The sequence below is a fragment of the Actinomadura nitritigenes genome (assembly GCF_017573545.1).
In the GTDB taxonomy this organism is placed as follows: domain Bacteria; phylum Actinomycetota; class Actinomycetes; order Streptosporangiales; family Streptosporangiaceae; genus Spirillospora; species Spirillospora nitritigenes.
Window position 1 is genome coordinate 166963 of sequence record NZ_JAGEOK010000011.1, and the last position, 57032, is coordinate 223994.

51 protein-coding genes and 1 tRNA gene (2 of these 52 only partly in view) are annotated in these 57032 nt (G+C 74.2%); 25 read left to right on the forward strand and 27 right to left on the reverse strand.

From position 1 onward, the window contains the following. Nucleotides 1-948 carry the 5' end (the start) of a Xaa-Pro dipeptidyl-peptidase gene (locus J4557_RS18830; protein ID WP_208268020.1) on the reverse strand. The gene continues 972 nt to the left of window position 1, outside the view, so 948 of the gene's 1920 nt are visible here — the first part of the coding sequence; it begins with the start codon at nt 946-948; its stop codon lies beyond the left edge, outside the window. Between the two features lie 246 nt (nt 949-1194). On the opposite strand from J4557_RS18830, the gene J4557_RS18835 reads away from it, so the two are divergent. After that, nucleotides 1195-3162 (forward strand): ABC transporter ATP-binding protein, encoded by a 1968-nt coding sequence (locus J4557_RS18835; RefSeq protein WP_372442502.1) that lies wholly within the window; start codon nt 1195-1197, stop codon nt 3160-3162. A 21-nt stretch (nt 3163-3183) separates the two neighbouring features. Here J4557_RS18835 and J4557_RS18840 read toward each other — a convergent pair whose 3' ends face one another. Then, a complete protein-coding gene (locus J4557_RS18840; RefSeq protein ID WP_208268021.1) occupies nt 3184-4167 on the reverse strand; it encodes a sulfotransferase family protein in 984 nt (327 codons plus the stop codon). Nucleotides 4168-4273: 106 nt separating this feature from the next. Between J4557_RS18840 and J4557_RS18845 the strand changes: the two genes are divergently transcribed. The 4 genes from J4557_RS18845 (at nt 4274) to J4557_RS18860 (ending at nt 8238) form a co-directional block, all read left to right on the forward strand. Further along, nucleotides 4274-5059 carry an SIR2 family NAD-dependent protein deacylase gene (locus tag J4557_RS18845; RefSeq protein WP_208268022.1) on the forward strand — a complete coding sequence of 262 codons (786 nt, stop codon included), beginning with the start codon at nt 4274-4276 and terminating at the stop codon, nt 5057-5059. A gap of 73 nt (nt 5060-5132) precedes the next feature. Continuing rightward, nucleotides 5133-6221 (forward strand): S66 peptidase family protein, encoded by a 1089-nt coding sequence (locus J4557_RS18850; protein WP_208268023.1) that lies wholly within the window; start codon nt 5133-5135, stop codon nt 6219-6221. Beyond that, a complete protein-coding gene (locus J4557_RS18855; RefSeq protein WP_208268024.1) occupies nt 6218-7108 on the forward strand; it encodes a hypothetical protein in 891 nt (296 codons plus the stop codon). The genes J4557_RS18850 and J4557_RS18855 overlap by 4 nt, the downstream gene beginning before the upstream one ends. A 2-nt stretch (nt 7109-7110) precedes the next feature. After that, a complete protein-coding gene (locus J4557_RS18860) occupies nt 7111-8238 on the forward strand; it encodes a glycerate kinase (protein WP_307799978.1) in 1128 nt (375 codons plus the stop codon). Nucleotides 8239-8260: 22 nt separating this feature from the next. Here the strand turns inward: J4557_RS18860 and yczE are convergent, their stop codons facing one another. Then, a complete protein-coding gene (gene yczE, locus J4557_RS18865) occupies nt 8261-8887 on the reverse strand; it encodes a membrane protein YczE (protein ID WP_208268025.1) in 627 nt (208 codons plus the stop codon). Between the two features lie 100 nt (nt 8888-8987). Here yczE and yczR point away from each other — a divergent pair, with 100 nt between their 5' ends. Beyond that, complete coding sequence (yczR, locus tag J4557_RS18870) at nt 8988-10439, forward strand: MocR-like transcription factor YczR (protein WP_208268132.1); 1452 nt, start codon at nt 8988-8990, stop codon at nt 10437-10439. Between the two features lie 22 nt (nt 10440-10461). Here the strand turns inward: yczR and J4557_RS18875 are convergent, their stop codons facing one another. After that, entirely contained in the window at nt 10462-10896 is a 435-nt protein-coding gene (locus J4557_RS18875; RefSeq protein ID WP_208268026.1) for a CBS domain-containing protein, read from the reverse strand. Nucleotides 10897-11168: 272 nt separating this feature from the next. On the opposite strand from J4557_RS18875, the gene J4557_RS18880 reads away from it, so the two are divergent. Genes J4557_RS18880 through J4557_RS18900 form a run of 5 tightly spaced genes read left to right on the forward strand, consistent with a single transcriptional unit; the run spans nt 11169 to nt 16715 of the window. Then, nucleotides 11169-12473 (forward strand): NAD(P)/FAD-dependent oxidoreductase, encoded by a 1305-nt coding sequence (locus J4557_RS18880; protein ID WP_208268027.1) that lies wholly within the window; start codon nt 11169-11171, stop codon nt 12471-12473. A gap of 14 nt (nt 12474-12487) precedes the next feature. Beyond that, entirely contained in the window at nt 12488-13765 is a 1278-nt protein-coding gene (locus J4557_RS18885; protein ID WP_208268028.1) for an ABC transporter substrate-binding protein, read from the forward strand. After that, a complete protein-coding gene (locus J4557_RS18890; RefSeq protein WP_208268029.1) occupies nt 13762-14697 on the forward strand; it encodes a carbohydrate ABC transporter permease in 936 nt (311 codons plus the stop codon). The genes J4557_RS18885 and J4557_RS18890 overlap by 4 nt, the downstream gene beginning before the upstream one ends. Further along, on the forward strand, nt 14697-15527 hold the full coding sequence (locus J4557_RS18895) for a carbohydrate ABC transporter permease (RefSeq protein ID WP_208268030.1): 831 nt from the start codon (nt 14697-14699) through the stop codon (nt 15525-15527). The genes J4557_RS18890 and J4557_RS18895 overlap by 1 nt, the downstream gene beginning before the upstream one ends. Before the next feature lie 9 nt (nt 15528-15536). After that, nucleotides 15537-16715, forward strand: coding sequence for an ABC transporter ATP-binding protein (locus J4557_RS18900; RefSeq protein ID WP_208268031.1), 1179 nt, complete (start codon nt 15537-15539; stop codon nt 16713-16715). Nucleotides 16716-16749: 34 nt separating this feature from the next. Here J4557_RS18900 and J4557_RS18905 read toward each other — a convergent pair whose 3' ends face one another. The 5 genes from J4557_RS18905 to fdhD all read right to left on the reverse strand — a co-directional run bounded on the left by J4557_RS18905 (nt 16750) and on the right by fdhD (nt 23187). Continuing rightward, a complete protein-coding gene (locus J4557_RS18905; protein ID WP_208268032.1) occupies nt 16750-18363 on the reverse strand; it encodes a phytoene desaturase family protein in 1614 nt (537 codons plus the stop codon). Nucleotides 18364-18427: 64 nt separating this feature from the next. Beyond that, nucleotides 18428-20218 carry an SDR family oxidoreductase gene (locus J4557_RS18910; RefSeq protein WP_208268033.1) on the reverse strand — a complete coding sequence of 597 codons (1791 nt, stop codon included), beginning with the start codon at nt 20216-20218 and terminating at the stop codon, nt 18428-18430. Further along, entirely contained in the window at nt 20215-21063 is an 849-nt protein-coding gene (locus tag J4557_RS18915; protein ID WP_208268133.1) for a M24 family metallopeptidase, read from the reverse strand. Before J4557_RS18915 ends, J4557_RS18910 begins: the two co-directional genes overlap by 4 nt. Before the next feature lie 176 nt (nt 21064-21239). Continuing rightward, nucleotides 21240-22175, reverse strand: a complete 936-nt coding sequence (locus J4557_RS18920) for a metal-dependent hydrolase (protein ID WP_208268034.1) — start codon at nt 22173-22175, stop codon at nt 21240-21242. A 199-nt stretch (nt 22176-22374) separates the two neighbouring features. Next, complete coding sequence (fdhD, locus tag J4557_RS18925) at nt 22375-23187, reverse strand: formate dehydrogenase accessory sulfurtransferase FdhD (RefSeq protein WP_208268035.1); 813 nt, start codon at nt 23185-23187, stop codon at nt 22375-22377. Between the two features lie 180 nt (nt 23188-23367). Here fdhD and J4557_RS18930 point away from each other — a divergent pair, with 180 nt between their 5' ends. Together J4557_RS18930 and J4557_RS50965 are read left to right on the forward strand one after the other, a co-directional pair. Next, nucleotides 23368-23676: a DUF4333 domain-containing protein gene (locus J4557_RS18930; protein WP_208268036.1), complete on the forward strand. Its 309-nt coding sequence runs from the start codon at nt 23368-23370 to the stop codon at nt 23674-23676. A gap of 354 nt (nt 23677-24030) precedes the next feature. Next, the gene (locus J4557_RS50965) at nt 24031-24336 is read left to right on the forward strand and encodes a DUF4333 domain-containing protein (protein WP_208268037.1); all 306 of its coding nucleotides are present in this window, start codon (nt 24031-24033) and stop codon (nt 24334-24336) included. A gap of 73 nt (nt 24337-24409) precedes the next feature. Here J4557_RS50965 and J4557_RS18940 read toward each other — a convergent pair whose 3' ends face one another. From J4557_RS18940 to J4557_RS18955, 4 genes are all read right to left on the reverse strand, one after another. Then, the gene (locus tag J4557_RS18940; RefSeq protein WP_208268038.1) at nt 24410-25036 is read right to left on the reverse strand and encodes a trimeric intracellular cation channel family protein; all 627 of its coding nucleotides are present in this window, start codon (nt 25034-25036) and stop codon (nt 24410-24412) included. Between the two features lie 49 nt (nt 25037-25085). Further along, entirely contained in the window at nt 25086-25277 is a 192-nt protein-coding gene (locus tag J4557_RS18945; protein ID WP_151539811.1) for a DUF3099 domain-containing protein, read from the reverse strand. A gap of 321 nt (nt 25278-25598) precedes the next feature. After that, nucleotides 25599-25692: transfer RNA gene (locus J4557_RS18950), tRNA-Sec, on the reverse strand. 17 nt (nt 25693-25709) lie between these two features. Continuing rightward, on the reverse strand, nt 25710-27554 hold the full coding sequence (locus tag J4557_RS18955; RefSeq protein ID WP_208268039.1) for an AMP-dependent synthetase/ligase: 1845 nt from the start codon (nt 27552-27554) through the stop codon (nt 25710-25712). Between the two features lie 176 nt (nt 27555-27730). On the opposite strand from J4557_RS18955, the gene selD reads away from it, so the two are divergent. Beyond that, a complete protein-coding gene (gene selD / locus J4557_RS18960; protein WP_208268040.1) occupies nt 27731-28723 on the forward strand; it encodes a selenide, water dikinase SelD in 993 nt (330 codons plus the stop codon). 64 nt (nt 28724-28787) lie between these two features. Then, a complete protein-coding gene (locus J4557_RS18965; RefSeq protein ID WP_208268041.1) occupies nt 28788-29054 on the forward strand; it encodes a GlsB/YeaQ/YmgE family stress response membrane protein in 267 nt (88 codons plus the stop codon). Between the two features lie 91 nt (nt 29055-29145). Here J4557_RS18965 and J4557_RS18970 read toward each other — a convergent pair whose 3' ends face one another. Both J4557_RS18970 and J4557_RS18975 read right to left on the reverse strand, forming a co-directional pair. Continuing rightward, complete coding sequence (locus J4557_RS18970) at nt 29146-31032, reverse strand: propionyl-CoA synthetase (protein WP_208268042.1); 1887 nt, start codon at nt 31030-31032, stop codon at nt 29146-29148. Nucleotides 31033-31214: 182 nt separating this feature from the next. After that, nucleotides 31215-32657, reverse strand: a complete 1443-nt coding sequence (locus J4557_RS18975; protein WP_208268043.1) for an MFS transporter — start codon at nt 32655-32657, stop codon at nt 31215-31217. Between the two features lie 97 nt (nt 32658-32754). On the opposite strand from J4557_RS18975, the gene J4557_RS18980 reads away from it, so the two are divergent. From J4557_RS18980 to J4557_RS19000, 4 genes are all read left to right on the forward strand, one after another. After that, the gene (locus J4557_RS18980; protein WP_208268044.1) at nt 32755-33285 is read left to right on the forward strand and encodes a MarR family winged helix-turn-helix transcriptional regulator; all 531 of its coding nucleotides are present in this window, start codon (nt 32755-32757) and stop codon (nt 33283-33285) included. Between the two features lie 233 nt (nt 33286-33518). Continuing rightward, nucleotides 33519-35693, forward strand: coding sequence for a SelB domain-containing protein (locus J4557_RS49685; RefSeq protein WP_243775983.1), 2175 nt, complete (start codon nt 33519-33521; stop codon nt 35691-35693). Between the two features lie 104 nt (nt 35694-35797). After that, nucleotides 35798-36991 carry an RtcB family protein gene (locus tag J4557_RS18995; protein ID WP_208268045.1) on the forward strand — a complete coding sequence of 398 codons (1194 nt, stop codon included), beginning with the start codon at nt 35798-35800 and terminating at the stop codon, nt 36989-36991. A gap of 4 nt (nt 36992-36995) precedes the next feature. Further along, nucleotides 36996-37844 carry a hypothetical protein gene (locus J4557_RS19000; protein WP_208268046.1) on the forward strand — a complete coding sequence of 283 codons (849 nt, stop codon included), beginning with the start codon at nt 36996-36998 and terminating at the stop codon, nt 37842-37844. Here J4557_RS19000 and J4557_RS19005 read toward each other — a convergent pair whose 3' ends face one another. Then, on the reverse strand, nt 37845-38651 hold the full coding sequence (locus J4557_RS19005) for an alpha/beta hydrolase (protein WP_307799983.1): 807 nt from the start codon (nt 38649-38651) through the stop codon (nt 37845-37847). 139 nt (nt 38652-38790) lie between these two features. Here J4557_RS19005 and moaA point away from each other — a divergent pair, with 139 nt between their 5' ends. The 3 genes from moaA to J4557_RS19020 all read left to right on the forward strand — a co-directional run bounded on the left by moaA (nt 38791) and on the right by J4557_RS19020 (nt 40798). Continuing rightward, the gene (moaA, locus tag J4557_RS19010; RefSeq protein WP_208268048.1) at nt 38791-39780 is read left to right on the forward strand and encodes a GTP 3',8-cyclase MoaA; all 990 of its coding nucleotides are present in this window, start codon (nt 38791-38793) and stop codon (nt 39778-39780) included. A gap of 65 nt (nt 39781-39845) precedes the next feature. Next, complete coding sequence (mobA, locus tag J4557_RS19015; protein ID WP_208268135.1) at nt 39846-40418, forward strand: molybdenum cofactor guanylyltransferase; 573 nt, start codon at nt 39846-39848, stop codon at nt 40416-40418. 50 nt (nt 40419-40468) lie between these two features. Further along, the gene (locus J4557_RS19020; protein WP_208268049.1) at nt 40469-40798 is read left to right on the forward strand and encodes a DUF6457 domain-containing protein; all 330 of its coding nucleotides are present in this window, start codon (nt 40469-40471) and stop codon (nt 40796-40798) included. Nucleotides 40799-40866: 68 nt separating this feature from the next. Here J4557_RS19020 and J4557_RS19025 read toward each other — a convergent pair whose 3' ends face one another. Further along, nucleotides 40867-41094, reverse strand: coding sequence for a hypothetical protein (locus tag J4557_RS19025; RefSeq protein WP_208268050.1), 228 nt, complete (start codon nt 41092-41094; stop codon nt 40867-40869). Between the two features lie 77 nt (nt 41095-41171). Here J4557_RS19025 and J4557_RS19030 point away from each other — a divergent pair, with 77 nt between their 5' ends. After that, nucleotides 41172-42650 carry a DHA2 family efflux MFS transporter permease subunit gene (locus J4557_RS19030; RefSeq protein ID WP_307799985.1) on the forward strand — a complete coding sequence of 493 codons (1479 nt, stop codon included), beginning with the start codon at nt 41172-41174 and terminating at the stop codon, nt 42648-42650. On the opposite strand, the gene J4557_RS19035 is transcribed toward J4557_RS19030, so the two are convergent. From J4557_RS19035 to J4557_RS19050, 5 genes are all read right to left on the reverse strand, one after another. After that, the gene (locus tag J4557_RS19035) at nt 42591-43907 is read right to left on the reverse strand and encodes an FAD-dependent oxidoreductase (RefSeq protein WP_208268051.1); all 1317 of its coding nucleotides are present in this window, start codon (nt 43905-43907) and stop codon (nt 42591-42593) included. The two genes, J4557_RS19030 and J4557_RS19035, sit on opposite strands and share 60 nt — an antisense overlap. Then, a complete protein-coding gene (locus J4557_RS19040) occupies nt 43897-44712 on the reverse strand; it encodes a tryptophan 2,3-dioxygenase (protein WP_208268052.1) in 816 nt (271 codons plus the stop codon). Before J4557_RS19040 ends, J4557_RS19035 begins: the two co-directional genes overlap by 11 nt. 136 nt (nt 44713-44848) lie before the next feature. Then, the gene (locus J4557_RS52505; protein ID WP_307799986.1) at nt 44849-45403 is read right to left on the reverse strand and encodes a dehydroquinate synthase/iron-containing alcohol dehydrogenase family protein; all 555 of its coding nucleotides are present in this window, start codon (nt 45401-45403) and stop codon (nt 44849-44851) included. Continuing rightward, entirely contained in the window at nt 45379-46119 is a 741-nt protein-coding gene (locus J4557_RS52510; protein ID WP_243775984.1) for an iron-containing alcohol dehydrogenase, read from the reverse strand. Before J4557_RS52510 ends, J4557_RS52505 begins: the two co-directional genes overlap by 25 nt. 99 nt (nt 46120-46218) lie before the next feature. Beyond that, complete coding sequence (locus J4557_RS19050; RefSeq protein WP_307799987.1) at nt 46219-46755, reverse strand: MarR family winged helix-turn-helix transcriptional regulator; 537 nt, start codon at nt 46753-46755, stop codon at nt 46219-46221. Between the two features lie 53 nt (nt 46756-46808). Between J4557_RS19050 and icmF the strand changes: the two genes are divergently transcribed. Further along, the gene (gene icmF, locus J4557_RS19055) at nt 46809-50027 is read left to right on the forward strand and encodes a fused isobutyryl-CoA mutase/GTPase IcmF (protein WP_208268053.1); all 3219 of its coding nucleotides are present in this window, start codon (nt 46809-46811) and stop codon (nt 50025-50027) included. Nucleotides 50028-50039: 12 nt separating this feature from the next. Then, nucleotides 50040-50810, forward strand: a complete 771-nt coding sequence (locus J4557_RS19060) for a helical backbone metal receptor (RefSeq protein ID WP_208268054.1) — start codon at nt 50040-50042, stop codon at nt 50808-50810. An 18-nt stretch (nt 50811-50828) separates the two neighbouring features. Here J4557_RS19060 and J4557_RS19065 read toward each other — a convergent pair whose 3' ends face one another. The 5 genes from J4557_RS19065 to J4557_RS19085 all read right to left on the reverse strand — a co-directional run. After that, nucleotides 50829-51446 (reverse strand): TetR/AcrR family transcriptional regulator, encoded by a 618-nt coding sequence (locus J4557_RS19065; protein ID WP_208268055.1) that lies wholly within the window; start codon nt 51444-51446, stop codon nt 50829-50831. 25 nt (nt 51447-51471) lie between these two features. After that, complete coding sequence (gene fabG, locus J4557_RS19070) at nt 51472-52227, reverse strand: 3-oxoacyl-ACP reductase FabG (RefSeq protein ID WP_208268056.1); 756 nt, start codon at nt 52225-52227, stop codon at nt 51472-51474. A gap of 35 nt (nt 52228-52262) precedes the next feature. Continuing rightward, the gene (locus J4557_RS19075) at nt 52263-53414 is read right to left on the reverse strand and encodes an acyl-CoA dehydrogenase family protein (protein ID WP_208268057.1); all 1152 of its coding nucleotides are present in this window, start codon (nt 53412-53414) and stop codon (nt 52263-52265) included. A gap of 159 nt (nt 53415-53573) precedes the next feature. Beyond that, complete coding sequence (locus J4557_RS19080) at nt 53574-55628, reverse strand: substrate-binding domain-containing protein (protein ID WP_208268058.1); 2055 nt, start codon at nt 55626-55628, stop codon at nt 53574-53576. A gap of 205 nt (nt 55629-55833) precedes the next feature. Continuing rightward, nucleotides 55834-57032 carry the 3' portion of a protein kinase family protein gene (locus J4557_RS19085; protein ID WP_208268059.1) on the reverse strand. The gene runs 70 nt beyond the window's last position, so the window shows 1199 of its 1269 coding nt (coding positions 71-1269); its start codon lies beyond the right edge, outside the window; it ends in the stop codon at nt 55834-55836.

The window sequence follows — 57032 nt, forward strand, 5'->3', positions numbered from 1 at the left end:
GTGCACGTTCCGCGCCTGGCCGACGTAGTCGCGCTCGGCCCAGACCTTGCCGTAGTCGCCGGTCTCGCGGTCCTGGGTCGCCTCGATCTGATCGATGACCTTCTGGCAGACCTCGGGGTCCTTGCGGGTCAGCACGGCCTTCGCCAGCACGTCCAGGTCCTCGCCCTGGTAGCCGCCGGGCGCGACGACGCCGCCGCCCGCGCGGTAGTAGTCGTACCAGCTGCTGATCCCGGCGATCGGGACGATGGCCTTCAGGCCCTCGACGCCGGACGCCGCGGCCATGTTCGGCAGCGTCCCGTCGTAGGACTGGCCGATCATGCCGACGTTCCCCGTGGACCAGGTGGCGGCGACCGGCGTGCCGTCCGGCGCCCAGCCGCGGGCGCGGCCGTTCAGCCAGTCGACGGCGGCCTTGGCGCCGGCCTGCTCGCTGCGGTCCCCGGATGTCGGGCAGCCGGTGGAGCCGCCCGTCCCGATGCTGTCGAGGTCCGCGACGGCGTACCCGCGCGGCAGGAAGTAGTTGTCGTAGTAGCCGGGGAACATCTCGGCGAGGTTCCGCTGGGTGGTCGTCAGCGCGCGGGCCCGCGCGTCGCCGATGTCCACCGGGTGGTTCGGGACGTCGTTGATGCCGGCCCAGTACGGGCTCGGCTCCATGATCGTCGGGACCTTGAGGCCGGCGGTGTCGGTCTCCTTCGGCCGCATGATCCGCAGCTGGACGCGGTCGCGCACGCCGTCGTGGTCGCTGTCGGCGGTGGTCTCGATGTTCACGGTCTGGGTGACGGCGTCGGCGCGGGAGAACACCGGCTGCGTCTCGCCGCCGGCGACGGTCAGGCGGTGCGGCGAGGCGACGGGCGCGGATCTCGCGGACGCGGACGCGGCGGGCAGTGCGGTGACGAGCAGCGCGGCGGCGGCCAGTGCGGCGGCACCCGCGCCCGCTCGTGGCGGGCGCATGCGCGGGCGCCGTGGTGAGCGCTGGGACACAGGGGCTCCTGGGGGGTGAGAGCCTGAAGTTGTTGATCACATTAACCACCGGTTCGGGCGGGAAGTCCAGAGCCGTTACGCCGTGAGCGGAGCCGGGAAGCGCGGCGGCCGGGCGCGCGTTGTCCCGGCGGCATACTGAGATGCTTACTTGATTACGTTCCAGCGCGCCCTCGCTCCCGCCGGGCGCGCGGCGACCCCTCGGAGGCAGTAGTGGGCATGCCGGGAATGCCGGGCAACGGCTGGCAGGTGATGGCCTCGTTCCGGCGTGACGAGTCGGTCACGCAGCAGCGGCTCAAGCCCGGCACGATCAAGCGGATCGCGGGCTACGCCCGCCCCTACTCCCGCGACCTGGTCCTGTTCCTCGGCCTGAACGCGCTCGCCGCGCTGGTCGTCGTCGCCAACCCGCTGCTGCTGAAGTCGATCATCGACCGGGGCATCCTGCACCACCGGCAGGACCTGGTGATCTGGCTGGCGGCCGCGGTGGCCGGGCTCGCCCTGATGGACGCGGTGCTCGGGCTCGCGCAGCGCTGGTACTCCGCGCGCATCGGCGAGGGCCTGATCTACGACCTGCGCAGCGAGGTGTTCGGGCACGTCCAGCGCCAGCCCGTCGCGTTCTTCATGCGGGCGCAGACCGGGTCCCTCGTCAGCCGGCTCAACAACGACGTCATCGGGGCGCAGCGGGCGCTCACCACGACGCTGTCGTCGGTCGTCTCCAACGTGATCAGCCTGGTCCTGGTGCTGGTCACGATGATGATCCTGTCGTGGCAGGTGACGGTGATCGCCCTGCTGCTGCTCCCGGTGTTCATCCTGCCGGCCAAGTGGGTCGGCAAGCGGCTGTCGCGGATCAGCCGCGAGCAGATGGTGCTGGACGCCGAGATGAGCTCGCTCATGACCGAGCGGTTCAACGTCGCCGGCGCCATGCTCGCCAAGCTCTACGGCCGCCCCGCCGAGGAGGAGGAGAACTTCTCCGGGCGCGCCGCCCGGGTCCGCGACATCGGGGTCGTCTCCGCCATGTACGGGCGGGTGTTCTTCACCGGCCTCACGCTCGTCGCCTCGCTCGCGACCGCGATGGTCTACGGCGTCGGCGGCTACCTGGTCGTGGACGGCAACTTCCAGCTCGGCACGCTCGTCGCCCTCGCCACCCTGCTCACCCGGATGTACGGGCCGCTCACCGCGCTGTCCAACGTCCACGTGGACGTCATGACGGCGCTCGTCAGCTTCGACCGGGTCTTCGAGGTGCTCGACCTCAAGCCGCTGATCCGCGACCGCGAGGGCGCCCGGACGCTGGCGGAGGCGCGCGAGGCCGGAACGGCCGAGCCGGCCGGGTCCAACGGCGACGGCGCCGCCCGGCGGGGCGCCCCGGCGATCCGCTTCGAGCACGTCAGGTTCGCCTACCCGTCCGCCGACGAGGTGTCGCTGGCGTCGCTGGAGTCGATCGCCCGCACCGACCACGCCCCCGGCAAGGAGGTGCTGCACGACGTCGACTTCACCGCCGAGCCCGGGCAGCTCGTCGCGCTGGTCGGCCCGTCCGGCGCCGGGAAGTCGACCATCACGCACCTGGTGTCGAGGCTGTACGACGTGTCGGACGGCGCGGTGCGGATCGGCGGCGCGGACGTCCGCGACCTCACCCTCGACTCGCTGCGCGCCGAGGTCGGCGTGGTCAGCCAGGACGCCCACCTGTTCCACGACACGATCCGCGAGAACATGCGCTACGCCCGCCCGGAGGCCACCGACGAGGAGATCCTCGCCGCGCTGGACGCCGCGCAGATCGGCCGGCTGGTCGCGGGCATGCCCGAGGGCCTCGACACCGTCGTCGGGGACCGCGGCTACCGGCTGTCGGGCGGCGAGAAGCAGCGGCTGGCCATCGCGCGGCTGCTGCTGAAGGCGCCGTCGGTGGTGGTGCTGGACGAGGCGACCGCGCACCTGGACTCCGAGTCGGAGGCCGCCGTCCAGGAGGCGCTGCGGACGGCGCTGGCCGGCCGGACCTCGCTGGTGATCGCGCACCGGCTGTCCACGATCCGGGAGGCCGACCAGATCCTGGTGATCGAGGAGGGCCGCGTGGCCGAGCGCGGCCGGCACGAGGAGCTGCTGCTGGAGGGCGGGCTGTACGCCGAGCTGTACCGGACCCAGTTCTCCCACCAGAAGGACGAGGAGTGGGCGACCGAGCCGCTGGGCGCCGAGTAGCGGAACAGTGGAACGCGGCGCTCAGGCGTCCGTGCTGAGCCGGTAGCCGAGGCGCTGCAACTCGGTGCCCGCGACCTTCTCGACCTGCGTGAGCTGGCGGGGCGTCAGGCGGTCCCGCCAGGCGCCGACGGCGGGCTCGGCGCCGGCCGGGTCCGGCCCGGTGCGCCCCCCGGCCCGGACGAGGCCGGACAGGGTCGTCCTCGACAGGTCCGCGTCCAGGTACCGCGACATCTCGGCGGCGACCCGGCGGGGCCGGGCGACCAGGTCCTCGTAGCGGACGGTGAACAGCTGCTCCTCGGGCACCTGCAGCCGCAGCCGCGCGCTGAGGCGGACCGAGCCGCGCCAGCGCAGCGCGCACTTCACCGCCGCCGCCGCGCGCGGCCAGCGGTTGCGGTCGGTGTGGTCCTCCACCCCGAGGAACGGGTTCGGGAACACGGTGTCGAGGTTGGCCAGGCCCGGTTTGAACCAGGCCAGGCACCGGTCGTCGGCGAGCATGTCGGCGACCGCGTCCCGGCCGTCCCGGATCACCTGGACGAGCTGGGCGTCGGGGAAGGCGTCCAGCAGCACGTCGGCGCTGTAGATCAGGTCGGGGGAGGCGTCGGCGTACCGGGCGATGCCCCGCGGCTGCACGCACGGCCCCTCGACGTCGCCCTCGTGCACGGGCCGGTCGCGCAGCACCGCGGGGCGCGGCGGCAGCCCGGCCAGCTCCCGGCACTCGTCCGGGCACTCCGCGCAGGCCCGCGCGGAGATCTGCCAGGCCTCGGCGTAGGCGTCGCGGATCACCCGGGCGGCCCCCGTGCCGCGCTCGCTGGCGATGGCGGGCCGGCGGGCGAAGGCGTAGATCACGCGGAGCACGCCGGGACGCCCGGTGGTGAGATGGAACCCGGCGGACCGCTTGACCGCGCGCGCGAGGAGATCGGCACCCGAGTGCGGCGCGCCCAGGATGAAGACCGGGCGGTGGACCTTGGTGCCGTTGATCACCAGGATGTGCGGCGTCGACCTCATACCCGGCCAAGTTTGTCACCTTTTGAGAGCCGGTCGGGCCGTGACGCACCGTAGCGGCCGCCCGGAACCGGGCCGCGCGGGATCGTTCGGCCCCTAACCTTGAGGAATGGACGCACCCCTCACGCTCGCCGGGCTGCTGCCGCAGGCGACGTCGATCACCGTCCTCACCGGCGCCGGGATCTCCACCGACAGCGGCATCCCCGACTTCCGCGGCCCGCAGGGCGTGTGGACCAAGGACCCCTCCGCCGAGGCCATGTCCACGATCGGCGCCTACATCGCCGACCCGGAGGTGCGCAGGCGCTCCTGGCGGGCCCGCCGCGACCATCCGGCCTGGCACGCCGAGCCGAACGCCGCGCACGCCGCCCTCGTCGAGCTGGAGCGGGCCGGCCGCCTCCGCGCGCTGATCACCCAGAACATCGACGGGCTGCACCAGCGGGCCGGGTCCGGCCGGGAGACGGTGATCGAGATCCACGGCACCATGCGCGACGCGGTGTGCCTGTCCTGCGGCCTGCGCACTCCGATGCCGGAGGTCCTCGCCCGGGTCGACGCGGGGGAGGACGACCCGCCCTGCACCGCCTGCGGCGGCATCCAGAAGTCCGCGACGATCTCGTTCGGGCAGGCGCTGGAGCAGGACGTCCTCGACGCGGCGATCATCGCGGCGCGCTCCTGCGACCTGTTCCTCGCCGTCGGCACCTCGCTCACCGTCCAGCCCGCCGCCGGGCTGTGCCTGGAGGCCGTCGACCACGGCGCCCGGCTGGTGATCATGAACGCCGAGCCGACCCCCTACGATGGGCTGGCGGACGCGGTGCTGCGCACGCCGATCGGCGAGGCGCTGCCGCGGCTGGCCCGCATCGCCCTCGGCAGCGGGCGTCGATCCGTTGGCGGGTCGTGACCGGGCGCCCCTTCCGCTGGCGGCCGGATCCTGACAAGCTCTATCCGTTGCGGTGCGAGGAGGGATCGGGTTGATGAGCGGGGGCGCCCGCGCGGAGGGGGTCGAGGGGCCGTCCGACGCGCCCGCCGCAGGCCTGCCCGGCGAAGGGCCGGCACGGGGGAGGACCCGCAGGTACGGCCGTCTGCGCCCGGGGGACCGGGTCGCGGTCGTCGCGCCCAGCGGTCCCGCCGAGCCGGAGCGGCTGGAGGCGGGCTGCGCGGTGCTGCGCGACCTCGGCCTTGACGTCGTGGTCGGCAAGCACGCCCTCGACCGTGTCAACCTCGGCGCCGCGGGCCCCGTCCGCGACGACTGGCACCGGCTCGCCGGCGCCGACGCCGACCGCGCCGCCGACCTGCAGGCGGCCTGGTGCGACCCGCGCGTCCGCGCGGTGCTCTGCGCGCGCGGCGGCTACGGTGCCACCCGCGTCCTCGACCATCTCGACTGGGACGCCCTCGCGGCCGCCGCGGAGGCGGACGCCGCCCCGAAGATCCTGCACGGTTCCAGCGACATCACCGCGCTGCACGCGGCGTTCGGCGCGCGCCTCGGGGCCACCACGTCGTTCGGCCCGATGCCCGCCGGCCTGATCGCCGACCTCGGCGGCCCGGACCCGGACGGCGACCTGGCCGCCGCCCTGGACGGCCTGCGCGCCGCGCTGTTCGGCGGCCCCGTCGCGCTGCCCGGCACGCACGCCCTGCGCCCCGGACGCGCCGAGGGCCCGCTCACCGGCGGTACCCTCACCCTGATCACCGCACTGCTCGGCACCCCGTACGCCCCGCCGCCCGCGAAGGGCCGCATCGTTTTCCTGGAGGACGTCACGGAGGCGCCGTACCGGATCGACCGGATGCTCGTCCAGCTGCTCCAGGCCGGCTGGCTCGACGGCGCGGCGGGCGTCGCGCTCGGCTCGTGGGAACGCTCCGGCGACCCGGCCGAGCTGGACGCCGTGTTCGCCGCGCGGCTCGGGCCCCTCGGCGTCCCCGTCCTCGCCGGGCTGCCCGCGGGGCACGGCGCCCGGCAGGCCACGCTCGAGCTCGGCGCGCCCGCCGCGCTCGACGCGTCCGGCGATCTGAACCCGGGGCCGGACGGCGGCGTACTGACCGTGGAAGCGCCGGGAGGTGTGCGATGAGCGGCCGGCACGCCCGTCCCGACCCGTGGGACGACGGAACACTGGACTCGCTGCTGGTACTGGTGGCCGAGAGCCTCGGTTACGCCTGCCATCGGGCGCCCGGCGAGGTGATGCTGCTGGAGGGCGCCAACCGGCTGCACGTGAGCATGCGGGACCTGCGGCAGCTGGCCCGGATGGTGCCGCGCGACGACTGGCCGGCACTGGTGTCCGACCACGTCACCACGATCGTCACCGCGATCGAGGAGCCCCTCGACCTCAGCGACTTCGACCTCGCCCAGCACCTGCTGCGCACCCGGATCTACCCGGCCGAGGCCGACAACGGCGTGCTCGCGGCCCGGCCGTTCGCGCCCGGGCTGATCGAGGCGGTCGTGGTCGACACCCCCACCACCGTCCGGACGGTCACCACCGACGAGATGAACGGCTGGCCGGTCTCCGGCGACGCGCTGTTCATGCTCGGCCGCGCCAACGTCCGCGCCGACGGACCGCTCCAGCTCGACGAGCAGGACCTCGGCGGCGTCCGGGTGTCGGTGCTGCACGGGTGGACGTTCTACGCCGTCACCCACCTGGCGTGGCTGGAGGAGTACCTGCCGATCGGCCCGCACGGTGCACTGGTCATCGCGCCGAACCGGAGCCTGATCGTCGCGCACGCGCTGCGGATGTCGGAGGTCCACCCGCGGGCCCGCTACCGCGCCGCCGTGGCCGCCGCGAACGAGCTGCAGGCGCAGGCGCACCGCGCCTACGAGGAGGGGCCCGGGTCGCTCAGCCCGCACCTGTACTGGTGGCGCGGCGGCGAGCTGACCTACCTGGAGACCCGGTACGAGGGCGACTCGCTCGTCCTGCCGCGCGACTTCACCTCCGTGCTGGCCACGTCGACCGCGGAGTACTGAACGTGAAGATCGTCATCGCTCCCGACTCGTTCAAGGGGAGCCTGTCCGCGGCGGAGGTCTGCGCGGCGGTGGAGGCCGGGGCGCTGCGCGCCGTGCCGGGCGCCGAGGTGGTCCGCGTGCCGATGGCCGACGGCGGCGAGGGCACCCTCGACTGCTTCGTGGCCGCGCGCGGCGGCGACCTGGTCGAGGTCGCCGCGACCGACCCGGTGGGCCGTCCGGTGAAGGCGGCCTATGCGCTGTCGGGCGACGGCCGGTCCGCCGTCGTCGAGCTGGCCGCCGCGTCCGGCCTCCCGCTGGTCGAGGACGTCCCGGCCGACCCCATGGGCGCCGGCACGGCCGGCACCGGCGACCTGATCGCCGACGCCGTCCGGCGCGGCGCTCGGGACGTGCTGGTCTGCATCGGCGGCAGCGCCAGCACCGACGGCGGCACCGGGCTGCTGCGCGCGCTGGGCGTCCGCTTCCTGGACGCGGACGGCGCGGAGCTGCCGCCCGGCGGCGCCGCGCTGGCGCGCCTCGACGCGGTCGACGACTCGGGCGTCCCGGCCGCGGTGCGCGACGTCCGGTTCCGGGTCGCCTGCGACGTCACCAACCCGCTCGTCGGCCCGGAGGGCGCCGCCGCGGTGTTCGGGCCGCAGAAGGGCGCCGATCCCGCGCAGGTCCGGGAGCTGGACGCGGCGCTCACCCGGTTCGCCGACGTGGTCGCCGGGCGGTTCGGCGTCCGCGTCCACGACCTGCCCGGCGCGGGCGCGGCCGGCGGCACCTGCGGCGGCCTGGTCGGGGTGCTCGGCGCGGAGCCGTCCGGAGGCGCGCGGCTCGTCGCCGAGGCCGTCGGCCTGGACGGCGCGCTGGACGGCGCCGACCTCGTGATCACGGGCGAGGGCCGGGTGGACGGCCAGAGCGCCGGCGGGAAGGTGGTCTCCGCCGTCGCCGCGCTGGCCAGGGACCGCGCGATCCCCGCCGTCGCGCTCGCCGGCGGCGTCACGGGCCCGCTGGACGAGCTGCACGGCCTCGGCCTCACCGCCGCCTTCAGCATCGCCGACGGGCCCCGCACGCTGGACGCCCTCAAGGCCGAGGCCGCGCCGCTGCTGACCGCCCTCGCGGAGCAGGCCGTCCGCCTGGCCGCGCGCTGACGGCCAGACGGCACGCCGACGGTCAGACGGCGGCCGGTTCGGGCTCCTCGGCGGGCTCCGGCGCGTCCGGCGTCCCGATCCGCAGGGCCGGCACGAACACGTGGGCGAGGGGACCGATCGCCACGGCGTACAGGACGGTGCCGACGCCGACGGTGCCGCCGAGCAGCCAGCCGACGCCGAGGACGCCCAACTCGATGCCGGTGCGCACGACCCGGATCGAGTGCCCCCGCGCGGCCAGGCCGGTCATCAGGCCGTCGCGCGGGCCCGGTCCGAGGCCCGCGCCGATGTAGCAGCCGGTGGCGAACCCGCCGACCAGCACCCCGAGGAGCAGGAACGCCCAGCGGGCGGCGAGCGCGTGCGGGCTCGGCAGGAGCCAGAGGAACAGGTCGGCGAACGCGCCGACGAGCACGACGTTGCTGATCGTGCCGAGACCGGGGCGCTGCCGCAGCGGGATCCAGGCGAGCATCACCACCGCCCCCGCGATGATGATCCACGTGCCGATCGACAGCCCGAACCGGCGGGACAGACCCTGGTGGAAGACGTCCCATGGATCGTTCCCGAGCCGGGAGGACACCTGCAGCGCGATCCCCAGGCCGTACAAGGCCAATCCCGCATAGAGCTGCACGAGGCGCCGCGCCATCAAGGCCATTTCTTGCTCCAGGTGGGTATAAGTTCCGATTCCTGCCCTATTCTGCTGGGGAGTGGCCTGGTAACGACAGGGCCAATATGTGAAAGTGGTCTGTGTGAGCATGCGTTACGTCAGCGGCACCCAACTGGCCCGGCTGCTGGGCGACGTCCCGCGCGAGCGTCCCGTCTACGCCGCGCTCGCCCGCGCCGTCCGGACCCTCGTCCTCGACGGCCGGCTCGCGCTGCGGACCCGGCTGCCCGCCGAGCGGGACCTCGCCGCCGCGCTCGGCGTCAGCCGCACCACGGTGACCGCCGCCTACGACCGGCTGCGCGAGGAGGGCTACATCGAGAGCCGGCAGGGCGCGGGGAGCTGGACGGCGCTGCCGCCCGTCCGCATGTCGTCCGCCGAGCCGGCGCCCGGCGGGCGCTACGGGATGGCGCACCCCGTGCCCGACGACCCGGCGTTCGTCGACCTCGGCTGCGCCACGCCCGGCGCCCCGCAGATCTTCAACGAGGCGGTCGCCGCCGCCGTGGAGGAGCTGCCCCGCTACAGCGGCGGCCCCGGCTACGAACCCGCCGGGCTGGCCGGGCTGCGCGAGGTGATCGCCGCCGGCTACGAGGCGCGCGGCGTGCCGACCCGCCCGGACCAGATCGTCGTCACGACCGGCGCGCAGCACGCGTTCACGCTGCTGACGCAGACGCTCGTGGAGCCCGGCGACCCGGTGATGGTGGAGCGCCCGACCTACCCGCACGCGCTGGGCGCGCTGCGGCGGCGCGGCGCCCGGCTCGTCCCGGTCGGGGTGAACGAGGGCTGGGACATGGAGCTGGTCGCGGGCAGCATGCGGCAGGCCGCCGTCCGGATGGCCTACACGATCGCCGACTTCCACAACCCGACCGGCCTGCTGATGTCCGCCGACGACCGGGCCGCGCTGGTGGACGCGGCGCGCCGCGCGGACGCGTTCGTCGTCGCCGACGAGACCTTCGCCGACCTCGCGCACGACCCGGACGCGCCGCGCATGCCGCCGGTCGCCGCCTACGACACCGGCGGGCGCGTCGCGACCATCGGGTCGGCGTCCAAGCTGATGTGGGGCGGGCTGCGCATCGGCTGGATCCGCACCACGGGACCGCTCGCCCGCCGGCTCGTGCTCGCCCGCGAGCCGTTCGACATGGCCAGCCCGGTGCTCGACCAGCTGATCGTCCGCGAGCTGCTGCTGCGGATCGACGACGTGCGGGCCGAGCGCGCGGCGACGCTGCTGCGCAACCGGGACGCGCTCGCCGCCGCGCTGCGGGAGCTGCTGCCCGGCTGGGAGTTCCGCCTGCCCGACGGCGGCATGTCCCTGTGGGCGCGGCTGGGCGCGCCCGTCGCCACCATGCTCGCCGAGGCCGCCGAGCGGCTCGGCGTGCGGGTCGTCGCGGGCCCGGTGTTCGGGGTGGACGGCGTCCTGGAGGACTACGTCCGCCTGCCCTACGTCCTGCCGCCCGACACCCTGCGCGACGCGGTGGAGCGGCTCGCGCACGCCTACCGCGAGGTGCAGGCGGCCCCGGCGCCGCGCCCGCTGCCCGCCTACGTCTGACGGACGCCCCGGGCGGGGACGGTCACGGCGCGCGCTGGATGTAGTCGACGAGGTGCTCGCGCTCGCTCTCCAGCTCGTCGATGGCGCTCTTGACGACGTCGCCGATGCTGACGATGCCGGCGAGGCGCCCGCCGTCGACGACGGGGACGTGCCGGAACCGGTTCTCGGTCATGGTGCGGCGCAGGTCCTCGACGTCGTCGGCGGGACCGCAGGTGCGCACCTCGGTGGTCATGATCTCGGACACGGGGTGGTCGAGCAGCGCCGCGCCGCGGTCGTGCATGCGCCGCACGATGTCGCGTTCGGTGACGATGCCGGCGATGGCCGCGCCGTCCGGCGAGACCACCGCCGCCCCGATGTTGTGCTCGGCGAGGACGGCGAGCAGCCGGCGCACGGTGGCGTCCGGCGTGACCGTCGCCACCGCGTCTCCCTTCCTCCGCAGGATCTCGCGAATCCGCATGGCTCACGCTCCGGTGCCGGTATCGGACCCGTGGCGGGGCGTCCGCCGGGGGGCTGTCCTGACAAGGTCGCATGGTTCGGCGTCCGGGAAAACCCCGGCACGGTACATCATTTCCGGACGGGTGCCGGGCCGGTGACGCGCCGAGGGATGCCCGGCGCGTCCTGACAGGTCGTGTTCACCCGACCCCGGTCCGTGGAAGTGGATCACGCGTCACGTAATGTGGTCTCTTGATCACTCAGTGAAGGCCGTCCTAGGTGACCAGGGAGCCCGCCGTGCCCGTACCGCGAATTGTGATCATGGGCGCCGGCTTCGCCGGCTACAACACCGCCCGCGCGCTGGAGCGCCTGCTCCGGCCAGCCAAGGCCGAGATCGTGATGGTGGCGCCGTTCGGCTACACGCTGTACCAGCCGCTGCTGCCGCAGGTCGCGGGCGGCGTGCTGGACCCGCGCGCCATCGCCGGGCCGCTGCACCGGCTGCTGGGCCGGACCCAGCTGCTGCCGGGCAAGGTGCGCGCCGCGGACCTGCACGAGCGGACCATCGACGTCGAGAAGATCGACGGGACGAAGGTGACGGTGCGCTACGACCGGCTCGTCCTCGCGGCGGGCAGCGTCACCCGCACCTTCGACATCCCGGGCCTGAAGGAGCACGCGCACGGCCTGAAGAACCTCGCCGAGGCGGTCTACCTGCGCGACCACGTGATCGCCCAGCTGGAGCTGGCGAACGCGAGCATGGATCCGGTGGAGCGGGCCGCGCGGCTGGGGTTCCTGGTCGTCGGCGGCGGCTACTCGGGCGTGGAGACCTGCGCGAACCTGCAGCTGCTCACCACCAAGGCGCTGCGCCGGTTCCCGCGCCTGGACCCGGCGCTGCTGACCTGGACGCTGATCGACATCGCCCCGAAGCTGCTGCCGGAGCTGGGCGAGCGGCTCGGCCAGGAGGCGATGCGGCTGCTCGGCCGCCGCGGCGTCGACATCCGGCTCGGCACCACCCTCGAACGGCTGGAGCCGCACTGCGCGCACCTGACCGACGGGACGACGCTGCCGTGCCGCACCGCGATCTGGACGGCCGGCGTCACCCCCAGCCCGGTGCTCTCCACGCTGAACCTGCCCGCCGACCGCGGCCGGGTCCGGGTCGGCGCGGACCTGCGGCTCGTCGAGTTCCCCGACGTGTACGCGGTCGGCGACGCGGCCGCCGTGCCCGACCTGGCGCGCGGCGGCGGCGACGCGGTGTGCCCGCCGACGGCGCAGCACGCCACCCGGCAGGCCCGCGTCGCCGCGCACAACGTCGCCGCCTCGCTGCTCGGCCACGAGCCCCGCGAGTACCGGCACAAGGATCTCGGCCTCGTGGTCGACCTCGGCGGCGCCCAAGCGGTCGCACGGCCGTTCGGGGTGGAGCTGACCGGGATCGTCGCGCAGGCCGTGACCCGCGGCTACCACCTGCTGACGGTCCCGTCGGTGTCGGCGCGGGCGCGGGTCCTCGGCCAATGGCTGATCCACGCTGCGGCCGGCGACGACCTGATCCGGCTCGGGCTGCTGGACCCGCGCACCAGCAGCCTCGTCGACGTCGAACACAGCTTGTGACGAGGGCGCTGCCGATGGGGCGTGCACTGTCCCCGGCGGGCGTGCCCGCCGGGCGCCGCGTGATGGCGGCGCTGATGGCCGTACTGACCGCCGGTCTGGCGGCCGGCTGCGCGTCGGGCGCCTCGGGCACCCGTGTCGTGAACCTGTACAACGCGCCGCAGGAGAGCATCGGCGCGATCGCCGCCCGGTGCAACCGGGAGGCGCACGGCCGGTACCGGATCGTCGTGAACACGCTGCCGCGCAGCGCCGACGACCAGCGCGAGCAGCTGGTCCGGCGGCTGGCCGCGCGCGACTCCGGGCTGGACGTCCTCGGGCTCGACGTGACCTGGACCGCGGAGCTGGCGCAGGCCGGCTGGATCCGCGAGTGGACCGGCCGGTACGGCGCGGAGGCCCGCAAGGGCACCCTGCCCGGGCCGCTGGCCACCGCGACCTGGGAGGGCCGGCTGTACGCGGCGCCCTACAACACCAACGTCCAGCTGCTGTGGTACCGCTCGGACCTGATTCCCCGTCCGCCGTCCACCTGGGCGGGGCTGATCAAGGAGTCGGAGCGGCTCGCCGCCGAGGGCAAGCCGCACTACGGCGAGGTCACCGGCGCGCAGTTCGAGGGGCTCGTCGTCTGGTTCAACAGCCTCGTCGCGTCCGCCGGCGGGCGGATCCTCAGCCCCGACGGCCGCCGGGTCGAGCTCGGCCCGTCCGCGGTGACGGCCTTGCAGACGATCCGGGCGTTCGCCCGGTCCAAGGCCGCGGCCGACCCGTCGATCTCCAACACCAAGGAGGACGACGCGCGGCTGGCGGTGGAGTCGGGACGCGGCGCCTACGAGATCAACTGGCCGTTCGTGTACGCGTCGATGGCCAGCCTCCAGCCCAAGCTGGTGAAGAAGTTCAAGTGGGCGCCCTATCCCGGCATCACCGGGCCGGGACGCGCGCCGCTCGGCGGGGCGAACTTCGCCGTCAGCCGCTACAGCGCGCAGCCGGACGCCGCGTTCCAGGCCGCGCTGTGCCTGCGCGACCCGGAGAGCCAGCGCACCGCGGCGATCAGCGACGGGCTGCCGCCGGCCGTCGAGTCGGTGTACTGGGCGCCCGGGATGGCGAAGGCGTACCCGATGCGGCAGGCGATCCTCGACTCGCTCCGGAACGCCGCCGCCCGCCCCATGACCCCCACCTACCAGAACGTGTCGACGGTGACGGCGGTTCGGCTCTCGCCGCCGTCGGCCATCGACCCGCCCCGCACGCTGCGCTCGCTGCGGGGCCTCATCGAGGACGCGTTGCAGAGCAAGGGGGTGCTTCCATGAACGAGGAGTTGAGCAGCACGGAGGCCATCCCGGTGGCGGGCCGGGCGGTGGCGGTGCCGAGCGCGAACCGCAGGTCGGAGCGGCGGCTCGGCTGGCTGCTGTGCACGCCCGCCGCCGTGGTGATGCTCGCGGTCACCGGCTGGCCGATCGTCTACTCGGTGCTGCTGTCGCTGCAGCGCTTCGACCTGCGCTTCCCCGACCGGAAGGCATGGATCGGGGTGGACAACTACACGACGGTGCTGGGCAGTTCGTTCTGGTGGAACGCGTTCGCCGTCACCGTGCTCGTCACGGTCGTCAGCGTCGCGGTGGAGCTGGTCCTCGGCATGGTGATCGCGCTGGTGATGTACCGGACGATCGTGGGCCGCGGGCTGGTGCGGGCCGTCGTGCTGATCCCGTACGGGATCGTCACCGTCGCCGCCGCCTACGGCTGGAAGTACGCGTGGACGCCCGGCACCGGGTTCCTCACGCGGCTGCTGCCGGCGGGGTCCGCGCCGCTCACCGACCACTTCCCGGCCATCGGGATCATCATCCTCGCGGAGATCTGGAAGACGACCCCGTTCATGGCGCTGCTGCTGATGGCGGGGCTGGCCCTGGTCCCCGAGGACGCGCTGAAGGCGGCGTCGACCGACGGCGCGACGGCCTGGCAGCGGTTCACCCGGATCACGCTGCCGCTGATGAAGCCGGCGATCCTGGCCGCCCTGCTGTTCCGCACGCTGGACGCCTTCCGGATCTTCGACGACATCTTCGTGCTCACCAACGGCGCGCAGAACACGGGCTCGGTGTCGCTGATCGCCTACCACAACCTGATCGGCGGGCTGAACCTCGGCATCGGCTCCACCATGTCGGTGCTGATCTTCCTGGCCGTCGCCGTGATCGCGTTCGTGTTCGTCAAGGTGCTCGGCACGAGCGCGCCCGACGCGGGGAGGCGCTGATGGACCGCACCGCGGGCGGGATCACCCGCTGGAGCCTGGTCAACCTGGTGGTCCTGCTATACGCGCTGGTCCCGGTGGTGTGGATCGCGTCGCTGTCGTTCAAGGACCCGTCCACGTTCTCCAACGGCACGTTCTTCCCGACCAAGTGGACGCTGCGCAACTACAGCGGCATCTTCGACAACGCGGACTTCGTCCGCGGGCTCGGCAACTCGATCGGCATCGGGCTGGTGTCGACGCTGGTCGCGATCGTGATCGGCACGATGGCCGCGTACGCGGTGGCCCGGCTGGACTTCCCCGGCAAGCCGCTGGTGCTCGGGCTGTCCCTGCTGATCGCGATGTTCCCGCAGATCTCCCTGGTCACGCCGCTGTTCGAGATCGAGCGGACGCTCGGGCTGTTCGACACCTGGCCGGGCCTGATCCTGCCGTACATCACCTTCGCGCTGCCGCTGACCATCTACACGCTGTCGACGTTCTTCAAGGAGATCCCGTGGGACCTGGAGAAGGCCGCCAAGATGGACGGCGCCACGCCGTTCCAGGCGTTCCGGCGGGTCATCGTCCCGCTGGCCGCGCCCGGTGTGGTGACGACCGCGATCCTGGCGTTCATCGTGTGCTGGAACGACTTCCTGTTCTCCATCTCGCTGACGTCCTCCAGCCGGGCGCGGACCGCGCCGGCGACGATCTCGTTCTTCACGGGGTCGTCGCAGTTCGAGGACCCGACCGGGTCGATCGCCGCGGCGGCCATCGTCATCACCGTGCCGATCGTGGTGTTCGTGCTGGTGTTCCAGCGCCGGATCGTGGCCGGGCTGACGTCCGGCGCGGTGAAGGGATGAGGCGGCGCGATGGCTGAGATCGTGCTCTCCGGGGTCACCAAGCGCTACCCCGACGGCACCACCGCCGTGCAGGACCTGGACCTGTCGATCGCCGACCGGGAGTTCATCATCCTGGTCGGGCCGTCCGGCTGCGGGAAGTCCACCACCCTGAACATGATCGCGGGGCTGGAGGACATCAGCGAGGGCGAGCTGCTGATCGACGGCCGCCGGGTCAACGACCGGGCGCCCCGCGAGCGGGACATCGCGATGGTGTTCCAGTCCTACGCGCTGTACCCGCACATGACGGTCCGGGAGAACATCGGCTTCCCGCTGAAGCTCGCCCGGATGAACAAGGCGGAGGCCAACGCCAAGATCGAGGAGGCGGCGCGGATCCTGGCGATCGAGCCGTTCCTGGACCGGCGGCCCGCGCACCTGTCCGGCGGGCAGCGGCAGCGGGTGGCGATGGGACGCGCCATCGTCCGCAACCCCAAGGCGTTCCTGATGGACGAGCCGCTGTCCAACCTGGACGCCAAGCTGCGGGTGCAGATGCGCACCATGATCTCGCGGCTGCAGAACCAGCTCGGCACGACCACCGTCTACGTCACGCACGACCAGACCGAGGCGATGACGCTCGGCGACCGGATCGTGCTGATGCGGCGGGGGATCGCCCAGCAGGTCGGCGCGCCCGAGGAGCTGTACGACCATCCGCACAACCTGTTCGTGGCCGGGTTCATCGGCTCGCCGGCCATGAACTTCCTGCCCGCCGACATCTCCGGGGGCGCGCTGCACTCGGTGCTCGGCGAGATCCCGCTGTCGGACCGGATGCGGAAGGCGCTGGCGGCGCACCACTCGCCGGACCGGGTGGTCATGGGCGTGCGGCCGGAGGCGTTCGCGGACGCGAGCCTCGACCGCCGCCGCGAGCAGGACGTCGGCGAGCTCCGCTTCGGCGGGCGGGTCGAGATCCTCGAGTCGCTCGGCGCGGAGAAGTTCGCCTACATCGACCTCGAGCCGGGCACGGTGGTCGACTCCGAGCACCTCACGGACGCGTTCCAGGGCCATTCTCCCGGGCACCGGCACGCGCAGATCGTCGCGCGCCTGGACCCGAGGTCCGAGGCCCGCGAGGGCCGCATGCTCGACCTGGAGTACGACCCGGCCTCCATCCACCTCTTCGAGCCCGAGACGGGCCTCAACCTGACCGAGCACGTCTGACCGCGGCGCCGCCCGGCGTCGCGGTCGACGCGGGTCAGGGGGCGAGGAGGGTGCTCAGGGAGCGGAGGGCGGGGGTGAGGAGGCGGCCCGCGGGCGAGGCGTGGGCGAGCGCCGCGCGAGCGGCGTTCGCTCCGCAGCCGCCGTGCACGCCGCCGCCGGGGTGCGCGGACGCCGACGCGAGGTAGAGCCCGGCGACGGGCGTCTCGGCGCGCCCGAGGCCCGGGACGGGACGGAACACCAGCTGCTGGTGGAGCATCGCGGTGCCGCCGTTCAGCGCGCCGCCCGGCAGGTTGGCGTCGTGCTCGGCGAACGCGGGCGGAGCGGTGACCCGGCGCGCGACGACGCGGTCGCGGAAGCCGGGTGCGAAGCGCTCGACCACGTCCTCGACACGGCGGGCCATCGCGTCCCGCTCGCGCTCGTCCCAGGCGCCGGTGATCCCGTCGGGTCCGGCGTCGCCCTTCACCCGGTGCGGGACGTGCGTGTACGCCCACACCGACTCGGTGCCGGCGGGGGAGCGGGCCGGGTCGGCCGTCGTCATCTGGCCGAGCAGCGCGAACGGCTCGGACGGGACGCGGCCGGTGGCGATGTGGCCGCTGTAGTCGGTCATGGCGTCCAGGCCGGGGGACAGGTGGACGGTCCCGGCGCGCGCCGCGCCCGGCGAGGTCCAGGGGATCGGCCCGGAGAGGGCCCAGTCGACCTTGAAGGTGGCGTGGTCCCAGGTGAAGCGCCGCATGTCCGCGCGCAGCGAGCCGGGCAGGTCGGACCAGCCGACCAGCCCGCCGTAGAGCGCGGGCGCCGACACGTCCGCGAGCACCGCCCGGGCGGCCCGCACGGCCTCGCCGCCCTCGGTCCGGACGCCGAGCGCGCGCCCGTTCCGGACGATCACGGAGGTCACGGCCGTGCCGCAGCGGACCCGTCCGCCGCGCGCCTCCAGCCGCCGCACCAGCGCGGCGGTGAGCTCGCCCGCGCCGCCCTCCGGCACCGGCCATCCGTGCCGCTGCCCGATCATGGCGAGCAGCCAGCCGAAGATCGAGCCGCCCGTGCTCTCCGGGAACATGTCGGTGTGCAGTGCCGATCCGGCGAGCAGCAGCGGCCCGCCGGGCCCGGTGAACTCCTGCTCGCCGAGCGTCCGGACGGGCGCCAGCAGCGAGCGCAGGACGCGCAGCCCGCCCGCGCGGCGCGCCGACGCGGCGAGCGGCAGTGCGGCCCGGACGGGCGGGAACGGGGTGAACAGGGCGCCCAGCACCGCGTCCCCCATCTGCTCCCACAGGCCCCACAGCCGCAGCCAGGCGTCGCCGTCGCCCGCGCCGAGCGCGTCGAGGCTCGCGGCGGTCGCGTCCGGGTCGCGTTCGAGCACGGCGGCGCGCCCGTCCGGCAGCGGGTGGGCCAGCACCGCCGGGGCGTGCTTCCAGCGCAGCCCGTGCCGTTCCAGGCCGAGCGCCCGGATCGCCGGCGACGCGACGCCGAGCGGGTAGAACGCGCTGCACAGGTCGCTGACGTAGTCGGGGTGGACGCCCCGGTCGCTGCGCACCGCGCCGCCCGGCTCCGGCTGCGCCTCCAGGACCAGGACGTCCCAGCCCGCGTCGGCCAGCATGTTGGCCGCCACGAGACCGTTGGGTCCCGCGCCGACGACCACGGCGTCCGCCATCCCGCACCGCCTCCCGTCGATCACCCTAGGGCGTCTGCGGGCGCCCTACCCCGGCGCGGGCGCCCTAGCCCGCGTCGAAGCGGGCCAGCAGCCGCATCGCGCCCGGCGACAGCCGGGACGCGAGGTGGCCCAGCCGCGCCTCCGGGGTGACGGGCACGACCGCCCGGTCGTCGCGGACCGCCTTGACGATCTGCTTCGCGACGCCCTCCGGCCCGAAGCCGCGCAGCGCGTACGCCCGCGCCGCCCGCTCCCGGCTGCGCGCCTGCTCCCGCGAGCCGCGCCCCACGAACCGGGACGTCCGGGTGATGTTCGTGTTGACGATGCCGGGGCAGATCGCGCTGACGCCGATGCCCTTGCCCTTCAGCTCGGCGCGCAGGCACTCCGACAGCATCAGCACGGCCGCCTTGCTGGTGGCGTAGGCGGGCAGCGTCCGGGACGGGGTGAACGCGGCGGCAGAGGAGGTGTTGACGATGTGGCCGCCCTGCCCGCGCTCCACCATCTGCGCGGCGAACAGCCGCGACCCGTGCACGACGCCCCACAGGTTCACGCCGAGGACCGAGTCCCAGTCGTCCACCGTGTGGTCGAGGAACGACCCGGCCATGCCGATCCCGGCGTTGTTCACCACGACGTCCGGGACGCCGTGGTCGTGCAGGACGGACTTGGCGAAGTCCTCCATCGCGGCGGCGTCGGACACGTCCACCCGGTAGGGGTGCCCGGCGGGGCCCACGAGGCCGGCGAGCTCCGCGGTGCGCTGCGCGGTGGCGAGGTCGAGGTCGGCGGCGACGACCTCCGCGCCCTGCTCGGCGAACGCGAGCGCGGTGGCGCGGCCGATGCCGCTGCCGGCGCCGGTCACGACGACCAGCGACCCGTCGAAGGCGCGGCGGTCCCGGCGGACGCGGGCGCGGCTGAGCGCGCGGGACTCGGCGGCGGTGAGCGGGCCGCCCTGGACCCCGGTGATGTGCTCGGTGATCCAGCGGGCGATGACGTCCGGGTGGCTGCGCGGCACCCAGTGGCCGGCCGCGATCGGGCGCAGCGACAGGTTCGGCACGCGCTCGCTCAGCCCGCCGACCAGGTGCGGCGACACGAACAGGTCCTTCGTCGGGACGATGACCTGCGTGGGCACGTCGGTGCGGCGGTCGCGCGGGCGGCGCAGCCGCTGCACCATGTTCGCCCGGTACAGGCCGACGCCGGACGCTCCGTCCCGCGCCATCGTCCGCGCCGGGTGGCCGTCGCGCGGGGCGACGCCCTCACCGAGTTCCAGGGCCCGGCTGAACGGCCGGGACAGCCCCGCGAGCCACATCAGCTCCGGCAGGACGGGCGTCTGGAAGAAGTAGATGTACCAGGACCGGACGCCCTGCCCGGCGGCGCGCTTAAGGTTCGCCGGGGTCGGGCGGGCGACGGTGCGCCGCGTCCAGTGCGCCACGTGGTCCAGGCAGGGCCCGGAGATGGAGGTGAAGGAGGCGAACCGCTCCGGCATGGTGCAGGCGGCCTCCCACGACTGGATCGAGCCCCAGTCGTGCCCGACGAGGTGCACCTTGCGCTCGGGGGCGGTGGCGTCCAGCACCGCCCGCATGTCGGACATGAGGTAGTCGAAGGTGTAGCGCTTGCGTCCGAACGGCCGGGACGAGGCGCCCGATCCGCGCACGTCGTAGCGGACGACGTGGTACCGGTCGGCGAGCCGCGCGGCGACCTCGTCCCACACCGCGTGGGTGTCGGGGTAGCCGTGCATGAGCAGGACGGTCGGCCGGGAGGTGTCGCCCTGCTCGTAGACGGCGAGGTCGACGCCGTCGCCGCGGACCCGGCGGCGCCTCACCGGCGCCGCGGGGGCGGCGTCCGGGGTGATGGTCTGCGTCATTGCGCCTCCCGTCGCGCCCACCGGTGCACGTGGGGCAGGTCGTCGTCGAGCCAGTGGGCGTCGTCCTCGGTGACCACGAGGATCTCCTCGAACTTCACGCCGACGCCGCGGAAGCCGATGTGCGGTTCCACCGCCCACAGCCCGGGCGTCGGGGGGTGCTGGGACTGCGCGGCCCCGTTCCAGAGCGGGGAGCGCCCCTCGAGGCGCTCCTTCACCAGTTCGCGGCCGATCGTCTGCAGGAACCGTACACCGAACGGGAATCCGACGCGCTTGGGAAGGATGCCGCCGATGATCCCGACCTGGTGGCCGATGACCCGTCCGGGGTACTTGGCGTGCCGGTTCTGGTAGCCCTGCCGCTCGATGAGGGCGTCGACCTCGGCGTAGATGTCGGCGAACGTCCGGCGCTCGCGCACGAGGCGGAGGATGAGGTCGCGGTAGCCGGCGAGGTCGGCGTCGAGCCGCTCCCAGATCCGGTTCTCGCCGAGCACGCCCCCGTAGCCGATGTCCGCGGAGTAGCCGCCGCGCACGGGCGCCATGTCGAGGATGTAGGGCATGCCCTCCTCCAGGCGCGTCGCGCTGGGGAGGAACTGGGTCGGGACCTTGAACCCGCGGAAGGCCGACCGGTCGCCGAACCAGGCGAACGGGGTGTGCAGCCAGTCGTCGACGCCGTGCCCGCGCAGCCAGCGGCGCATCCGGCGGCACGCCTCCCGCTCGGTCACGCCCGGTTCGAGGGTGGCGGCGACCTCGTCGGCGCACCGGTAGCACAGGCGCTGGACGTCGCGGAATCGCTCGAGCTCCGCCTCATCGCCGGGAGGTCGGAGGGTGTTGGCTGGTCGGGGTAGCAGGGTGCGGGCGAGCGTCACTTTATTGGACACGATGTTAATTAACCGCGCGCTCCGGACGCCGGTCAAGGGGGCCGCGCGTGACGCTCGCCACCCGGCACGCGCGAGGGCCCGTACGGCGCGGCGGTACGGGCCCTCAGGGGGAGGTCTCCGGGGAGCCTCCGGTCGCGAAGTCCTTGCTAGTACGGGTCGTAGCCCGCGGCCTGCGCGGCGGGGGACTGCTTGAGGTACTCCAGCGCGCGCGGCGTCGAGCAGACCTTGGACGGGTGGTGGTTCGGCTTGAGGTAGACGGGCGCCTCGCCGAGCAGCAGCTTGAAGATGCCGGGCACGTGCCCCTGGCGGACGGACCGGCGGTACGCGCGCACGACCCGCAGCGGTGTGACCCGCTTCGTCACCGTCGGGTCCTGCTTCATCAGGTACAGCGAGCCGCCGATCAGCGCCCAGTACAGGAAGAACAGCGACACGACCCAGGCGGCCGCCCGGGTCGGGTAGCGCCCGCCCATCGCCTTGTAGACGTCGAACACCACGGACCGGTGCTCGACCTCCTCGGCGCCGTGCCAGCGCAGCAGGTCCAGCATCGTCGGATCGACGCCGGCCTTCTCCAGCCGGTCGTTGTCCATGATCCACTGGCCGAGCACGGCGGTGTAGTGCTCGATCGAGGCGACCGCCGCCAGCTCGAACCGCAGCCGGCGCCGCCAGGCCCGCGGGTTCTTCTCCTTGAGCGCCGCCATCTGCGCGGGCCGCTCCGCGTTGCCCTTGGCCGCCGCGTCGGTGATCTTGGAGACGTCGATCCCGTTGGTCTCCAGGATCTGGTCGAGCACGCCCTGGTGCGAGCGGGCGTGCACCATCTCCTGGCCGATGAACCCCCGGATCTCCTCCAGCAGCCGCTCGTCCTTGATGTGCGGCCGCGCGTCCTTGACGCACTGGATGAACCACTTCTCGCCCTCGGGCAGGACGATGTGGAACGAGTTGATGATGTGCGTGGCGAGCGGGTCGCCGGGGACCCAGTGCAGGGGAGTGGACGACCAGTCGAAGGACACCCGCCGAGGCTTGATCGGTGGGTGGCGCTCGTCGATGCCGGACGCCGCTCCGCCGCCGGTGAGGGGCCTCGTCATTCCGTGATCCTCCGCTTCGCGCGCCCGGGGCCGGACGCGGCGTGCGAGCACGCGCGCGTCAGTGCGTTGGGGGAGCAGTCAACCCCTGTGGCGGGGCCGGTGTCTTGAGGAAGGGCCAACAAGTTACCGTTTGGTTTTCGGCCCGAGATGACAAACGGCCGGCCGCCCTAGCGGGTGTCGGGTGGGGGCCGCGCGGGTGTCAGACGCGGAGCCGCCCGGCGCCCGCGTAGACGTTCATGGTGTCCCCGCGCAGGAAGCCGACCAGCGTCATCCCGGCGTCCTCGGCCAGGTCGACCGCCAGCGACGAGGGCGCCGACACCGCCGCGAGGACGGGGATCCCCGCGGTCATCGCCTTCTGGGTCAGCTCGAACGACGCGCGCCCGCTGACCATGAGGACCCTGCCGGTGAGCGGCAGCAGGCCCTGCCGCAGGGCCCACCCGACGACCTTGTCGACCGCGTTGTGCCGCCCGACGTCCTCGCGCACCGCCAGCAGCGCGCCCTCGGCGTCGAACAGCCCGGCCGCGTGCAGGCCGCCCGTCCGGTCGAAGACCCGCTGCGCGGCGCGCAGCCGGTCCGGCAGGGCGGCCAGCACCCGCGGGGTGAGGCGGACGGGGTCGGCGGACACCTCGTACGGCCGGTCGGTCCGCAGCGCCTCGATGCTCGACTTCCCGCACACCCCGCACGCGCTCGTGGTGGTGAACGCGCGGGTCATCGCGTCGTCGGGCGGCGCCACCCCCGGGGCCAGCGCCACGTCCAGGGTGTTCTGCTCCTGGGTGTCCGCGCAGTACCGCATGGCGGTGAGATCGGCCGCGCCGCGGATGACGCCCTCCGCCGCCAGGAACCCGGCGACGAGGTCGAAGTCGTGGCCCGGGGTGCGCATCGTGATCGTCAGCGGCTTGCCCGCCACCCGGATCTCGAGCGGCTCCTCCACGGCGAGGGTGTCGGGCCGGCGTCCCGCCGCCCCGCCGGTGCTCACCCGCAGGACCGGCTTGCGCACGGTGATCCGACCCATGGACCGAACGGTACCCCGGTTGTCACCGGCTAACGAATAAGTTCACGCCGGACTGTCCTGTTTCGCATCCTTTGTCGTGCAGGACGGGGCGCCCTGGCGGCCGGGTCGCGCGGCGGCGGAGCATACCTGCGGACGGCGCCCCACGGGGACCCGGGCGCCGCGCATCACGGGGAGTAGCACATGCGCAAGTTCCTGATCGTGCCCGTTCTCGTCGGCGGCCTCGCGGTCGCCGCCGCGGGCTGCCAGGTGGAGAAGACCGTCGGCTCCGGCACGGTGGAGAAGCAGATCGACGCCAAGCTCGGCCCGATGTACCAGGCGGCCGGCCTCGGCCCGGCGAAGGCGTCCTGCCCGGGGGACCTCAAGGGCAAGGTCGGCACCACGCTCGACTGCACCGTGCGCGACGGCAAGGGCGGCAGCCACCGGCTCAGGGTCACCGTCACCTCGGTCAAGGGGAGCGAGGTCCACTTCTCGATGAGGGCCGCCTCCTAGCCCTCCGGGCCGCGTCCGGTCGGGCACCCCTGCGGGGGCGGGGTGCCCGCCATGGCGTTACTTCGACGGGCACGACCAGGGAAAGGTTCGGCGCCCGTCGTCCCGTTCTCTGTCCCTTCTTTCTCGGGATGAGGCGCCCTGGCACGCGAGACGCCGGGCGACGGAGGATGCCCCCGGACGGCGCCCCCAGGGGACCGGGGCGCCGACATGACGGGGAAGAGCACAGTGGCACCTGACAAGAGCACCACTTCAACGGGGAATCGGTTCGGTCGATGGCGGCGAGGTCCGCTTCACCGGGACGCCCGCCTGCTGGCGTCCGCGGTCCCGGCGTCGACACGGAGGGCCGCCGGACCCGTGCGCACGTCGCTGATCGCGCCGGCCCTGCTCGGCGGCCTGCTGCTCGGCGCCGCAGGCTGCGGGCTCAATGGCGACGTCCCCGGGGACATGGTGCAGGACCGGATCCGCAAGCAGCTCGGCCCGGAGTACGACGCCGCGGGGATCGGCCCCATCCAGGCGTTCTGCCCGGGCCGGCTCAGGAGCGAGGTCGGCGCGAAGATCACGTGCGCCGTCTATGACAGCAAGGGGCGGAAGCACCGAGTGATCGCCACGGTCACCTCCGTCGACGGCTGGGACGTCCGCTACTCCTTGAAGAAGGCGTAGCCGCCCGAGGACGGGCCGGCCGTGCCGGCGTCCCCGCCTCTCGGCGCTGCTCGGCTCGTCCAGGTCACCGGCGTCAGTCGGGCACCCCGCGGGGGCGGGGCGTCCGCCAGCCGTAGCGCATCGCCAGCACCCGCAGGGCGAACGCCAGCACCGCGGCGCCGGCGGTCACGGCGCCGCCGTGCAGTCCCGCCGACGAGGCGGCCGCCGTGACGGCGGCGCCGAGCATCGCCGGCAGCGCGTACAGCTGCCGGTCGTACAGGACCGCGGGGATCTGCCCGCTCAGCATGTCGCGCAGGACGCCGCCGCCCACCGCGGTGACCACGCCGAGCAGCACCGCGTGCAGCGGCGACAGCCCGTGGTCGAGCGCCTTCAGCGTGCCGGTCGCGCAGAACAGCCCGAGGCCCGCCGCGTCGAACAGCAGCACCGCCGGGAACAGCCGCGCGACCTGCGGATGCCAGAAGAACACGAGCGCCGACGCGGCCAGCGGCACCAGCACGTAGCCGAGGCTGGTGAACGCCGCCGGCGGGACCGCCCCGATCAGCAGGTCCCGCAGGATCCCGCCGCCGAGCGCGGTGATCTCCGCGAGCACCACCATGCCGACGACGTCGAGCCGCTTGCGGACGGCCGCGAGCGCCCCGGACACCGCGAACACGAAGATGCCCGCGAGGTCCAGCAGCTGGGGGACGTCCGGCCCGTTCACGCCCGCTCCCGGGAGGCGCGCCGCCGCTCCCGGCCCGCCCCGCCCGGCCTCAGTCGCGCCTGTCGGTGCGATCGATGTTCCAGTTGGCCACCACCGCCGCGAACGGCGGGATGATCATCGCGAACACCGACATCCCGATGGCGGCGGGCGTCGAGTACAGCCGGACGACCGTCCAGGCGAGGACGATGAAGGTGAGGCACGTCCCCATCATGATCCCGTAAGCCAGCTTGCGCCGCCTCATACCCCCACCGTACGTCGCGGGACGCCGCGCCGCGGGCACGGCCCGTGACGTTCCGGTCGCCCAAATGAGAGCGCGCTGAGTCGCCCGTCTTCCTCTTCTGCCCGCAGCGCTCCGGGTCCACCCTCCTGCGGGTGCTGCTGACAGCCATTCGGAGAGCCGGGCGCCGCACGAGCTGCACCTGCGCCACCTGCGGGTGAAGCCCGCCCGGGACTTCGCCGTCGACGTCTCGGCCGAGCCTGCTCCGCTACGCGGAGGGCGTCGAGGCGGCCGACGCCCGGGGCCGCCGGCGCTTCGGCTCGGCCGGCGGCCGCGGGCACGCCCGCGGAGGCGCACGGGAATCGAACCCGCCGTCCCGAGATCCTCGGGACCAACGGTTTTGAAGACCGCGGAGGCCACCAGGCGCTCGCGCGCCTCCGCCGCGATACTAGTCGATCACCCGGCGTAGAGGGCGTCGAGGGCCTCGGCGTACTTGCCGTGCACGACCCGGCGCCGCAGCTTGAGGGTGGGGGTCAGCTCCTCGCTCTCGGCCGTCCACTCGGCGGGCAGCAGCCGCCACCTCTTGACCTGCTGGACGCGGGCGAGGCGGGCGTTGGCGTCCTCGACGGCCTTCGCGACCTCCTCCAGCACGAGCGGGTGCTCGGCGAGCGCGGCGAGGTCGGTGGTCTCGATCCCGTGCGCGGCCGCCCAGACCGGCGCGACCTCGCCGTCCAGCGTGATGAGCGCGACGACGTAGGGGCGGCGGTCGCCGAACGCGAGCGCCTGGCCGACCAGCGGGTGCTCCTTGAGGTGGTTCTCGATCATCGACGGGGCGATGTTCTCGCCGCCGGCGGTGATGATCAGCTCCTTCTTGCGGTCGACGACGGTGAGGAAGCCGTCCTCGTCGAGGCGGCCGACGTCCCCGGTGTGCACCCAGCCGTCGGCGTCGATGAGGTCGGCGGTCGCCTCGGGCCGGTTCAGGTAGCCGGGGGTGCAGGTCGCCCCGCGCACCAGGATCTCGCCGTCCTCGGCGAGTGTCAGCTCGACGCCGTCGAACGGGCGGCCGACGGTGCCGAGCTTGAAGGAGTCCGCGAGGTTGGCGGTGATGGCGCCGGTGGTCTCGGTCATCCCGTAGGCGTCGAAGATCTTCAGGCCGAGGCCGGCGAAGAACCGCGCCACCTCGACCGGCAGCGGCGCGGCGGCGCTGGACGCCTGCCGGACGCGGTCCAGCCCGAGCAGCGCCCGCATCGGGGTGAGCACGGCGGCGTCGGCGGCCTCGAAGGCGGCGGTGACCTCGGGGGTGAGGGAGTGGCCGAACTCCTGGCCGGACACGTAGGCGCGGCCGGCGTCCAGGGCCGCGGCGACGGCGGCCTTCTTCGCCGGGTCCTGCTCGGCCGACAGCACCGCCTGGATGCCCGCCATGATCTTCTCCCAGACGCGCGGGACGCCGAAGAACGAGTGCGGGCGCACCTCGGCCAGCACCGTGGTCAGCTGCGCGGGGTCCGGGCAGAAGTGGACGTGCGCGGCGAGGCGGACGGGCAGGTAGTAGCTGAGGACGCGGTCGGCGATGTGCGCGAACGGCAGGTACGAGACGCCGGACGGGTAGTCGGGCAGCACCGAGCTGCGCTGCACCATGGCGGCCTCGTGCAGCACCATCGAATGGGTGATGAGGACGCCCTTGGGGTCGCCGGTGGTGCCGGAGGTGTAGAGCAGGGTGACGGTGTCCTCGGGCGTGACGGCCTGCCAGCGGCGGTCGATCGCGTCCGGGTCGGCGGCGAGGGCGCCGCGGCCGAGCGCGGAGAAGGTGTCCCAGCTGAGGTACCGGTCGTCGCCGTCGGGGCAGGCAGCGGCGTCCACCACGATGATCTTGCGGAGGCGGGGGAGCCGGTCGAGGACGGGCTGCCAGCGGGCGAGCTGGTCGGCGCCGTCCAGCACCGCGTACCTGGCCTCGCAGTGGCCGGCCACGAAGGCGACCTGGTCGGGCGCGAGCGTCGCGTAGACGGTCGTCGGCACGCCGCCGGCGTGCACGGCGCCGAGGTCGGCGAGCACGTGCTCGGACCGGTTGGGCATCATCAGCGCGACGACGTCGCCCGGCTCCAGGCCGAGGGCGGCGAACCCGGCGGCGGTCTCCAAGGCCCGGGTCCGCGTGTCGGCCCAGGTGAGGGTCTGCCATTGCCCGTTGATCCGGTCGGAGTAGGCCGGCTCGTCCCCGTGTTCGGCGGCGGTGGCGGCGAGGCCGGTGCAGACCGTCTGCCCCTCGACGGCCCGGTCCAGCTCGTCCCGCTGCTCCTGGATCCCCATAAGGCGCCCCTTGAGTAAGTGATGACTTGCAGAACAGGATCGCACCATGCCGAACGTGGTTCGGACAACCCCTTCGGGTATTTTCCGCTGGTCGCGGGCGAGGGCGACCCCTGGGTGACCGGACCCGTACCGTCCGTTTCTTGATCATTTGTGGTGGTTGTGCGTTAAATTTCCTGGTGAACCGTCTCGCCCGAGCCGCCCGCCTCACCCAGTACGCCCACGGCGGCGGCTGCGCGTGCAAGATCCCGCCCGGCGAGCTGGAGGGCGTCGTGGCCGGCCTCACCGGCGGCGGCGACGCCCTGGTGATCGGCGGCGAGGACGGCGACGACGCGGCCGTGCTGCGCATCGCGGGCGGCCGCGCGGTGGTGTCCACCGCCGACTTCTTCACCCCCGTCGTCGACGACGCCTACGACTGGGGGCGGATCGCCGCCGCCAACGCCCTGTCCGACGTGTACGCCGTCGGCGGCGAGCCGCTCATGGCGCTGAACCTGCTCGGCTGGCCCCGCGACGCGCTGCCCGCCGAGCTGGCCCGCGAGGTGCTGCGCGGCGGCCGGGACGTGGCGGACCTCGCCGGCTGCCCGATCGCCGGCGGGCACAGCATCGACGACCCCGAGCCCAAGTACGGCCTCGCGGTGACCGGCGTCGCCGACCCCGACCGGCTGCTGCGGCTGGACGCCGGGCGGCCGGGCGTCCCGCTGTCGCTGTCCAAGCCGCTCGGCCTCGGCGTCCTCAACGCCCGGCACAAGGCGACCGGCGAGGTGTTCGCCGAGGCCGTCGAGACGATGACGGCGCTGAACGCGGCGGCCGGGGCGGCCGCCCTGGAACGCGGCGCCGTCTGCGCCACCGACGTGTCGGGCTTCGGGCTGCTCGGGCACCTGTACAAGCTGGCCCGCGCGAGCGGCGTCACCGCCATCGTGGACGCCGCCGCCGTCCCGTACCTGGAGGGGGCGCGCGCCGCCGTCCGCGACGGCTTCGTGCCGGGCGGCACCCGCCGCAACCTCGCCTGGGTCTCCCCGCACACCGAGTTCCGCCGGATCGCCGAGGAGGAGCGGCTGCTGCTCGCCGACGCGCAGACCTCCGGCGGCCTGCTGGTGGCCGGCGAGATCCCCGGCGCCCCGGTGATCGGGGAACTGGCCCCGCTCGGCCGGCGCCACCTCGTCGTCCGCTGACCGCGGGTCGCCGAGATAGGGACGGCGGGGGCGGGTAGGGCGAGGGGTGAGCTAAGGAGCGGGCATGACCATCGGGGGGATCGTCTCCGCCGTCGTGCTGGGCGCCGTCGTGGGGGTGCTCGGACGGCTGATCGTGGGACGGCGGGACATGCCCGGCTGGGCGAGCGCGGCGGTCGGCGTCGTCGCCGCCTTCGCCGGGACGGGACTGTGCGAGATGGTCGGGTTCCGCGCGTCCGGCTGGAACTTCTGGGAGACGATCTTCCAGATCGGCGTCGCCGCCGCGGGCGTGTGGGTGTTCGCGGCGCTGTGGCCGACGAGGAGCGACCACTAGGCGGCACCACGCCTCGCGCGCCCCGCCCCGGAGTTCCCGCCCCGCGTTCCCGCGCCGCGTTTTCCGCGCCGCCTCCCGTGCCGCGCCGCGGTCAGGGCGCCGGCGGGCGCAGCACGGGCCGCAGCTCGTCCAGCACGGCCGTGTCCTCGATCGTCGACGGAACCGTCACGTCCTTGCCGTCGGCGATGCCCCGCATCACCCCGCGCAGGATCTTGCCGGACCGGGTCTTCGGCAGCGCCGGGACGACCGCGACCTCCTTCAGCGCCGCGACCGGGCCGACCTGCTCGCGCACCATCCGCACCAGCTCCGCGCCGAGCTCGCCCGGGTCGGCCGCGACCCCGCTCTTCAGCACGACGAAGCCGCGCGGGACCTGGCCCTTCAGCGCGTCCTCCACGCCGATCACCGCGCACTCCGCCACCGCCGGGTGCGCGGCGATGACCTCCTCCATCGTCCCGGTCGACAGCCGGTGCCCGGCCACGTTGATCACGTCGTCGGTGCGGCCCATCACCCACACGTAGCCGTCCTCGTCCACGTGCCCGCCGTCGCCGGTCAGGTAGTGGCCCGGGTGGCGGGTCAGGTACGACTCCACGAACCGCTCGTCGTCCTGCCACAGGGTCGGCAGCGTCCCGGGCGGCAGCGGCAGCCGGATCGCGATGTCCCCGTCGGTCCCGGGCGGGACGGGCGCTCCGTCCGGGCCGAGGACCCGCACGTCGTACCCGGGCACCGGCACCGACGGCGACCCCGGCTTGACCGGCATCGGCTCCAGGCCGCGCAGGTTCGCCACGATCGGCCAGCCCGTCTCGGTCTGCCACCAGTGGTCGATGACCGGCCGGTCCAGCACCCGCGACGCCCAGTGGTAGGTGTCGGGGTCGAGCCGCTCCCCGGCGAGGAACAGCGTGTCGAGCGCCGACAGGTCGTGCCCGGCGAGCAGCGCCCCGTCCGGGTCCTCCTTCTTGACGGCGCGGATCGCGGTCGGCGCGGCGAACAGCACCTTCACGCGGTGCTGCGCGGCGACGCGCCAGAACGCGCCCGCGTCCGGCGTCCCCACCGGCTTGCCCTCGTACAGGACGGTCGTGCAGCCGGTCAGCAGCGGCGCGTACACGATGTAGGAGTGCCCGACGACCCAGCCCACGTCGGACGCGGCCCAGAACACGTCGCCCGGGCCCACGCCGAACACGTTCTCCATCGACCAGCGCAGCGCCACCGCGTGGCCGCCGTTGTCGCGGACGACGCCCTTCGGCCGCCCGGTCGTGCCGGAGGTGTAGAGGATGTACAGCGGGTCGGTGGCGGCGACCGGCACGCACTCCACGGGACGGGCGGCCTCGAGCGCCTCGTCCCACTCCACGTCCCGCGGCCGGACGAGATCCGCGTGCAGCTGCTCGCGCTGCCGGATCACGCACCGCTCGACCTTGTGCTTCGCCAGCTCGAGCGCCCGGTCGAGCAGCGGCTTGTAGGCGACGATCCGGCCGGCCTCGATCCCGCAGGACGCCGACACGACGGCCTTGGGGCGGGCGTCGTCGATGCGCACGGCCAGCTCTCTCGCCGCGAACCCGCCGAACACCACCGAGTGCACCGCGCCGAGCCGCGCGCACGCCAGCATCGCGATCACGGCCTCGGGGATCATCGGGAGGTAGATGACGACCCGGTCGCCGCGGTCGACGCCCTGCGCGCGCAGCGCCCCGGCGAACCGCGCGACCAGGTCGGTCAGCTCGCGGTAGGTGTAGCTGCGGACCGTCCCGGTGACGGGGCTGTCGTAGATGAGCGCCGCCTGGTCGCCGCGCCCCTCGTCGACGTGCCGGTCCAGGGCGTTGTCGCAGGTGTTCAGCTCCCCGCCGGTGAACCAGCGGTAGAACGGCGGGGCGCCGTCGTCCAGCACGCGGTCGGGCGGGACGAGCCAGCGCACGTCCCGCGCCGCCAGTCCCCAGAACCGGGTCGGATCGGCGATGCTGCGTTCGTACGCGGCCGCGTAGGCGCCCATTTCGTCCTCCCGGTGGCGATCGGGTCCGGCCCCGATCCGCGTTTCGGGGCGCACCCCTATAGGGCACGGCGCGGGCACCGTTCGTCAAGGCCCCGCGCCGCCACCTCCCGGTCGCGGAGGGTCACCGTCCCGGCCCGGGCCGCCGCGCCCGCGCCCGTGCGGGCGGCCCCCGGACTCCCCGGTCAGGCGGGGCGCTCGTGCGGGTGCCGGACGCCGTGCACGACGGCGACGGCGGCCGCCAGGACCGCGCCGGCCGCGACGATCCAGAAGCACAGCTCGTACGCGCCGAGCGTCGGCACCTCCGTCCCGGCGATCACCTTCCCGGCGAGGATCGAGGCGGTGACGGCGCCGGCGACGCTGCCGCCGGTGGTGCGGACGAGCGAGTTGATGCCGCTGGCGATGCCGCTCTGGTCCATCGGGACGTGCTGGACGGCGAGCGTGCCGAGCGCCGCGTAGGCGACGCCGAAGCCGATCCCCTGGATCGCGCTGAACGCCAGCATGTCGTAGCCGTGCGAGTTCGACACGGCGAGCCAGGTGTAGCTGAGCCCCGCGAAGACCGAGCCGAGCGCGAGCGTGTAGGCCGGGCCGATGCGCCGGGCGATGGTGCCCGACATCGAGGAGGCGACGAGCATCGTGACGGTGCTGGGCAGCATGTAGAGGCCGACGTCCAGCACCGAGCCGCCCAGCCCGTACCCCACCTTGTCGGACGGCGACTGGACGAAGCCGGAGATCAGGGTGAACGCGGCGAACATGGCGAAGCCGAGCAGCGTCGAGGACAGGTTCGCCGACAGCGACTTCGGTCCGACCAGCAGGCTCAGCCGCACCAGCGGTTCGCGCACCCGCAGCTCGATCACGACCCACAGCCCGCACAGCACCACGGCGGCGGCGAACAGGGCGATCACCCCGCCGGACGTCCAGCCCCAGTCGTTGCCCTCGCTGATCGCCAGCAGCAGGCAGACCAGCCAGCCGGCCAGCACGAGCGCGCCGGCCAGGTCGGGGCGCCCGCCCGCGCGCGCCCCGGCGTCGTGCGCGGTGACCGCGACCAGCACCAGGCCCGCCGCGGCGAGCGCGGCGGTGATCCAGAACACCGGGTGGTGGCTGGTGGTGCGGTCCGCGATGAGGCCGGTCACGATCATGCCGGCGCTGCCGCCGACGCCCATGGTGGCGCTGACGATGCCGATCGCGGTGGTGATCCGCTCGCGCGGGAAGGTGTCCCGGATCATCCCGATGGCCAGCGGGATCATCGCGGACGACACGCCCTGCAGGGCCCGTCCGGCGATGAGCACGCCGAGCGAGCCGGACACCGCGCAGACCACCGAGCCGATCAGCAGCAGCACCAGCACCAGCAGGATCATCTTCTTCTTGCCGTACATGTCGCCGAACCGCGACAGCAGCGGCGTCGCGACGGCGCCGGCCAGCAGGGAGGCGGTGAACACCCAGGTCACGGCGGTGACCGAGACGTGGAAGTGGCTCATCAGCTCCGGCAGCAGCGGGATCACGAGCGTCTGCTGGACGGACACCACCATGCCGGCGATCGCCAGGGCGAACAGGGTGAGGCCGGTGCGCGGGGGGCCGGCGGCGCGCCGCCCGGTCGTGGCGGCGGCCGCCGTCTGGGCGCCGGTCATGAAGCCTCCTGGGGGACGGTCCCGGTCGGTGGGAGCGGGGGCGTGCGCGGACACTGTACTTACTTAAGTTAAGTAAATGCATCGTACAATGGATCACATGTCCACCCCGCCGCGGTCCGCCGCCCACCCCCAGACCGGCGCCGCGGCGCCGCGCGACATCGTGGAGATCGAGCGCGCGATCAGCCGCGTGTCGCACATGCTCACCCGTGCCAAGCAGCACGACCGGACGGTGGCCGAGGCCGGCGTCCCGGTCGACCGGGCCGCCGTGCCGCTGCTCGGCGCCCTCGCCGACGCGCCCGACCCGCTGCGGCCGGGGGAGCTGGCCGTCCGGCTGGCGGTGGAGGCGCCGCACGTCACCCGGCAGGTGCAGCGGCTGGAGCGGGCCGGGTACGTCGAGCGCGTCCCCGACCCCGACGACGGCCGCGCCCAGCGCGTGCGGATCACCGGCGCCGGGCTGGAGGCCGTCGAGCGGGTCCGCGCGGCCGGGCGGCAGTGGATGGCCGACGCCCTCGCGGGCTGGTCGCCGGCCGAGCGCGCGCAGCTGGCCGGGCTGGTGCACCGGATGGTCGACGACTTCCTCGCGCATTCCGAGCGTCTCGCGCGCTGCGAGGGCCGCTCCGCCGACTGACGGCGCCCTCAGCGTGACGATTCATCGCCAGTTGAGGTTTACGCGAAGTTAGTGAGATTTATGATCGCGCGCTGTGGGCCCGATCGGGTTTCGCTTCCGGGCCCGGCGTCCTTAGGGTTGCCTTCCGTGGACCTACGTCTGCACAACCCCCGCAATGCCGTCCCCGCCGGCGCCCGCGCCGTGCCCGCACCCTTCCCCGCGGCCACCCGCGCCGCGACCCGGGAAGGGCGCTGATGCAGGTCGTCGCCACCGCCGGCCACCACGGGCACGGCAAGTCCGCCCTGGTGCGCGCCCTGACCGGCATGGAGCCGGAGGAGCCCGGCGCCTGGACGGAGCTGCCCTCGGGCTCCCGGCTCGCGTTCGTCGACGTCCCCGGCGACGAGCGGTCCGTCCCGGCGATGCTCGCGGGAGCGGGGGCCGTCCCCGCCGTCCTGTTCGCCGTCGCCGCAGACGAGGGCTGGATGCCGCAGTCGCAGGAGCACCTGGACGCGCTCGGCGCGCTCGGCGTCCAGGCCGGCGTCCTCGCGGTGACCCGGTCGGACGTCGCCGACCCCAAGCTCGCGCTGCGCCAGGCCCGCGACCGGCTGGCCGGGACCGCGCTGCGCGGCGTCGAGGCCGTCGCCGTCAGCACCGTCACCGGCGCGGGGATGGACGGTCTGACCGCCGCGCTGGACCGGCTCGCCGGACGGCTGCCCGTGCCCGACCCCGAGGCGCCGGTGCGGCTGTGGCTGGAGCACGCCTTCACCGCCGGACGGCAGAGCGTCGTCGCCGGCACGCTCGCCGCCGGGACGATCGCCGTCGGCGACGAGCTGCTCCTCATGCCCGCGGGCCGCCGCGTCCGCGTCCGGACGATCGGCAGCACCGGCGGGCCCCGGGAGAGCGCGACCGGCGTCTCCCGCGTCGTCCTCACGCTGCGCGACGCCGGCCGGGTCGCCGCGGGCATGGCCCTCGTCACCCCGGACCGCTGGTCGCTCACCACCTGCGTGGACGTGCGGACCCGGTTCGGCGAGGCGTCCGGGCGGCTGGCGCGGCGGATGACCCTGCACATCGGCGCCGCCGCCGTCCCGGTGCGGCTGCGCCCGCTCGGCCCCGACACCGCCCGCCTCACCCTGAACGCCCGGCTCGCCCTCCACATCGGCGACACGGCGCTGCTGCGCGACCCCGAGCGGCGCGCCGTCGCCGGCGTCAGCGTCCTGGACGTCCGGCCGCCGACCCTGGTGCGGCGCGACGCCGGCGCGGCCCGCGCCCGCGAGCTGGCCGGCTGGCCCGACCGGCCGGACGGCGCGCTGGTGCTGCGCCGGCACGGCGTGCTCCGCGCGTCCGAGCTGCGGCTGATGGGCTGCGCGCCGCCGGACGGCGCCGTCGCCCTGGACGGCGGCTGGCTCGCCGACCCGGCGCACTGGGAGGCGCTGCGCGAGCGCCTCGCCGAGGTGGCGGCGCGGCACGCCGCCGAGACCCCGCACGCGCCCGGCCTCCCGCTCGAGACCGCGCGGCTGCGGCTCGGGCTGCCCGCGCGGAGTCTCGTCGCCGCGCTCGTCCGCCCGCCGCTACGGCTGGACGGCGGCCGCGTGCACCCCCCGACCCCCGAGCCCGCCCCGCCCGCTCCGGCCGCGCCCCCGGCCTCACCTTCGGATGCGGCGACGCCTCCGGGCGCGGTGACGCCTCCGGGCGCGGCGGCGCCTTCGAGCGTGGTGACGCCACCCGACACGGCCTCGCCTTCCGACACGGCCTCGCCTTCCGACACGGCCTCGCCTTCCAGCGCGGCGACGTCTCCCAGCGCGGCGACGTCCAACACGATCCCGCCTTCGAGCGCGGCGGCGTCTTCGAGCGCGGTGACGCCACCCGACACGGCCCCGCCTTCGGGTGCGGCGGCGTCTTCGGGTGCGGCGGCGCCTTCCAGCGCGGCGGCGCCTTCCAACACGGTCTCGCCTTGGGGCGCGGCGGCTTCTCCGGGTGCGGTTCCGTCCCGGAGCGAGGCCGCGCCTGCGGCTACGGCGGCGGTAGCGGATCAGGAGCCCGCTCCGGCGCAGGGCGCGGGGGCGGACGGGCCCGCGGCGCGTCCCTCGGAGGGGGCGGCGATGCCGCCGGGGCTGGCCGCCGCCGTCGAGCGGCTCCGCGCCGACCTCGCCCGAGCCCCGTTCGACGCGCCCGCCGAGGAGCGTCTCGCCGAGCTCGGCCTCACCGGCGGCGCCCTTGCCGAGGCCGAGCGGGCGGGGGCGGTGCTGCGGCTGCGCGACGGCGTCGTCCTGCTGCCCGGCGCCGACCGCGAGGCGCTGCGCATCCTGTCCGCGCTGCCGCAGCCGTTCACGCCGCGGCAGGCGGGCGACGCGCTGTCCACCAGCCGCCGCGTCGCCGTCGCGCTGCTGGAGCACCTCGACGGCCTCGGCCTCACCGAGCGGCGCCGCTGACGCCCCCGAGACGAACCCGGCCACGGCGGGAAAACCGGTTGAACCGCGGCGTGCGGCTCTGGCGTCATAGATCACGGTTCGGATCCCGTCGAGAAGGAGAAGGCATGCCGTACCAGACTCTGAAGGGCGGCCGCGTTCCCATCCGGATGTGGACCGACCCCGACACCGTCGAGGACCAGGCGCTCGACCAGCTCCGCAACGTCTCCGCCCTGCCCTGGGTGGAGGGGATGGCGGTCATGCCGGACGTCCACTACGGCAAGGGCGCGACCGTCGGCTCGGTCATCGCGATGAAGAACGCGGTGTCCCCGGCGGCGGTCGGCGTCGACATCGGCTGCGGGATGACCGCCGCCAAGTCCACGCTCACCGTCGAGGACATGCCGGACGACCTGTCGGGCATCCGGCACCGGCTGGAGAAGGCGATCCCCGTCGGGCGCGGCTCGCACAAGAGCGCCGTCGACCCGTCCGCGCTGCCGAACCTGAAGGAGCGCGGCTGGTACGAGTTCTGGAAGGAGTTCGAGGACCTGCACCCGGCGGTCCGCTCCGGCCTCGGCCGCGCGCGCTCGCAGATGGGCACGCTCGGCGGCGGCAACCACTTCCTGGAGCTGTGCGCGGACGACGACGGCGGCATCTGGCTCGTCCTGCACTCCGGGTCCCGCAACATCGGGAACGTGCTCGCCGAGCACCACATCGAGGCCGCCCGCAAGCTCCCCCACAACCAGGACCTTCCGGACACCGACCTCGCCGTGTTCCTCAGCGGCACCGCGAAGATGGACGCCTACCGCCACGACCTGTTCTGGGCGCAGGAGTACGCGCGCCGCAACCGCGCGGTCATGATGGCGCTCGCGCAGAACGTCGTGACCAGGCAGTTCGGTGAGAAGCGCTGCCGCTGGAACCAGGTCATCTCCTGCCACCACAACTACGTGGCGGAGGAGGAGTACGGCGGCGAGGAGCTGCTGGTCACCCGCAAGGGCGCGATCCGCGCGGGCGCCGGCGACCTCGGCATCATCCCGGGCTCGATGGCGACCGGCACCTACATCGTCCGCGGCCTCGGCAACGAGACGGCGTTCAACTCGGCGTCGCACGGCGCGGGCCGCCGGATGAGCCGGAACAAGGCGCGCAAGAACTTCACCCTCGAGGACCTGGTCGAGCAGACCAGGGGCGTCGAGTGCCGCAAGGACAGCGGCGTCATCGACGAGATCCCCGGCGCCTACAAGGACCTGGAGACGGTGATGGAGTCGCAGTCCGACCTCGTCGAGGTCGTCGCGCACCTCCGGCAGCTCGTGTGCGTGAAGGGCTGAGGACGTGACGGCGGTGCAGCGGCCGGCGAACGCGCGCGGCGCGGGCGACGGCATGAAGCTGCACCGCCGGACGCTCCGGCTCGGCGGGCGGGAGCACACCGTCATCGGGCTGCGGCCCGCCACCAAGGCGGGCTTCAGCACCAACCTGTTCCACGAGACCTGGCACGTGCTGTCCGACCAGCACGGCGCCCGCGTCCTCGCGCGGCTGCTGTGGGGCCTGGCCTACCAGTCGCGGCCCGGCACCCTGCTCGTGATCGACCGGCCGTTCCTCACGCCGACGCCGTTCGACGCGGACCCGGCGGACCCGATCGTCCTGGTCCCGGCCTGGCACACCCCCTTCACCGCCGCGACCGCCCGCGACCTGGCGCGGCGCCTCCCGCTGCGGCGCCCGCCGGACGGCACCGTCCGGTGGCGGACGCACGGCCTCGACGGCGCTCTCGCCGAGCCGCGCGGCTGGTTCCGCGAGCCCCCGCCGCCCGGTCCCCGGCGCGGCCGGGTGAAGCGGACGCACGGCCTCGTCGCGCTCCTGCCGGGCAGTCCCGCGGAGGCGCGGGAGTGGGCGGTGCGGGCGGGATGGCTCGACGTCCGGAACCCGTACGGCATGGACTACGACTATCTCGGCGGGCAGTGCCGGTCCGCCGCCGGCGAGATCCAGGTCTTCCGGGACTTCCGGCGGCGGGTGAGCGTCGCCCGCCGCGCCCGCGCCGACGTGCTCGCCGCCCCGGACGTCCCCGCCGATCCGGCGGAGCTGCGGCCGCTCGTCTGGGACCGGCACGGCGAGATCACGTGGGCCGAGGAGGAGACGGCGCGCCGCCGCCGGGCGCGCCGCCGCCGTCCGCCGGGGCGCCGCTGATCAGGCCAGCACGCGGTCGATGAACGCGGTGACGTCGCCGAGCACCTCCTCGCGGTTCGTCTCGTTGAACACCTCGTGCCGCGCGCCGGGGTAGATCCGCTGGGTCAGGTCGCCGCCCCGGATCGCCTCGATCCCGGCCAGGGTGCCGTCCAGCGGGACGAGCCGGTCGTCGCCGCCGTGCACGTGCAGGGTGGGGAGCGCGCCGAGCGACCCGTGCTCGTTGATGCTCCGGAGGCAGGCGTCCAGCGCCCGGACGGTCGGCTTCTTGAAGGGGCCGTGCCACACCAGCGGGTCCTCGGTGTAAGCCTTCCCGACGGCCGGGTCCCGCGACAGCGTCGGGGTGTCGATCGGCTCGTCGGGCATCTCGTCGAGGGGGAGCAGGTCGTCCACGACGAACCAGCGGCCGAGGACGGGGCCCGACAGCACCAGCGCGGCCGGTACGTCGCCGTGGACCTGCGCGTAGCGGGCGGCGATGAGCCCTCCCATGGAATGCCCGATCAGCACGACGGGCAGGCCGGGATGGTCGCCGCGGGCCGCCTCGACGACGGTGTGCAGGTCGGCGACGACGTCCTCGAAGTCCTCGATGAGCACCCGGTCGCCCGCCGACCGGCCGTGCCCCATGTGGTCGGGCCCGCACACGGTCGCGCCGTGCCGGACCAGCGTGTCCGCGACGTGCCCGTAGCGTCCGAGGTGCTCGCCGTAGCCGTGCGCCAGGACCGCGATGTAGCGGGGCTCGCCGTCCGACCAGATCCGTGCCGTGATCGCGCCCCGCGTGCCCGCGAACTCCCACTCCCGTGCCGCCGTCACCCGTACCTCCTCGTCCGAACCGGCCGTGCCGTCAGCCCGTGATGCGACGGATCGGCGATCGCCGCAATAGGCTGGACCGATCGACCGTAACCCGGACGGCCCGCCCACCGGGCCGTCCGCCTGGCAGGAAGGGGCGCCCGTGCTGGTCGACACCTTCGGTCGTACCGCGACGGACCTGCGGGTCTCGCTCACCGACCGGTGCAACCTCCGGTGCTCGTACTGCATGCCGCCCGAGGGTCTGGACTGGCTGCCCAAGCCGGAACTGCTCACCGACGACGAGGTGGTGCGGCTCGTCGGCCTCGCGGTCGGCGAACTGGGCGTCACCGAGGTCCGCTACACCGGCGGCGAGCCGCTGCTGCGGCGCGGGCTGCCGGACATCGTGCGGCGGACCGCCGCGCTGGAGCCGCGCGCCGAGCTGTCGCTGACCACCAACGGGATCGGGCTCGCCCGGCTGGCGGGGCCGCTCGCCGACGCCGGCCTCGACCGGGTGAACGTGTCGCTGGACACCCTCGACCCGGCGACGTTCAAGCGGCTGGCGCACCGCGACCGGTTCGCGGACGTCCTCGCGGGGCTGGAGGCGGCGCGCGCCGCGGGCCTCGAACCCGTCAAGATCAACGCGGTGCTGATGCGGGGGATCAACGACCACGAGGCCCCCGCGCTGCTGCGGTTCTGCCTCGAGCGCGGCTACCGGCTGCGGTTCATCGAGCAGATGCCGCTGGACGCCCAGCACGGCTGGACCCGGCAGAACATGATCACCGCGGACGAGATCCTGGAGCGGCTGTCGGCGGAGTTCGACCTGGCGCCGGACGCCGGCCACGACCGCGGCAGCGCGCCCGCCGAGACGTTCGTGGTCGGCGGCGGCCCCGAGACGGTCGGCGTGATCGGGTCGGTGACCCGGCCGTTCTGCGGCGCGTGCGACCGGGTCCGGCTGACCGCGGACGGCCAGGTCCGCAACTGCCTGTTCGCGACCGAGGAGTCCAACCTGCGCGACGCGATGCGGGCCGGCGCGACCGACGAGGAGATCGCCGACCGCTGGCGGAAGGCGGTGTGGGCCAAGCGGGCCGGGCACGGCATCGACGACCCGGCGTTCCTGCAGCCCGCCCGGCCGATGTCCGCCATCGGCGGCTGACCACCGTGCCCGCCGACCCCGTGCCCGCCGACCCCGTCCCTGACGGACCCGTGCCCGCCGACCCCGTGCCCTTCGACGCGGTGCTGCTCGCGGGCGGCCGCGCCCGGCGGCTCGGCGGTGCCGACAAGCCCGCCGAGAAGGTCGGCGGCCGCGCCCTGATCGAGTGGGTCGCCGCCGCGGCGTCCGGCGCGTCCCGGACGATCGTCGTCGGGCCGCCGCGGGACGTGCCGCCGGGCGCACTCCGGGTCCGCGAGGACCCGCCCGGCGCCGGTCCCGTGCCCGCGCTGAGGGCGGGCCTGGCCGAGGTGCGCGCGCCCTGGGTCGCGCTGCTGGCCGCCGACCTGCCGTTCCTGCGTCCCGTCCACGTCGCCGCGCTGCTGGGCGCGGCGGGGGAGCGCGGCGGGGCCGTGCTGGTGGACGGCGGCGGCCGCGAGCAGTGGCTCGCCGGATGCTGGCGCACCGCCCGCCTGCGCGACGCGCTCGCCGCCTACACCGGTGCCTCGCTGCGCGGCGTCCTCGGCCCGCTCGACCCGGCGGAGGTCGCGCTCCCCGCCGGGGAGCGGCCCCCGTGGTACGACTGCGACACGCCCGAGGACCTCGCCCGCGCCGAGGGGCTCGCCCGGCGGGACGTGCTTTGAGCGTGCGAGAGTGGGCATCGCGTACGTCGACGCGTTGAAGGGGGACGCCCATGTCGGTACTGGAGGACTGGATGACCGCGGTCTGCGGCGAGCTCGGCCTGGAACGGGGCGACATCGACCGCGACCTCGTGCTCGACCTGGCCCGCGACGTCGCGCACGGGGTGGCGCGTCCGGGCGCGCCGCTCACCGCCTACCTGCTCGGCCTCGCGGTCGGCCGCGGCGCCCCCGCCCGCGACGCCGCGGCCCGGCTGACGGAACTGGCCGAGGCCTGGGGCGCCGAACCCGCCGAACCCGCCGAACCCGCCGCGGACGCCGGGGCGCCGGCGGCGCAGGGCGACGTGCCCGAGCAGGCCGGCGAACGCGTCCTCGACGAGGCCTGAAGCGGCGGTCTGTGTCTCGGTGGGGGGACGACCCCCACCCCCCGGAAGTGCCGGCCTGAGCGCCGCGCTCAGGCGTCGCGGTCCTCGACCGGCACCACGTCCTTGAGGAAGTCGCGGCGGTCGAGGAACGCCGACAGGCTCTCGCGATGCTCGTCGCAGGCGAGCCAGATCTTCCGCCGGTCCGGGGTGTGGATCTTCGGGTTGTTCCAGCGCAGCGCCCACACCGCCGCGGCGCGGCAGCCCTTGGCGGAGCACTGCAGTTCATCGGGGCCGGAGCCCGGTGGGGATGCGGTCACCACGCAACTGTGACACAGCGGCCGATGCGCCCGGTGCGCCGGGTTTGGCACGGTGATCTTCGGAAAGGAGATCGCTCGTGCGGACGGAGGCCACGGCGGGGGCCGAGGAGGAGGGCCGGGTGCGGCGTCCCTGGCGGGCGCTGTCGGTCTGCCTGGTCGCCGCGTTCATGACCCTGCTGGACGTCAGCATCGTCAACGTCGCCCTCCCGTCGATCAAGCAGGGGCTGCACGCCTCGGAGGCGGGCCTGCAGTGGATCCTGTCGGGGTACGCGCTGACCTTCGGGCTGGTGCTCGTCCCGGCCGGCCGGCTCGGGGACGCGCGCAGCCGCCGCGCGGTGTTCATGACGGGCCTGGCGGTGTTCACCGCGGCCAGCGCGCTGGCCGGCATCGCGCCGACCATGACGTGGCTGGTGCTGGCGCGGCTCGTCCAGGGCGTGGCGGGCGGCATCCTCAACCCGCAGGTCGCCGGCCTCATCCAGCAGCTGTTCCAGGGCGGCGATCGGGGCAGGGCGTTCGGCGCGCTCGGCGCTGTCATCGGGATCGCGACGGCCGCCGGGCCGCTGCTCGGCGGCGGCATCATCGCGCTCGCCGGTCACGCGGAGGGCTGGCGCTGGGTGTTCTACGTCAACATCCCGGTCGGCGTGGCGGCGCTGTTCCTGGCGTGGCGGCTGCTGCCACCGCCGGTGCGCGGGGAGAGGCGGGGCCTCGATCCGCTCGGCGTGCTGCTGCTCGGCGCGGGCGTGGTGTGCGTGCTGCTTCCCCTCGTCCAGGAGCAGCAGTGGCACGGGAACCTGAAATGGCTGCTGGTCCTCGCGGGCGCGCTGCTGATCGCGGCGTTCGCCTGGTGGGAGCGGCGGGCCCGCGCGCCGATGGTGGACCTCGGGCTGTTCCGGCTCCGCTCGTACGCTCTGGGATCGGCGATCGCGCTGCTGTACTTCGCGGGGTTCACCGCGATCTTCTTCATCTTCACGCTGTACCTGCAGAACGGCCTGTCCTACAGCGCGCTGGAAGCGGGACTGGCCATCACCCCGTTCGCGGTCGGGTCGGGTGTGGCGGCGGCCGTCGGCGGGCGCATCGTGGCCAGGTACGGGCGGCCGCTCGTCGCCGCCGGGCTCGCGGTGGTGACGGTGGGGCTGGCCGCCGCGTGGCTCGCGGTCGAGCTGGAGCCGGGACGGGGCGTGGGGATCGCGACCGCGCTGCCGCTGCTGTTCGCGGGCTGCGGCAGCGGCCTCGTCATCGCCCCGAACCAGACCATCACGCTGTCGGAGGTGCACTACACGCAGGGCGGCAGCGCCGCCGGCGTGCTGCAGACCGGGCAGCGGGTCGGCACCGCGATGGGGATCGCGGCCGTCGGGTCGGTGTTCTTCGCCGCGCTCGCGAGCACGCACGGCGACTGGGCCGCGGCGTTCCGCCGCGGCCTCGTCGTCATCCTCGTGTTCGTCGTGCTGGCGCTGGCGGCGGCCGTCGCCGACCTGGCGGCCGGCCGCCGCGCCCGGTCAGCGGCGCTCGCGCAGCGCGACGCGCAGGAGCACGGCCAGGCCCGCGAGGGCTGCTGACGCCGCGCCCGCGAGCGCCAGGTTCTGCCGCCGGATCCGGGCCGGGATCCGCGCGTACGGCATCGTCGAGAACGACACCAGCTCGTACCGCGAGACGTACCGGCCCGCGAGGCGGCGCTCCAGGGCGTGCGTCGCCGCCTGCTTCGCCCGGTAGACCGGGGACGACACGCGGTCGCGCATCTCGATGAAGTTGTCCAGCGCCATCTCGGCGATCGCGTCGGTGTTGGGCTTGCGGCGCTCCTCGTAGAGCTCCAGCGCGCGCGCCCAGTCGCCGCCGGTCTCGGTCAGGCACCGGTCGATCTCGATGCAGTCCTCGAACGCGCAGTTGGCGCCCTGCCCGAAGAACGGGACGATCGCGTGCGCGGCGTCGCCGAGCAGCGCGACGATCGCGCCGTCGCCCCGCCGCGTCCACGGCCGGCACCGGACGGTCACCAGCGACCCCACCGGGTTGCGCTCGTAGTCGTCGACCAGGTCGGGGATCAGGCCCGCGACGTCCGGGTAGTGCTCGGCGAAGTACGCGGTGACCTTCTCGGGGGCGTCCAGCGCCGCGAGGTCGGACTTGGGCCAGAACAGCGTGCAGGTGAACGAGCGGTCCAGGTTCGGCAGCGCGATCATCATCGAGGTGCCGCGGGGCCAGATGTGCAGCGCGTCCGGATCGAGCGCGAAGTCGCCGTCGCGGGGCGGGACGGTCAGCTCCTTGTACCCGTGCTCCAGGAAGTCGGCGTCCTCGTTCAGGCCGAGGGACCGGCGCACGGCGCTGTACGCGCCGTCCCCCGCGAGGACGACGTCCGCGGCCTCGGTGCCGCCGTCCTCCAGCAGCAGCGCCCCGGCCTGGACGTCCACGCCGGTGACGCGCTGGGAGAAGCGCAGCGTGACGCCGGGCGTGGCCTCCGCGGTGTCCAGCAGAGACTCGTTGAGCTGGGCGCGGCTGATGGAGTTGATGGCGCGCCGGCCGTCGGCGCTGTAGGGCTGGAAGTTCTGCTCCCGGCCGAGCGGGTGCACCATCCGCCCGTGCATCGGCAGCGCCTGCTTCAACGACCGGTCCCGCAGCCCCACCTGCTCGAGGGCGGCGAGACCGCGCGCGGAGATCGCCAGGTTGATCGACCGGCCCCGCTCGGCCCCCGCGATCCGCGGGTCGGGCCGCCGCTCGTAGACCGTCACCTCGATGCCGCGGCGGCCGAGCAGCACCGCGAGCAGGCAGCCCGCGAGGCCCGCGCCGACGATCGCGACCCGCTCGCCCCGCCGCTCAGCCGCCATGGACGGGCTCCTCCCCGGCGGTGGGCTGCTCGGTCTGCGAGCGGACCTCCCACAGGTCGGGGAACGCGGGCGCGAACAGCGTCGAGCGCAGGTAGTCGGCCCCGGCGGAGCCGCCGGTACCGATCTTGGCGCCGATGGTCCGCTCGACCATCTTGAGGTGTCGGTACCGCCACTCCTGGACGCCCTCGTCGACGTCCACGAGCGCCTCGCACACCTCGGCGGCGGGCCCGTTCTCGTCGGCGTAGACCGCCAGCAGCACCCGCTGGACGGCCTCGTCGGGCTCCCACGGCAGGGACGGGTCGCGCTCCAGCGCCTCGCGGGGGACGGGGTGGCCCTGCACGGCGAGGTAGCGCAGCAGCGAGTCGAACATGGACGGGCGGGACACCGCGTCGCGCAGCCGCTCGTCGCCGCGCAGCACCGACGCCGGGAACCCGCGCCGGCCGAGGACGGCCTCGATCTCGCGGAACTGGTCGCTCTGGAACCCGCTGGAGGTGCCGAGCGCGTGCCGGAACGCGGCGAACTGCCGGGGCGTCATCGTCTCCAGCACGTCCAGCTGCCCGACCACCGTCTTGAGGATCTTGGCGATCCGGCGCGCGGTGTGCAGCGCGCCCGCGCTGCCGCCCGCCTCCAGCCTGCGCTGCAGCAGCGCGGACTCGTGCAGGATCTGCTTGAACCACAGCTCGTAGACCTGATGGATGATCACGAACAGCAGCTCGTCGTGGGCGTCGGTCTCGGGCTCCTGGCAGGACAGGAGCCGATCCAGCCGCAGGTAACCGCCGTACGTCATCGTCGGCGAATCCGCCATCACCGCCTCCTTGCGACACAACGGATGTGACCCGCAGCATATTGGATCGTTCCGCCCATTCGGCCGGTGGGGGCGCGCGTGACGTACATATCCGACAATCTGCCCACGGGTGGACCGGTGGCGCCTCCACCGCGGCTCAGCGGGAGCCGAGCGACCGCCGGAAGATGCCCGCGATGTCGTCCTCGGTGACGGGGCGCGGCGACGCCACCAGCAGCCGCTGCTGCCGCATCGTCCCCTCGACCAGGTCGGGGATGTCCGCCTCCCCGTAGCCCACGCCCGCGATCCCGTCCGGGACGCCGATGTCGCGCATCAGGCTCAGCAGCGCGCGCGGCAGGTGCTCGGCCGGGTCGTCCGGGCGGTCCATCTCCGGGGCGAGCAGCTCGGCCGCGCGGACGTGGCGCTCGGGCCGGGCCTGGAAGGTGAACCGGAACGACTCGGGCGCGGTGAGCGACACCGACATCCCGTGCGGGACCATCGGCTCCCCGTCCGGGTACCCGTCCGGGCGGAAGGCCCTGACCCGCCCGGCGATCGGGTAGGCGTTGGCGTGCGGGATGTGCACGCCCGCGTTCCCGAACCCGAGCCCCGCGAACGTGGCGGCCAGCGCCATGTCGGCGCGGGCGCGGCGGTCCTCGCCGTCCCGGACGGCCGCGCGGAACGAGCGGGAGATCAGGCCGAGCCCTGCTCGGACCACATGTCCGACACCGGGTTCGCGCCGCAGTACGGGACCCGCTGCTCGGGCCGCTTGCGCTCGTACGCGTCGTACGGCTTGGCCGTGTAGCTCTCCAGCGCGTGGCACACGATGTCCATCCCGGACGACGCGGTCACCCCGGACGGCTGCGTCACCATCAGGTCGGGGTCGACGACGGCGAGCGCCGGGCGCATGCGCGGATGGCTGATGCCCGTCTTGACCCGCAGGTCCAGGACGTCCAGGACGCAGACGGTCGTGCTCTCGGCTCCGGTCCCGGTCGTGGTGGGGACGGCGACGAGCGGCAGCAGCGGCCGCTCCGGCGCCCGTCCCGCCCCGACCGGCGGGTTCAGGTACTCGGCGAGGTCGCCGTCGTTCGTGGTGAGCAGGTTGACGGCCTTGGCGGTGTCGATGCTCGACCCGCCGCCCACCGCGACGTACGCGTCGTACGGCCCGGTCTCCCGCGCGTGCTCGACGGCCGCGCGCATGCTCGCGTCCGTCGGCTCGACGCGGACGCCGTCGAACACCGCCGCCTCGATCCCGTACGCCTTCATCGCGTCGGCGACCCGCTGCGGCCCGCCGGTCGCGGCGACGCCCGGGTCGGTCACCACGAGGACCCGCCGCGCGCCGTACTGCGCGAGGTCGTGGCCGATCTCGCCGGACGCGCCCGTGCCGAACTTCAGCTGCGGCGCGCCATAGGTGAAGACCGTCTCGTTCGCCATGCCCGCCCCTCGATGCCGGTACCGCTGATCGCCCCCACGGTGTCACCGCCCGGACGGCCCGAGCAAGGCGGAGCCGGGGCGCCCCCAGGGGCGGACCGGCTAGTCGCCGGGCAGCTCGCCCACCGAGACGCGGACGGCGCGCAGCGCCGCGGTGATCTCGGCGGCGCGCTCGGCGGGCAGCGCGGCGATGCCGAAGCCGGCCTCGTTGAGCGCGGCGGTGGCCTCCTCGGCGAGGTCGCGGCCCGCCGGGGTGATCGTGGCGAGCACGACGCGGCGGTCGTCGGGGGAGGGGGCGCGGCCGACGAGCCCGCGCCGCTCCAGCCGCCCGATCACGTTGGTGACCGACGCCGGGTGCACCATGAGGCGGGTGCCCATCTTGCCCATGGGAAGGGTGCCGGTGCGGGTGAAGGCGAGCAGCCGGAGCGCCTCGTAGGCGGCGAAGGTCAGCCCGTGCGGCTTCAGCACCGCCTCGATCCGGCTGAGCAGCAGCTGCTGCGCCCGCATCACCGAGGTCACGGCCGCCATGTGGTCGGCGTGCTCGGGCCAGCGGGAGCTCCACTGGCGGTGGGCCTCGGAGATGGGGTCGGGGGTGTCGGGCACCGCCCCACCGTAGGGCGTCTTGACCTCGTCGCGCACGGAAACTATTTTAACTTCCAAATATTGGATGTCCAAGGGTTGAGGTGGGGGACGTGACCGGACCGCTCCACAAGCCGGTGCACCCGGTGCGCTTCGTGACGGCGGCCGCGCTGTTCGACGGGCACGACGCGGCGATCAACATCATGCGGCGGATCCTGCAGTCGCAGGGCGCCGAGGTGGTGCACCTCGGCCACGACCGGTCCGTCCGCGAGGTCGTCGACGCCGTGCTGGAGGAGGACGCGCAGGGCGTCGCGATCAGCTCCTACCAGGGCGGCCACGTCGAGTACTTCGAGTACCTGTCGCGCAGCCTCAAGGAGGCGGGCGCCGAGCAGGTGCGGGTGTTCGGCGGCGGTGGCGGCGTGATCGTGCACGAGGAGATCGCGCGGCTGGCGGACGCGGGCGTGCGGATCTTCTCCCCGGAGGACGGGCAGCGGCTCGGCCTGCCCGGCATGATCAACGAGCTGGTCCGGGACTGCGACGTGGACCTGGCGGACGAGCCCGTCCCGGCCGACGCGGTCGTGGCGGGCGACCGGCGCGCCCTCGCCCGCACCATCACCTGCCTGCAGGCCGGGAGGCTGGCGGACGCCGACCGCGCCGCCCTCGCCGAAGCGGCGTCCGGCCGCCGCGTCCCGGTGCTCGGCATCACCGGCACGGGCGGCTCCGGCAAGTCCTCCCTCACCGACGAGCTGGTCCGCCGGCTGCGCGTCGACCAGGGCGACCGGCTGCGCGTCGCGGTGCTGGCCGTCGACCCGACCCGGCGGCGCGGCGGCGGCGCGCTGCTCGGCGACCGCATCCGGATGAACTCCCTGGACGGCGACAAGGTCTTCTTCCGTTCGCTGGCCACCCGCGGCGCGCGCGAGCTGCCCGAGGGCATCGAGGACATCCTCACCGCCGTGAAGGCCGCCGGACACGACCTGATCATCCTGGAGACGCCGGGGATCGGGCAGGGCGACGCCGCGATCGTCCCGCTGGTGGACGTCTCGCTGTACGTGATGACGCCGGAGTTCGGCGCCGCGTCCCAGCTCGAGAAGATCGACATGCTCGACTTCGCGGACGTCGTGGCGATCAACAAGTTCGAGCGGCGCGGCGCCGAGGACGCCCGCCGCGACGTGTCCCGGCAGCTCGTCCGCAACCGGGAGGCGTTCGGGCAGCGGCCCGAGGACATGCCGGTGTTCGGCACGAGCGCCGCCACCTTCAACGACGACGGCGTCACCGCGCTCTACCAGCACCTCGGCGGCATGCTCGCCGAGCACGGGCTGCCCTTGGAGGACGGCGCGCTGCCGCACGTCGGCACCAGGGTCTCGACCGGCGCCGCCACGATCATCCCGCCGGGCCGCGTCCGGTACCTGTCCGACATCGCCGAGACCGTCCGCGGCTACCACGCCGAGACGGCCGCGCAGGCCGAGGCCGTCCGGCGGGTGCAGCGCCTCGACGAGGTGCGCGCCGAGCTGACCGACGCGTCCGAGGTCGAAGGGCTGCTGGAGAAGGCCCGCCGCGACGTCGCCCCCGAGAACGCGGCGCTGATCGAGGGCTGGCCCGCCGTCGTCGAGTCCTACTCCGGGGACGAGCAGGTCGTGAGGATCCGCGACAAGGAGCTGCACACCAAGCTGACCCGCGAGTCGCTGTCGGGCAGCCGGATCCCGCGCGTCGCGCTGCCCCGCTACACCGACCACGGGGAACTGCTGAGGTTCCTGCGCTCGGAGAACCTGCCCGGGAGGTTCCCGTTCACCGGCGGGGTGTTCCCGTTCAAGCGCGACAACGAGGACCCGGCCCGGATGTTCGCGGGGGAGGGGGACCCGTTCCGCACCAACCGCCGCTTCAAGCTGCTGTCGGAGGGCCAGCCCGCGACCCGCCTGTCCACCGCGTTCGACTCGGTCACCCTGTACGGCCGCGACCCCGACGAGCGTCCCGACGTGTACGGCAAGGTCGGCACGTCCGGCGTCTCGATCGCGACGCTCGACGACATGAAGGCGCTCTACGACGGGTTCGACCTGTCGTCGCCGACCACGTCGGTGTCGATGACCATCAACGGTCCCGCGCCGACGATCCTGGCGTTCTTCCTCAACACGGCGATCGACCAGGGCATCGACGCGTTCCGCCGGGAGAACGGGCGCGAGCCGTCCGCCGAGGAGGCCGCGGAGGTCCGCGCCCGGGTGCTGTCCACCGTGCGCGGCACCGTCCAGGCCGACATCCTCAAGGAGGACCAGGGCCAGAACACCTGCATCTTCTCCACCGAGTTCTCGCTGCGGATGATGGGCGACATCCAGGAGTGGTTCATCGCCAACAAGGTCCGCAACTTCTACTCGGTGTCCATCTCCGGCTACCACATCGCCGAGGCCGGCGCGAACCCGATCAGCCAGCTCGCCTTCACCCTCGCCAACGGGTTCACCTACGTCGAGTCGTACCTGGCGCGCGGCATGGACATCGACGACTTCGCGCCGAACCTGTCGTTCTTCTTCTCCAACGGCATGGACCCCGAGTACAACGTCCTCGGGCGTGTCGCCCGCCGCATCTGGGCCGTCGCCATGCGGGACCGGTACGGCGCCAACGAGCGCAGCCAGAAGCTCAAGTACCACGTGCAGACCTCGGGACGCTCCCTGCACGCGCAGGAGATGCACTTCAACGACATCCGCACGACGCTCCAGGCGCTCATCGCCATCTACGACAACTGCAACAGCCTGCACACCAACGCCTACGACGAGGCCGTCACCACGCCCACGGCCGAGTCGGTCCGGCGCGCGCTCGCGATCCAGCTCATCATCAACCGCGAGTGGGGCCTGGCGATGAACGAGAACCCGCTGCAGGGATCGTTCATCATCGACGAGCTGACCGACCTCGTCGAGGAGGCCGTCCTCGCCGAGTTCGACCGGATCAGCGAGCGCGGCGGCGTCCTCGGCGCGATGGAGACGGGCTACCAGCGCGGCCGCATCCAGGACGAGTCGATGCTGTACGAGCAGCGCAAGCACGACGGGTCGCTGCCGATCGTCGGCGTCAACACGTTCCGGCTCCCCGACGCGGGGGACGGGACGCCGGACACGATCGAGCTGGCCCGCGCCACCGAGGACGAGAAGCGCTCGCAGCTGGAGCGGGTCCGGTCCTACCAGGCCGCGCACCGCGGCGACGCCGAGACGGCCCTCGCCGGGCTCAAGGAGGCCGCACGGTCGGGCGGGAACGTGTTCGCGGTGCTGATGGACGCGGCGCGCGTGTGCAGCCTCCAGCAGATCACCGACGCGTTCTTCGAGGTCGGCGGCCAGTACCGCCGCAACGTCTGAGCGCCGCGCCGCATGGCCGCCCGCGACGACACCGGCGCGCCCGTCCCCGTTCCGGAGCGGGTGCGCCGCGTCGTGTCGATCGTCCCGTCGCTGACCGAGACGGTCGCGGTGACCGCTCCCGGCCTCCTCGCCGGCGCCACCGACTGGTGCACGCACCCGGAAGGCCTCGACGTCCCGCGGGTGCGCGGGACGAAGAACCCTGACGTGGAGCTCATCAGGGAGCTGCGGCCCGACGTCGTCCTCGGCAACACCGAGGAGAACCGTCCCGCCGACGTCGAGGCGCTGCGCGCGGCGGGCGTCCCGGTGTGGATGACCGAGATCCGCACCGTGGACGAGGCGCTGGCGTCGCTGCGGCGGATGCTCACCCTGGCGTGCCGCGTCCCCGTCCCGGACTGGCTGGACGAGGCGGCCCGCGTCTGGGCGGGCGTGACGCCCGGCGAGCCGCGCGCCGCCGTCGTCCCGATCTGGCGGCGCCCGTGGATGGTCGTCGGCCGCGACACCTTCACCGGCGACGTCCTGTCCCGCCTCGGGGTGGCCAACGTCTACGCCGCCCACCCCGAGCGGTATCCGAAGATCCCGCTGGACGAGCTGAACGCGTCCGGCGCCGACCTGGTCGTCCTGCCGGACGAGCCGTACCGGTTCACCGAGGACGACGGCCCCGAGTCGTTCCCCGGCATCGACGTCGCGCTGGTCGGCGGGCGGCACCTCACCTGGTACGGCCCGTCGCTGGTGCGGGCGCCCGCCGAGCTGCGGGAGCGGCTCGCGGCGGCCCGGACCTACTGACCGGGCCTCCTGACGGACCTACTGGGAGGGCTCCTCGCCGCCGGGCGGGCGCCGGGTGAACATCGCCTCCACGCAGCGCGCCATCCGCCCGTCGAGCTCCTCGGCCGGAACGTCGATCTCCCGCGCCAGGTGCTCGCGCAGCAGCGTGTACCCGTAGATCGTGGACGCGATCGCCGCCTGCACGGCCTCCACGTCGTCGATCGGCAGCTCGCCCCGGGCGGCCTCCGCGGCGAGGTCCTTGCGTCCCTCGCCGCGGTTCAGCAGCACCCGGGGCCGGTCGTCGCCGTCCAGCACCAGCAGCGTCGCCAGCAGCACCGGCTCCGGGTGGCGCAGGCTGGTCCAGAACAGCCGCGACAGCCGCTTGCGCAGCGGCAGCCCGGCGGCGCCCGCCGCGTCCTCGGCGTTGGGCCGGGACCGGTGGAACAGCGCCGAGCGCAGCAGCGCCCGCCGCGACCCGAAGTACTGGTAGACCAGCCCGCGGTTGACGCCGGCCTCGTCGGCGACCTGCCGCAGGTTGAGGCCCGCGAGGACGCCGCCGCGGCGCAGCAGCGCGATCGCCGCCGCCCGCAGCGACTCCTCGGTCGCCTCCCGGTCGCGGGTCCGCTCGTCCCGGCGCCCCGCCCGCGGGCCGGTCACCGCGGCCTCCCGAACGCTGGGCGGGTCACGCCTTGGGGCCGCCCGCCACGTAGATCACCTGGCCGGACACGAACGAGGCGTCCTCGCTCACCAGGAACGCCACGACGCCCGCGATGTCCTCGGGACGGCCGACCCGGCGGACGGGGATCTCCTTGGCGGCGGCGTTCTTGAAGTCCTCGAAGCCGACGCCGACCCGCTCGGCGGTCGCCGCGGTCATCTCCGTCTCGATGAAGCCGGGCGCGATCGCGTTCGCGGTCACGCCGAACTTGCCCAGCTCGATCGCGAGCGTCTTGGTGAAGCCCTGGAGGCCCGCCTTGGCCGCCGAGTAGTTCACCTGCCCGCGGTTGCCGAGCGCCGACGTCGACGACAGGTTGACGATGCGCCCCCAGCCGGCCTTGGTCATGTGCTCCTGCGCGGCGCGGCTCATCAGGAACGAGCCGCGCAGATGCACCGACATGACCGAGTCCCAGTCGTCGTCGGACATCTTGAACAGCAGGTTGTCGCGGGTGATGCCGGCGTTGTTCACCAGCACCACCGGCGGGCCGAGCTCGGCGGCGATCCGCGCGACGGCGGCGGCGACCTGCTCGGAGTCGGCGACGTTCACGCCGACGGCGAGGGCCTTCCCGCCGTTCTTCTCGATGGTCTGCACGGTGTTCGCGCAGGCGGCCTCGTCGAGGTCGCAGACCGCGACGGCGAAGCCCTCGCGGGCGAGCCGGACCGCGGTGGCCGCGCCGATGCCGCGCGCCGAACCGGTGACGATGGCGACCCTGGTGTCGGTCATGTCGTGCTCCCTGTCCTCCGTCGAAGCCGTCTGTGTCAGACCTGGATGTCCTTGGCGATGATGGTCTTCAGCACCTCGCTGGTACCGCCGTAGATCCGGGTGACCCGGGCGTCGGCGTACAGGCGCGCGATCGGGTACTCGAGGATGTAGCCGTAGCCGCCGTGCAGCTGCAGGCACTTGTCCACGACACGCTGCTGCACCTCGGTGCAGAACAGCTTGGCGACCGCGGCGTCGGCCGGGGTCAGCTCCCCGGCGTCGAGGGCCTCGATGCACCGGTCGACCAGCGACCGGGCCGCCTCCACCTCGGTGGCGCACTCGGCGAGGACGAACTTGGTGTTCTGGAACGAGGAGACGGTCTTGCCGAAGACCGTGCGCTCCTGGACGTACTTGCGGGCGAACTCGACGGCGGCGGCCGCGGAGGCGTAGGAGCTGGTGGCGATGCCGAGCCGCTCCTCGGCCAGGTTGTGGGTCAGGTAGCTGAAGCCCGCGCCCTCCTCGCCGAGCAGGTCCTCGACGGGCACCTTCACGTCGACGAACGACAGCTCGGCGGTGTCGGAGCTGCGCAGCCCGATCTTCTCCAGCTTGCGGCCGACCGAGTAGCCCTCGCTCTTGGTGTCCACCACCAGGATCGACAGCCCGGCGCGGCGGTTCTCCGGCGTCGCGGGCGACGTGCGCGCCACCACCAGCACCCGGTCGGCGAGGACGCCGCCGGTGATGAAGGTCTTGGCGCCGTTCAGGACGTAGTGGTCGCCGTCGCGCTTGGCGGTGGTCTGCATGCCGGCGAGGTCGGAGCCGGTGCCCGGCTCGGTCATCGCGATGGCCGTCATCATGTCGCCGCTGATGAACGGCGGCAGCCAGCGCTTCTTCTGCTCCTCGGAGGCGTACTTCAGCAGGTAGGGCAGGACGAGGTTGACGTGCACGCCGTAGCCGCCGAAGCTCACCCCGGCGCGGGCGCACTCCTCGGAGATCACGGCCTGGTACTTGAAGCTGGTCTCGCCCGCGCCGCCGTACTCCTCCGGCACCTGGATGCCGAACACGCCCAGCTCGCCGAGCTTGTTGTAGAAGTCGCGGGGCGGGTGCCCGGCCTGCTCCCACTCCTCGTAGACGGGCGCGACCTCGGCCTGGATGAAGTCCCGGATCGTCTCCCGGAACGCCTCGTGGTCCTCGTTGAACAGGGTGCGGCGCACGCTCGGCCCCTTTCGCAGCGTAACTAACAGAACGCTAACTTAGCTCGAATCCCGTTCTAGCAGCAAATGCCAGAGGAGCGCGGGAAGCACGCATGATCGCACGGACGCGAGATTGCGGAATCTAGCGTTCCGTTCAGCGTGTCCGGGCGGCGGGCCCGGTCAGCAGGAGGGCTCGCAGACGCGCCGCGACACGGCCTTGAGGAAGATCCCCTGGATCTGCTCCGGCGTCTCGGCCACGTACACCTCGCCGCGGGTCGCGTGCGCGACGCGCCGCAGGTCCCGGACGTCGACGTCCGGCCCGTACCCGAGCATGTTGATCTGCACGGGCCGCTCCGGGTCGTAGGCGCGGCGCAGCTCGGCGAGCGTCTCGTCCAGCGTGGGCCCGTCCGGGTCCTCGTCGCGGCCGTCGGTCCACAGCAGGATCGAGTTGACGAACTCCGGCTTGTAGGTCCGCGTCATGTAGTCGAACGCCGCCAGGAGCGTGTCGTACAGGCCGGTGTCGCCGTGCTTCTTCACCCGCATCTGCGCGAACGCGCTCAGCACGCGCTGCCGGCGGGTCGACGACCCGAGCCGCTCGCCGAGCGGGCCGACGCCGACCAGCTCGCGCCAGTCCCGCCCGCCCGGCAGGTCCGTGGAGAACTCCCACTGGCCGAGCTCGCTGTCGTCGGGCAGCAGCGACAGGCCGCCCTGCGCGGTCCGGATCGTCGACTGCAGCCGCGACACCCCCGGCGCGACCGGTTCGGCCATCGAACCGGAGATGTCCATGATGCTCAGCATCCGGATGCTGAGCGACAGCTGCGCCCACGCCTGCATCGTCTGCGCGACCGTCGAGGCGGACGGCGCCGCCAGCGCGCGCGGCGCCCGCGGGTCCAGCCCCGTCCGCGCGGTGAACGAGGCGGGCGCGGCGCCGTCCGGCGTCCGGAGGCCGAGCCTCTGCACGTCGGCGCGCGCGGCCTTGGACGTGAGCGCCTGCTGGAGCAGCCGGCCCGCGCTTGCCTTCGCCGGGTCCCCGGTGAGGACGGTGACCGGGTAGTCGAGGACCACCGAGCCCTCCGACGGGTACACCGCGACCGCCGGCTCGGCCGCGTGCGCGGCGTTGTAGGCGTACACGGCGCGCTCCGGGGCGAGGGCCACGGGGTAGGGCTGCTCCGCGCCGCCGCGGAACGCGGTGAACTCGGCGTTCACCGACGCGGCGATGCCCTCCCGGATCGTCCGGACCACGCCGGTGAACACCGCCTGGCCGTCCGGTGACCCGCCCATCAGCGTCCCGGCGAGCATCAGCGTGCCCATGCCGGTCGCGCTGCGGTCGGGGTCGGGCACCTGGAGGCGCAGCAGGTGCGCGGGGATCGCGCCGCCGCCCGCCGCCGCGCCCGGTGCCCCGCCGGAGCCGTCCGCCGTCCCGGCCGCCTCCAGCAGGTCGCGCCAGGACGGCCGGGCGGGCACGCCCGCGGCGCTCAACTGCGCGGCGAGCGCCTTCGGCATCGCCACCACGATCGGGCTGGACGCGATCCCGCCGAGCGCGGTGAACGGCACCGGCTGCGCCGCCCGTCCGGACCCCTGCACGAGCCCGATCCACAGCGACGAGTCGGGGATCCACACGTCCGGCCGCTCGGTGACCCCGGCCGAGCCCTTGCCGGACAGCAGGGTCGCGACCGCCGCCGGGTCCGCGGCCCGCACCCGCACCCGCGCGCACCGGCCGCCGATCTCGTGCCGGCCGTCGTTGAACCGGCCGGCCGCCTTCGCCACGGCGGGCTCGACGTCGGGCGCCGCCGCGACCGAGAGCGTCATCGTGTCGCCGCCGGAGCAGTCCCCCTGGGACGAGGCGAACGCGTACACGCCGAAGCCCGACAGCACGACCAGCCCCACGGCCGCCGCGAACGGCCCGAGGAAGATGCCCGAGCGGCGCCGCGGCGGACGCGCCGCACCGTGCCCGCGGTGCCCGCCGTGCCGGCCCGTCCCGCCGTGCCCGCGGCCCTTCGCCGCCGCGTGCGCGGGCCCGGAAGCCTTCGGCGGCGGGGGAGGGGACGGCATGAACGCCGGCTGCGCGGGCGCCGCGGCGGGCGGACGCCGCCGGTCGCGCGCGGGCGCCCCGCCCGGGTCGGAGGCGCCGAGGAAGTCGAGGGGCGCGCGGAAGTCGCGGGGCACCCGGTAGTCGCCCGAGTCGGACAGGCTGCGCGGCGCCCAGTCGGGGACGTCGTCGTCGTGGCCGCTCATCGCGGACCTCCGTTCCCCGGGCGGGTGCACCGGGCCGCGGCGCGCCGTGTCATGACTCGCCTCCTCGCGGAGCGTGAGACAGATGAACGATGTGTCTCAGTCGGTCGGGTGTGATGTTCGTCTCGCCGGACGGCCCCGTCAAGGGTTTCGCCGGTACCGGACTGGATGCGGGAGGAGGACGGAGCCGGAACGGTCCGCAGCGGGCTCACGAGGGCACGGGGACCTCGGCGAGCAGCGCGCCGAGCCCGGCCGCGCGGGCGGGCGCCACGTCGCCGGGGGCCCGTCCGGCCAGCGCCGAGCGCAGCCCCGCGATCCGCCGCCGGAGGTCGACGGGCGCGCCGCCGTCCACCTCGTCCAGCAGCGCGGTCACCAGGGTCGCCAGCTCGGTGCCGAACCGCGGCCGGACCTCGCCCGTCGCCATGCCGACGTCGATCGAGCGCCGCATCCGCCCGAGGGCGCTCACCGCCGCCGCGCGGACCGTCCGCGCGGGGACGGCGGGGGAGGCCGCGGCCGGCGGGCGGCTCGCCGGGTCCTCCACCGGCCCGAGGGGCGGCCGCGAGGCCGGCCGGCTCGGCAGCGGCACCGCCACGTCCGCGGGGGCGTCCCGGAGCGACGAGAGGATCATCAGCAGCGGCAGGAGGGCCAGCGCCAGCACCGCCGCGCAGGCGCTGCCGACGACCGCCGCACGGCGGCCCCGCGGCCGTCCGGGCCGCCCGGCTTCGGCCGGGAGGACGCGTGTCCGGGCCGCCGCAGGCGCATCAGGGCCCTCGGCCTGCGCCGCGAGGACGCGTTCCGCGTCGGCCGCCGAAGGACGGCCGGCTCCGGCGTCCCGGTCCCGGCAGCGCGCCACCAGCTCGGCGACACCGTCCGGTATGCCGCTCACGGCGCCGTCCGGATCGCCCGTCAGGCACTCGGCGATGATCCCGCCGAGCGCCCGGACGTCGTCGTCCGCGCCGCCGGTCGCCTCGGATTCGCCCTCGCCGGCCCGGACGAGCACGCCGGCCGGGCCGAGGCCGAGGAGCCTGACCCCGTCCGCGGTGAGGAACACCTGGGAGGACGTCAGCGCCCCGTGCACCGCCCCGCAGGCATGGGCGGCGGCCAGTGCCCCGGCGATCCGCGCGCAGACCGCCACGCCCTCCTGGGGCGCCGGCAGGCCGCGTGACAGGCGGGCGCCGAGCGTCTCGCCGCTCAGGAACTCCGCCACGACGTACATCAGCGCGCCGCCGTCCGTCCCCTCGGCCTCGCCGTAGTCGTAGGTGGTGACCGCGCAGGGGTGGGCCGGGGACGCGGCGGCCCGCGTGGCGTCCCTGATCCGCTCCCGCAGCGCGCCCTCCGAGGCGGCCACCGCGAGGACCGTCACCGCGACGCGCCGCTCCAGCAGCGCATCGCGCCCGCACCACACCT

Coding starts and splice junctions, on each gene's coding strand:
- J4557_RS18835 (WP_372442502.1), top strand. CDS start 1,195: ATGCCGGGAATGCCGGGCAACGGCTGGCAGGTGATGGCCTCGTTCCGG.
- J4557_RS18840 (WP_208268021.1), bottom strand. CDS start 4,167: ATGAGGTCGACGCCGCACATCCTGGTGATCAACGGCACCAAGGTCCAC.
- J4557_RS18845 (WP_208268022.1), top strand. CDS start 4,274: ATGGACGCACCCCTCACGCTCGCCGGGCTGCTGCCGCAGGCGACGTCG.
- J4557_RS18850 (WP_208268023.1), top strand. CDS start 5,133: ATGAGCGGGGGCGCCCGCGCGGAGGGGGTCGAGGGGCCGTCCGACGCG.
- J4557_RS18855 (WP_208268024.1), top strand. CDS start 6,218: ATGAGCGGCCGGCACGCCCGTCCCGACCCGTGGGACGACGGAACACTG.
- yczE (WP_208268025.1), bottom strand. CDS start 8,887: ATGGCCTTGATGGCGCGGCGCCTCGTGCAGCTCTATGCGGGATTGGCC.
- yczR (WP_208268132.1), top strand. CDS start 8,988: ATGCGTTACGTCAGCGGCACCCAACTGGCCCGGCTGCTGGGCGACGTC.
- J4557_RS18875 (WP_208268026.1), bottom strand. CDS start 10,896: ATGCGGATTCGCGAGATCCTGCGGAGGAAGGGAGACGCGGTGGCGACG.
- J4557_RS18885 (WP_208268028.1), top strand. CDS start 12,488: ATGGGGCGTGCACTGTCCCCGGCGGGCGTGCCCGCCGGGCGCCGCGTG.
- J4557_RS18890 (WP_208268029.1), top strand. CDS start 13,762: ATGAACGAGGAGTTGAGCAGCACGGAGGCCATCCCGGTGGCGGGCCGG.
- J4557_RS18895 (WP_208268030.1), top strand. CDS start 14,697: ATGGACCGCACCGCGGGCGGGATCACCCGCTGGAGCCTGGTCAACCTG.
- J4557_RS18900 (WP_208268031.1), top strand. CDS start 15,537: ATGGCTGAGATCGTGCTCTCCGGGGTCACCAAGCGCTACCCCGACGGC.
- J4557_RS18905 (WP_208268032.1), bottom strand. CDS start 18,363: ATGGCGGACGCCGTGGTCGTCGGCGCGGGACCCAACGGTCTCGTGGCG.
- J4557_RS18910 (WP_208268033.1), bottom strand. CDS start 20,218: ATGACGCAGACCATCACCCCGGACGCCGCCCCCGCGGCGCCGGTGAGG.
- J4557_RS18920 (WP_208268034.1), bottom strand. CDS start 22,175: ATGACGAGGCCCCTCACCGGCGGCGGAGCGGCGTCCGGCATCGACGAG.
- fdhD (WP_208268035.1), bottom strand. CDS start 23,187: ATGGGTCGGATCACCGTGCGCAAGCCGGTCCTGCGGGTGAGCACCGGC.
- J4557_RS18930 (WP_208268036.1), top strand. CDS start 23,368: ATGCGCAAGTTCCTGATCGTGCCCGTTCTCGTCGGCGGCCTCGCGGTC.
- J4557_RS18945 (WP_151539811.1), bottom strand. CDS start 25,277: ATGAGGCGGCGCAAGCTGGCTTACGGGATCATGATGGGGACGTGCCTC.
- J4557_RS18955 (WP_208268039.1), bottom strand. CDS start 27,554: ATGGGGATCCAGGAGCAGCGGGACGAGCTGGACCGGGCCGTCGAGGGG.
- J4557_RS18965 (WP_208268041.1), top strand. CDS start 28,788: ATGACCATCGGGGGGATCGTCTCCGCCGTCGTGCTGGGCGCCGTCGTG.
- J4557_RS18970 (WP_208268042.1), bottom strand. CDS start 31,032: ATGGGCGCCTACGCGGCCGCGTACGAACGCAGCATCGCCGATCCGACC.
- J4557_RS18975 (WP_208268043.1), bottom strand. CDS start 32,657: ATGACCGGCGCCCAGACGGCGGCCGCCGCCACGACCGGGCGGCGCGCC.
- J4557_RS18980 (WP_208268044.1), top strand. CDS start 32,755: ATGTCCACCCCGCCGCGGTCCGCCGCCCACCCCCAGACCGGCGCCGCG.
- J4557_RS49685 (WP_243775983.1), top strand. CDS start 33,519: ATGCAGGTCGTCGCCACCGCCGGCCACCACGGGCACGGCAAGTCCGCC.
- J4557_RS18995 (WP_208268045.1), top strand. CDS start 35,798: ATGCCGTACCAGACTCTGAAGGGCGGCCGCGTTCCCATCCGGATGTGG.
- J4557_RS19020 (WP_208268049.1), top strand. CDS start 40,469: ATGTCGGTACTGGAGGACTGGATGACCGCGGTCTGCGGCGAGCTCGGC.
- J4557_RS19035 (WP_208268051.1), bottom strand. CDS start 43,907: ATGGCGGCTGAGCGGCGGGGCGAGCGGGTCGCGATCGTCGGCGCGGGC.
- J4557_RS19040 (WP_208268052.1), bottom strand. CDS start 44,712: ATGGCGGATTCGCCGACGATGACGTACGGCGGTTACCTGCGGCTGGAT.
- J4557_RS52510 (WP_243775984.1), bottom strand. CDS start 46,119: ATGGCGAACGAGACGGTCTTCACCTATGGCGCGCCGCAGCTGAAGTTC.
- J4557_RS19060 (WP_208268054.1), top strand. CDS start 50,040: ATGGCCGCCCGCGACGACACCGGCGCGCCCGTCCCCGTTCCGGAGCGG.
- fabG (WP_208268056.1), bottom strand. CDS start 52,227: ATGACCGACACCAGGGTCGCCATCGTCACCGGTTCGGCGCGCGGCATC.
- J4557_RS19080 (WP_208268058.1), bottom strand. CDS start 55,628: ATGAGCGGCCACGACGACGACGTCCCCGACTGGGCGCCGCGCAGCCTG.